The organism is Pedobacter insulae (genome assembly GCF_900113525.1).
Taxonomy (GTDB): domain Bacteria; phylum Bacteroidota; class Bacteroidia; order Sphingobacteriales; family Sphingobacteriaceae; genus Pedobacter; species Pedobacter insulae.
Window position 1 is genome coordinate 1 of sequence record NZ_FOPP01000012.1, and the last position, 57,671, is coordinate 57,671.

Sequence of the window (57,671 nt, forward strand, 5' to 3'; positions counted from 1 at the left end):
CTGCCGTGGTTTGGCCGTTCTACCAGCCATACTTACAGATCTCCCAGGGTAAGGATCATTCGCTTTCCGTTCATCTAACCGCTGCATCTACGTATCCACATTTCGTACAGTATGGGGCTTTTGTTTCTTTTGCAACATCGCCCATGTGGCACCGCCTTGGTATGCAGTTCCTGTCCGTCGGTCCAAACTTTTGCCGCCAGCTTCCTTCAGATTCGCAGTCGCCCACGACACCCTTGCTCTTGGCTAATACTTCCTACTGTAAAGGCGTATTCGGGACTTTCACCCTATAGCGCATACCCATGCCTGGCGCACCAAACGGAGGTCACCATCCGGTAAACCTCCATTTAATTAACTAATTAACCTAAATTTTCATCTTTTTGTACCAGTAGGCGATGGTAAATTCTTAATCTCTTTATTATATAACTCAAGAAAGTTAGAACGAAAGGTTTCGTAATTATTTGCCTGACTTCCTATGTCAAATGAGATTATTTTACCATGTTCATCAAGAAACATTGTTTTCGGATAGCCAAAAATTTCGTAATAACTGATCCAAAATTCCTTATCCTTGTCTCTCAAATTTAGACTGAGGATTGAGCTATTTGAATATTCATCAATTCTTGATTTCCATAATGTCTGGTCCTTGTCTATAGATACGGCAATTAATTGATAACCAAGATCCTTGGTCTCCTGATAAAGTGGAAAGAGGTATTGTTGAAAATAAGTTTTACTGAAGTGGCATGAACTGAAATAAAAGTATAATAAAGTGGGTTTACCTAAGATGTTTTTCTTAGTATAATTCATACCATCAAGTCCTACCATATTGACCTGTTGAATAACTTCACCTACGATGTTAGATCTTTCGAGACTTTGAATTCTATCTTTCCAAGGCGAAGTTTTCGTTGCTGCTAAAAATTTATGTATATAGTTCTCTTTATTAGGCAGCCGCTGTAGATGATTAGATAGATAACTTGCACGTAACCGGTCGGCAACTTCCTCTCTGTATTCACGCTTTACTATTTCAAGAAACGACTTGTTTTCCCAAATAGCAGTAAGAATGCAACTTTCCAAAGCCATATCTAAAAAAGATGCAGACACTAACTGGGTATTAAGTAAAAAATCCTTTTCAGCAATATCGCGAATAATACGCTGAACACGATTCCTATAAAGAACCTGGTCATTGGCATTAAATTGTCCCTCCACAGTTTCATGGTGAAAATTGCGATAGGTAGAAAGTCCTGCACCATAGAAGTCACATAAAATCTTAGCTTTAAGCAGATCGCACTGTTCGGAGCTGAGGTGTTCAGAAAAACTATCAATAATTTCAAGTTGGGAATTTACAACGCGCTCTGGATGTTCAAGATAGCTTAAATGATAATCCAGAATCTCCTTTCCCGGCTCTAATACAGTTAAGCGAAAGCCAAACTTATCTTTGAATTCAGCCATTTTAGCTATACTTTCTGGCCTTGAAAACATTTTGGCACTTTTAGATGTGACCACCATCCGGGGCGATACAAAACGTTGACGTTGTTGCTCTCGGTTGACAGCATATTGAGCCTCATAAAAGGAGGAATTTTTACCTTCAAACAAGACGTCCAATAAGCTCATATTTATACTTATTTTCAGACTGTCGCCTGGCAAGACGAGGTAGTTATCCAATACCGGATGTTCTTTAATTTTTAAGCTAAAATATCCAACGACATCACTTAATGGTATTTCAGTGGAAAACTTTTTGACCTTTGGATTCGTCACTCCATCAAACCACTCTCCCGGTACTGGATCAATAGTCTTTTCAACTCTTAAGAAGGAACTATTTGGGTCTATATAATATGGCGTAATTACTAATTGAATGGGCCCTAGGGAGTCAGGACTATTGATTTCGCCATAAATGATCGCTGTATTTTGTTTTTTTGCTTTTTGATCATTAAACACGCTAGTCTGTTTATTTTTAACCTGCGCTTTAATTTGGCTTCCTGTACCCAAATTTATGGAAACAAAGAAATATATAAATAAGATTAGTTTGGCTTTCATATCATTAAGATTATCTAACATTTTGTTGCATTGGATTCAAATTCATTTCTGTTGGGGGAATCATGAAGGTATATCGGGAACTACCTGGCTCAAGCGTGCCGTCAGCTATATTGAAATTTCTTCTCAGCGTTACAGCAAGTTCGGGATAAAGGTTGTGTCTTTTTAAATCTAGCCAGCGGATACCTCTATACAGTAACTCTTTTCTTCTTTCTAATACTATCTTTTTTAACAAGTTGGATCCAGTGAGACCAACAATCTTTGTAAATCCAGATTCCATTCTATTTTCCAACAAGTAATTAATTGCTTCCAATGCCTCATTTTCTTTTCCAACCCTAAATGCACTTTCTGCCAGATTCAGCACGACTTCATCGGTAGCAATTCCTCCAAAATGGTAGTAATCTCCCGTATAGTTGCCCCGAAAATTAAATTTTCCAATTGTACCGGACGGTATGAAGAAATACTTAATTCTTTGGTCCTTATTGTCGTATAAATTTACAAGCTCCGGGTTTACCACATTCTCTGCATCAGACGTTCCAGTGTAAGTAAACTGCCTTTGATGAAAGATGACTTCAGAATTAAAGGTCTTAAACGAATAAGGGAGATTTGAATTTAGGCTCTTATAATCCATCAAGGTCTTATCAATTTCCAAAGTCCTTTTTGAGTACTCATAGGCATTACTATAATCATGCATGGTCAAATAGACCCTTCCCAGCATAGCCAAAGAGGACCATTTGGACGGCCTTGTTTGGATCTTTGATTTATTTGACAGGAATTGGACACCATACTCCAAATCATCGATGATCTGTTTAAAACTGTCATCCATACTAGATCGCACTATTTTTACATTCACATCAGAAGTTAAACGGACAGGAATTCCCAACTGGCCATTTTTTGAGGGGTCAAAAGGCTCTGCAAAATGCATGAGTATTTCAAAATGTCCCATTGCTCTGTAAAATCTCGCCGAGGCTTCTAGTTCCTTTTTACGAATATCTTCAAATTGATTTTTCGTGGTATAGTTCTTCAGTCCATCCAATACTACATTTGCATAAAACACTTTCCTATATGGAAAATCCCAATTGACATCCTCAATATCAGGCCTATTTACATTTTTTTTCCAAAAATAAGTCGCGCTAGGCTCAAACTCGAGTCCTTGCAATAACCCTTCACCAAATACGTGGTCATCGGAGCTTATGGATCCATTAATAGGATAGGAATTCATTCCCCTATGTTCTGCATCTAGCAGTCCTTGAAAATCGTCGAGTGACGACGGTACAACTAGACTTTTATTGGGTTTGACATCTAAGTAATCGGTGCAAGATTGCATCAGAAATCCTATCAATGTCAATAAGACTAATAAATATTGATTTTTCATATATTATTTTCTAGTATAATTTTTTATAATGAAGCCCTCAAGCCGATTGATGCTGAAAACACAGAGCGGTTTAGCAGATAGTCAGGATCTTTTACCTTATCGCTCGCTTTCCATATAATCCCCAAATTATTGAAATAGCAGTATGTTTCAAATGATTTGAATACTGAACGTTTGGCACCTTTTTGTGTTAACTGATAAGATAACCTCACATCCTGTAAACGGATATGATCTCCTTTTTCAACCGTTGCATTGCTACTCAGGTAAAAACCTGTTCTATAAGCATCTACAACTCCGGGATCAGACGGAATTTGTGTTCGCAATTCATCACCGGGTTTTTGCCATCTACGTTCGTAATCCGCATGGCTAAATGCCCCCCTGTTTACCTCATCAAACATTACGGTAGGTCTTCTGAAATAATACCCCAATCTATACGAAATATTGGCAGAAAGGCTCCACCCTTTAAAACTGACCGTATTCCGAATAGCTCCAAACTTTGTTGGCCGTCCACTGCCATGGAAAATAATATTTTCGGGCGTGGCTTCATTGTAAATAGCCGCATAGTCACTGCTTGCTTTGCCATCCACTACGCCTAGGGGAGCCCCATTGCCCGGGTCTAGCCCTGCAAATGGGAAACTAAAAATTGAAAACAAGGGCTTACCGATAGCTGGCGTGGGTAAATCCGGTGTATAACTGATCAGTTGCGTCGCCGTTGGATTATTTTTAATCGCCCTTACTTTCTCCTCTACGGTGCTTAGAAAGAGAGATGTTTCCCATCTTACCTTACCATTGCTGTTGATGGAATTTAGCACGATGTCCCATCCTTTAGTATGAGTTGAAGCGTAATTCAGAGTAGCACTAGTAAATCCAGAAGAAGGAAACATAGGAGTCTCGCCTAGTAGATCCAATCCCAGCTTTTCATAATATTCTACAGATCCAAATATTCTCGACTTCAATATTGCAAAGTCCAATCCTGCATTTGTTATTTTTATTCGCTCCCATCTGAGTTCAGGATTGGGTGGTGTTAGTATGCCCAGAACGGGAAGCTGGGTGAAAAAATTTTGTTGACTTCTGGCAGTCGTCAGGGCGGTTGCATTGAGATTCGTATTTCCGTTATACCCGTAACTCAGTCTTAGTTTTATAAGGTTCACGAAATCTGACGTCAGAAATGCCTCTTCAGACATAATCCAACCTAAACCCGCTGACCAAAGAGGTACTCCTTTTTGGTTTGGATTTACACCAAACAAATTTGAAGCATCTCTTCTCGCACTTGCATTGAGTAAATAACGTCCTTTATAACCGTATCCGAAATTCCCGAAGTAAGAGACATATCGATTATTTATTCCATTAAACTTATCTAAAAAGGGAATATTTGTTGCCCTTCCCGTTGCTAGATTAATTCTTCTTGTTAAATAGTCAACCGGGGCTGATGTTCCATTTTCATGGTTGTAGCCATAGGACCCCACCTCACTGCTTTCGCTCTTATAATCTTTTATTTCTCCGCCAGTAAACACGTTAAAACTATGAGCTTCCCAATCTCTCTTATAGTTTAGCTGACCCCTTAAATTATGGCTAAGTGCGTTACTAAAATTTTGTTCCAATATCCCACCAATCGGCACATGATGAACTAATGACCCATTTGATAAAATTTCGGTCAAGCTATTGATTCGATTTCTTGCTTCATACGATTCTACTGGATTATGAACAGAACCATTTCCACGATTGGTCCAATATTGATAATTTGTCGAAAAGTCCAGTCCATCAAATAATTTATAATTGATTTCGGTAAACAGTCTTAAATCATTGCTACGGTATTCAGAGGGGCTGAGTCCGATTTCCTCAAGCGGCACATAATTCCAATCCAAGGCTACCTTACCAATCATACCCTCCTTAAATCTCACACTATAGTCTCGGTATACGGGAAGAGGGTTGCCATACTCATCTGCTAGTCTGTCATATGGGCTAAGATTTGAAACATTGGGTGCTGCTTGATAGCTATTAGACCGAACCAGATACGCGCCAATTCCTAATTGTAATCTATCATTAAAGACTTTCCAGTTTTGTTTGGTCGACATCGTAATACGAGAATTATCTGTGGCAAACTGAGACCCTTGATTTTTATCCCAACCAGCACTTACTTGATAAGAGTATTTCTGAGTACCTCCGACTACATTGAGCGCATATTGCTGGTTCATCGAGGAACGTGTCAAATACTTTTCTCTATCCAGTCGTAAATCTGAATTTCGGAAAGTCAAAATCCTTTCGTCTAGTTCCTGCTGAGTGATTCGCCCTTGTTTAAAGGCATAATAAGCCTCAGCCAGAGGGTTTACAAGAGGATTTCTAATATTGGTTAACTGGCTATTAAAATACCCCTTGTTATAAAGGTCAATCTGTTTGTCAATTAAAGAGTTAATTGACATCGTTGGATAATAAAAAAGATCAGGTTTTTGATTTAACGTGATATTAGACGTTAGGTTCACGATAGCACCTTGATTATATTTTCCCTTTTTGGTTGTAATTACGACAACCCCATTTCCTGCTCTCGCACCCCAAATTGAAGCTGCAGCGGCATCTTTTAACACCGTTATGCTTTCAACATCATTGGGGTTAATACTAGAAAGTGTCCCGTCGTAGGCTAGATTATCCACTACGATTAGGGGTTGACTGGATGAGATCAATGTAGCGGTTCCACGAATGGACATACTCTCGCCATTGGGGTTAGCGAAACTAGAAAGATCACGGTTAAAAATTAAACCAGGAGTTACATCTTGAAGTCGGTCTATTATATTTGTTGAAACACGTCGATCTATTAATTCCTGATTGATTCCTACAAACGAACCTGTCGCTCTCTCTTTAGGCAGTTCCTGATATCCCGTATTATAAGTAACCTCAACCTCCGCAAGTTTGCCCGGATTTACCTTCAGAACCACGATTCCTATATCCTCTTTCACTGGTATCTTACGTGTAAGGTAGCCGATATAGGAAACCTCTAGCATGGCATCCTCTGGAATATTCTTTAGCGAAAATTCACCATCACTTCCCGTTTGCGCTTGTCCACCAAGCCGCTTTCCAGCAGCATCTAACACACGTATAGAAGCACCTGCCAAAGGTGTACCCAGAGAATCGGTAACCTTCCCCTTTACATCAATTGCCTGGATTCTGCTCAACAGGTTTTCGAAAAATGATCGCTCTTTCTCCCTTACTGTGACCGTTTTTTTATTAATTACATAGGTTAGCGACCGGCTATTGAAAATCTCGTCCAGTGCCTCAGTGATGCTTACCTCTTTAACATTGATGGTAACAGGGTTTGCATTTTTTAAGATTGCGACATCGTACACAAAATCATATCCGCTTTGTAAACGAATTTCTTTTAAAATTACCTTTAAGGGTACATTTGCTTTATGCAGGCTAATCTTTTGCGCAAAACCCGAAGCGCTTACCTGCATAATAACAGCCATTAATATAACGGTGGTTAGTCGCATAATTAGCCAAATTTTATGGATAAAACTGGTATTAAAATTGTACATTAGTGTTTAGTTTGGTTTTTAACAGGAGCCGCTAGGATCTCAACTCTTTGGCAACTGCTAGTTAATTGTTGATTAATTCAATGACGATATCAAACTTTTCCGGGAGTGTTAGTGCATTCCCGGGTTTTTTCGCCTCTTAGTTTAGTATAGCTATTTAGTCACCACAATCCTCCTTCCTTGTATTTTGAAGTTTACCTTTCCGGTTGATTCCAAAGGCTTAAGAACTTCTGATATATTTTCATATCTGGATACTGATCCAGCGAACTTGCTTTTGGGAATTTCTCCTTGATATTCAACCTCCACATCATACCATCGGGAAACCATTCGCATGATGTAGGTAATATCAACTTCCTCAAAAAAGAATTTATTGTTTTTCCAGGCAATAACGGGCTCGATATCAATTTTACTGACCTTGAGATCATTGGACACTACAGTCCCCTGTTCATTTGGCTTTAATATAACTTGTTGATTATTGACAGTTCTTAGTCTTACGCTTCCTTCTACTAAAGTGGTTTTGATTGAGGGTTCGTTTATGTACGCATTCACGTTAAAATGAGTACCTAATACCTCTACTTCCTGAGCAGTTGTTTTCACAATGAAAGGATGGGCTTTATCCTTAGCTACTTCAAAATATCCTTCACCTGTTAAAGTAACCTGCCTTTGATCAAGCTTGGCAAAACTGGTAGGATATTTTAAAGAGGATTCTGCATTTAAAAACACGAGGGTACCATCAGGCAAACGCACCTGAAACTGTTCCCCCCGTGTAGTTGACAAGGTGTTATATTGGACTGCATCATTGCGAGGCGACAAAGGCGACGAAGCAATCTCATAGATGATTTGTCCGTCGGCTGTTTTGGAAATACTCACACCTGATTCCTCGGCAAGCTTTCCTGCCTTTTCATCAGAAACGTATATTTTTTGACCATTTGCCAACGTTAACGTGGCACCATTTTTTCCTGGAGCAATATCATTGGCGTAAACAGCTACTGATTTTGTATCGCTTGTTTGCGATCGATAGTAAAAATATCCCCCTGAAATTACGGCAATAACCACAGCTGCCGCAGCTGCCCATCTAGGCCACAGTTTTGCAGTCCTACGTTCAATTTTTGGAGGCACGATGCTTTCCCACATCTGCGTGCTGATTTCCTCAAGTTCTTCCGCCATATGCCCGGCATCATCATCCTGGTGGAGCTGATGTAGCCAATATTTAGCCACAGCCTCATCATCGGCATTCCCCTGTCCTGTACTCACACGCTCCAAAATGGATCTAATATCTTGCTTTTTCATCGGTTGTTTGGTGAATTCAACAACAAAGACGTTTGTGAAAAGCAAACTGGGTACAATAAAAAATAGATAGTTAATTATTTTGCAGTAAAATAATGCAAAATACTGATATAGAATTACATAATTTTACCGATTCAATACAAAGAGAATGAAAACAACTATTCCAAGTCTGGTTTTCAAGTGCTTCATTGCCCGCTTGAGCTGGGTTGAAACGGTATGTTCTGAAAGTTCTAATTGTGCTGCGATCTGTTTGGTTGTCAGATACTGCATCCGCTTCAATTCATAAATCTCCCGCATTCGGGCAGGCATGCCAGCAATCTCCCGCTTTATTAACTCTGCAATATCCTTTTCGCGAATCAGATAGTCTGTTTGGTTGGAATCTACCTCAATGTGATAATCGCCGCTATCTACATACTGACGGATTATGTCCCGATGTCGGTAGATATCGAACACCCTATTTAGAACCGATTTGTACAAATAACCAGAAAGTGTGGTTTTCAGGACAAAAGTATCCCGATTGTTCAGTAGCCATGCAAACACATCTTGAACCACATCCATTGCTTCCTCACGGTTGCGCAGTTTTTTATAGGCGTACAGGTACAGCAACTTATCATATCGAAGATAAATCTCCCTAAAGGCCGCATCATCTCCCGACCGCAGTAATACTGCCAGCTCTTGATCCATGATGTTCTGATAGCCTAGCATTGGTTGATCTATTTAAGGGAATATTAATTTTTCTCGCCAATAATAACTAATAAAATAGCAAATAAAGAATTCGAAGATCTAGGACCCAATCAAGCAAAATGACCCGAAATAAAACAATCTTACTAATAGCTAGAGATTTTTCCTTAAATTACATAAGCTTAACTAAAAATATGAAAGAAATAAACTTTGGCGAGAACTTACGGAGAATTCGCAACATGAAAGAAGTGAGCCAAAATTATGTGGCATCAAAAATAGGAATGAACCAATCTACCTACTCGAAGATGGAAAATAGTCCGCTAATTCCCAATGCAGAAATCGTAAAAGCCTCGGCCGCTGCATTACAAACGACCGTAGATGAACTCCTCTCTGACGACCTTCGCTTGCTTGACATAGCAGAAAAGCACAAAGCCAAAGTTGACATTTATTCGATCATCGCAATTTTGTTTGCCATTGGGGCGGGTATTATTTGCGCAAACCCTACGTGGACCGTTTTGACAGCCTTTTGCGAGAAAGTGGGCATTACCGGAATCTTTGGAAGGACGATTAGCGTGATTGGAGGGTTTGTGCCTTTGATTCTCTTTGTCAAAGCGGCTAGGAAAATAACGAAGCGTTATGCGGCGATTATTGGCAGTTAAAAATATTTCTTAATCGTTTCTAAGATCTCTCCTGTGACCTTAGCATTGGTTGCCAATATTTCTCTGGTTTCTAAGAAATTTTCACCCCCAGCGAAATTCAAAACGGTTCCACCCGCTTGTTGCACAAGGTATGCACCCGCTGCAACGTCATAGGAGTTTAAGTTATATTCAAAATAGCCGTCAAACCGGCCGCAGGCAACATAGGCCAAATCCACCGCCGCAGAACCTATTCTTCTCAGACCGTGACACTTCTGCATCATATCCGTAAATAGTTGTATGTACTGTGGCTGCTTGTCGAATTGATAATAAGGAAAGCCTGTCGCTAAAAGACTTTGCGCAAGATTTTCGTTAGTCGAAACCCGGATTTCTTTATTATTAAGATAGGCTGCCCCTCCTTGATAAGTCGAAAACATCTCCCCTCTATTTATCTCATAAACCACCCCAATCACGGGCCTGTCGCCCTCATATAAAGCAATACTGATGGAATAAGTGGGAATACCGTGGATAAAATTAGTGGTACCATCGAGTGGGTCGATAATCCAAGTAAAAGGTTTACCAATCACATTAATCGTTTCTTCCTCGGTAATAAATCCTGCGTCGGGTAGTATCTTCTTTAAATTCCTAACAAGCTGCTTTTCTGCCTGCTTATCTACATAAGAAACCAAGTCATTTAAGCCCTTATATTCAATAGAACTGGTATCAAAAGCCATTGCTTCTTTACGAATGAAGTTACCCGTTAAGCGCGCAATAGCAATTACTTTTGAGCATAATAATTCATAATTTATCATACCTATTAATAATTAGTGAGCTTCTCTTTGTTCTTAATTGAAAAAATAACAAGTATTAGCCCGCAGATAAACAATAAACTAGAAATTAATTCAGCTTGGGTAAAAGAAATGCCTGCAACAGTATATTTTGAGTTAACCCGAATTAATTCCACAAAGAAACGTTCTAATCCATTAAACATTAAATAAATACCAAACATCATTCCAGGCAACTTAATACGGTGGCGAATCTTCCAAAGGACTAAAAATATCAGGAAAGCGGCAATAACTTCATATATCGGCGTAGGATACACTGGTTGCGGTAATACATTGCAAAATTTACCAACACAGTTCGCAATAGGCACGCCCTCATTCGCTACGTTGTTTGGATATGTATATGCCCAAAGCCAGTCTGGCAACCAGCTGAACGGCTTAGGGTTTAAGTTTACAATACCCCAATCTCCATCACCCGATAAATGACAACCGATTCTGCCTACACTGTAAGCCAGCATCATCCCTGGCCCGCCAATATCTAGCATATTCAAGGGCTTTATGCCATTTTTACGGGCGATATAGAGTACCGCAGCACCACCGCAAATTAAGCCTCCATAAAATGTTAAACCACTGAAAGATAGTAAACCACCAATTGGATCCTGTATAAAGGTGTCCCAATGTTCTAAGTTATCGAATATCTTAGCGCCTAAAAAACCCCAAACCGCTGCCCAAACAATGAGGGTGCTCATTAACTCGTGCGGACGAACGGTTACCGCTATTGTTTTTGGTTTAGGTAATTTTGTTTTCTCTTTTTCTTTATATTCCCAATAGGCGAACAGAGCCGCTAAAGCTAATCCGCCTAATAAATTGCCTTTCCCAGAGAGTAAAACCGTTTGAGAATCGCTTACAAAAAGTTTATAATTTAGGAGGGCGTATATTAATTTATAACCTACCAAAAAGCCGAAAAATGCATTTGTTGCTAAACTTAGCATACTTGCAGGTTCTCCGATAACTACCTTCCTCGTAGTCGGTTTGATAATTCCCAAGGCTTCTTTTCTTTTTGCTTCCTGAGAAAAGGCCCAGTATCCCGCCACAAAAGCGAGCGCAACGAAAACACCGAAAGTATTAAAGGGTAAAGGCAGATCGATACCGAAGAGATAGTTTAGAAAGTGCGAAACGGTTGGGAACATAGTATAATTTTATAAGCGAAGATAGGAAAGAGTTTTCAGTTTTAGTGAACGTATACCGCATCTAATTCCATTACCTCTACCTCTCCATCGGGCAAAAGTGCTGTTAATTTAACATTCTTAAGCTCATTTACCATAACAGGATCGTATTTTGCTTTAACTTTTACATAGTTCTTGGTAAAACCATGCATAAAACCATTTTTTTGATCATCTTCAAAAAGTACCTGTGCCTCACTTCCGATCTGAGACTCGTAAAACGCCCTTCTTTTTTTATCAGAAAGAATATGCAGCATCTTATTGCGATCAAATCTGGTACTACCGGTTACCTTGCCCGTCATGGTTGCCGCTTCGGTTTGTTCTCTTTCCGAATAAGTGAAAACATGCAGATAGGAGATATCCAACTCATTTAAAAATTTATAGGTATCTAAAAAGTCATCATGCGTCTCTCCCGGGAAACCGACTATGACATCAACCCCGATACAACAGTTTGGCATCACAGCCTTTATTTTTGCAACGCGTTCGGTGTATAGATTTCGCTGATAACGTCTTTTCATTAAACCCAAAATCTTGTCTGAACCCGATTGGAGTGGAATATGAAAGTGCGGGACAAATCTTTTGGAGCTAGCTACAAACTCAATAATTTCGTTACTTAATAAGTTCGGTTCGATAGAGGAAATACGGATCCGTTCAATTCCTTCAACTTCATCTAAAGCCTTTACAAGATCAAAAAACTTATCTTGCCGCTTGCCATCGCGTATACCGAAATCGCCCAAATTTACACCGGTAAGCACAATCTCTTTTACGCCACTGGCCGCGATTTGCGTTGCACGGTTCACCACATTCTCAATGGTATCACTTCTACTGCCACCTCTGGCCAAGGGAATGGTACAATAGGTACAAGGATAATCACAACCATCCTGTACCTTTAAAAAAGTACGTGTTCTATCGCCGATGGAATAAGCGGCAATAAAATTATGGTTAACCTTTTCGATATGTTGTTGATGAACGACTGCTTTTGGATTCTTGGTTAGATCAGAGATAAATTCTACAATTCTGAATTTTTCAGCCGCACCTAAAACCATGTCAACGCCTTCTATTTCGGCTATCTCAGTGGGTTTTAATTGGGCATAACACCCAACAATAGTTACATAGGCATTGGGTGAGTATTTTAATGCTTCTTTAACGACCTTCCGACATTTTTTATCAGCATGCTCGGTCACCGAACAGGTATTGATCACATACACATCAGCAGCGTCGGTAAATTCTACAACGGCATAACCGGCATCTGTAAAAAGACGACCAATAGTGGAAGTTTCAGAAAAATTCAGCTTACAGCCAAGCGTATAAAATGCAACTTTCTTCATGAAGTCGCAAAGATAAGAAAATTGAACTAACTAATCTTCATTCCACCGGTAACTTTCATCTTCTAACCCTGCCAGATCAATTATTCGACTTACCACCGTCTGCGCTACCGCTTCAATGGTTTTTGGAATGCTGTAAAAAGATGGGCTCGCCGGACAAATGATTCCCCCAGCTTCGGTAACGGTTTTCATATTATTGATATGGATGAGGTTAAATGGCGTATCTCTTACCACGGCAATTAATTTTCTTCGTTCTTTCAAAATTACATCGGCTGCGCGGGAAATAAGATCGTTTGAAATACCATTTGCAATCCGTCCGAGTGTTCCCATAGAGCAGGGAACGATGATCATAGTATCAAATTTAGCAGAGCCAGAAGCAAAAGGGGCATTGAAGTCCATTTTAGCATAAAAAGTAAAAGGATAACGATCATAATCGTCATTACCAAGCTCGCACCGCCACACTTCCTTGGCATTGTCGGACATTACCACACCAACTTTATCAATTTGCGCGGAGAGTTTTAACAGGTTATCTAACACAAGCTTGGCATAAATAGCCCCACTTGCGCCAGTAATAGCGACGATAATTTTTTTCTTTTTCTGCATGATGTTTACAAATATACGCATCGACTTACGAAGTCGGGTATAAAACGCCGACTTCGTAAGTCGACTTGCGGGTTTCGAGCACAAAGTTGCGGGAATCGACTTACGAAGTCGAAAGAAATCGGAAGATGCTGTCAAAAAAAAGGGCCAGAAACAATGTTTCTGACCCTACATCTACCTATGAAAAACATACCCCCGAAAGGGTAAGCTCAAATATACCCTTTTTTATAAAAAAAAGAAAGTTTAAACATACTTTTTTTTAATCGTTGATATAATATTGTTTCATTTGGCTTAATGCGTATTAAAATAGGTACTTAGTACTTAAAAAATTTGAACTATGGCTATCAATTATTTCATTCAAAAGATGCTTATTGCTATCATTTAGCTTAGTGGCAACTAAAGAGCGTATGGAAAAGGAGCGCAATGCATCTACTACAGACAATGTTCCTTCAGCGCTATCTTTCCTTCCGGTAAATGGGAACACATCCGGGCCGCGCTGGCACTGACAATTGATATTTACACGACTAACCTGATTAACCAAGGGATCTATTAAGGATGCGATCTCGTCTTCGTCATTGCTAAAGATGCTTACTTGTTGTCCGTGAGTGGATTCGATTAAATAGGTTATCGTTTCCTCCAAATCATCAAAAGGCACCACAGGCACTACCGGACCGAATTGCTCTTCTGTATAAAGCTTCATTTGTGCATTAACCGGATAGACAATTGCCGGAAAAACAAATGATTCGTTTGTAGCACCACCGTTTTCATTCACAATTTTTGCTCCCTTGGCAATAGCATCCTCCAAACATTCTTTTAAATAAGCAGGCTTATGGGGTTCAGGTAAGGGTGTTAAAGCAACTCCATTTACCCAAGGCATTCCAAATTTTAGCTTGCTAACAGCTTCAGACAACTGCGCCAAAAACTCATCGGCCAAACTACGGTGAACAAAAATAATTTTTAGCGCGGTACAACGCTGACCATTAAAGGATAACGAGCCTAACACTGTTTCCTGTACAGCTAATTTTAAATCGGCTTTAGCGGTAATAATAGCGGCATTTTTGGCGTCTAAACCCAAAATAGCACGTAAGCGATTTACCTTAGGGTGCATTTTCTTTAACTCATTAGCCACTTTGCTTGACCCAATTAAAGTTAGCACGTTAATTTTTCCAGACTCCATTAACCCAGGGATAATTTTATTCCCCCTCCCATAAATGGTATTGACCACGCCTTTTGGAAAGCAGTTCTTAAAAGCTGCTAATAATGGATAAAACAACAAGGTACCATGCTTAGGTGGTTTAAACAAAATGGTATTGCCCATAATCAATGCAGGAATTAAAGTAGTAAAAGTCTCATTTAACGGATAATTAAACGGTCCCATACACAAGACCACACCCAACGGAGAGCGACGAATCTGCGCGATAATTCCCTGTTCGATGGTGAAACCAGCGGATTGACGATCCAGATCTTTTAAGGCGTCTATGGTTGCTTGGATATATTCTATGGTACGATCAAATTCTTTGGTCGAGTCGGCAAAGGTTTTACCAATTTCCCACATGATCAGTTTGACAACTTCTTGCTTTTTCTCGATAATTTCATGGGTAAACTTTTCTACTCGCTCAATGCGTTGCGCAACGCTCATTGTGGGCCATTCTCCTCTTCCATTATCGTAGGCATTAACTGCTGCATCAAGTGCTGCATTTGCCTCTTCTTTATCACACAGTGGGTAGGTGCCGATCACCTTGCGCTGTAAACCATTAGCTGTTTTTATACAAATTGGAGAGAGTACCGTATGCACGTCACCATTCCAAGGGAGCATTTCACCGTTTGATAAATAGGCTCTTTGGTTTACTTCTTCTACTAATTTAAAGTCAGTAGGAATCTGCTCTTCCGTTAAAAAGAGTTCATTTAATTCGTCTTGAAAACTCATAGTTTATAAATCTGTAATCTTTTTATATTTTGGAACTAGTGACTTCATTACTCCCCAAGCAATTAAATACGCCACTGCGCAAAAGGCGAACATAATGGTATACGCAACGGTCATGTTCGACTGTACCAATGGTTTTTGAATTTCTAAGAGTTGTGAGAAAAGTGTCGCATCTACTGCCTTCAGTTTATCGGCCACCTCAACAGGCACCTTGCTTAAGGCCATGATATCTAAATTCACTTTGTCGCCATATTTACTGGCCAAATCCATCGAGGTAATTTGGTTCACAAAAGCGCTGTTGCCCATTTCATTGAACTTTGCAAAAGATTCTGAAATTCCCTTATTTGCATAGCTATCAAATATCCAACCGCCTACCTTAGTAACCAGTACTCCACCAATTCCACCTGCCATACCACCTATTCCTACTACAGAACCAATTGCTCTTTTCGGGAACATATCAGAAACGGTTGTAAAAATATTGGCCGACCATGCCTGGTGAGCGGAGGTACCGATACCAATTAAAATAACAGGTACCCAAAAAGAATAGTGACCAAAAGGCTGGGCTAATAAAACTACCAATGGGAACAATGCAATGGCAAACATAGCCCTCATCCTACCCTCATATACGGTATAGCCCTTGTTGATAAAGTACTTAGGGAACCAGCCACCGCCAATACTTCCAATCATGGTCATACTATAAAGTAACGCCAATGGAAGCACAATATCCGACCCGGTCATATTATACTGGTCTTTTAGATAACCTGGTAACCAAAAGAGGAAAAACCACCATACCCCGTCCGTCATGAACTTACCAAAAGTGAAAGCCCAAGTTTGTCGATAGGTTAATAATTTAAACCATGATACTTTATCTACATTGGCTTTATCAGCAACTTCGTCCTCATCGCTGTTGATGTATGCAAGCTCACCTGCCGATAATCGTTTTTGTTTCTCTGGCGAATCGTAAAAATACAACCAAAAGAACAACCATAAAAATCCAATTGCTCCAACTAATTCAAACGCTCTTTCCCAGCCCCAATGTTCAGCAATCCATGGCACGCAGAGTGGTGCTAAAACTGCTCCAACGTTTGCTCCAGAATTGAAAATACCCGTGGCTAATGAGCGTTCCTTCTTGGGATGGTATTCTGCAGTTGCCTTAATAGCCGCAGGAAAATTCCCTGCCTCTCCAATGGCCAACACTGCCCTTGAAAACATAAAGCCCAAGATAGAAACAGGTAAGGCTGCAAGTCCGAAAGTGGTTAAAACAGCTGCAATACCGGTACCAATTGAAATGGAATAGGCATGAATAATTGCACCGATAGACCATATTACAATGGCAATTCCATATCCCCATTTTGTTCCCAGCTTATCTACAAAGCGGCCAGCAAACAGCATCGCAATCGCGTAGGTGAATTGAAAAACGGCTGCAATATCAGCGTAATCGCTATTCGACCATCCGAATTGTTCTTCTAATAAAGGTTTCAATAGACTTAAAACTTGTCTATCTAAATAGTTTACGGTTGTGGCAAAAAACAGGAGGGCGCAAATGGTCCATCTATAATTTCCAATTTTGGCTTGGTTCATATTTTTAGTTTTTGGTTATTTGGTTGTTGTTAACTGGTTAAAGGTTTAACTTTTTTAATAATTGTCAATGCTTCCGTGGTTCGTGCAAGCAATTCGGGGTAATCTTTATTGGCTAATATTTCTTTGCTCACTAATTTACTTCCTAGTCCGACTGCACAAACACCTGCTTTAAACCAGGTTTCTATGTTAGCCGCCTCAATTTCCACTCCTCCTGTAGGCACAAATAGCTGACCTTGGAAAAGCTCTTTTATGGACGATAAGTAAGCTGGTCCCAACATATTAGCGGGGAACAGCTTGATAATCCCGGCTCCATATTGATGGGCTAAATTAATTTCCGTCGGTGTCATACACCCTGGGATCCATAACAATCCCGCTTCGTGGGTTAATTTCCCCACTTCCAGGTCTACTACCGGGCAAACAATAAAATCTGCACCCGCTGCCAAAAAATCGTTAAGTTCTTCGGTATTTTTAATGGTTCCAATTCCCAAAAACAAATCTTGCATCTCTGTTTTTAATGCTTCTTTTAGGAATTTAAAATTAGCTAATGCTGCTTTACCCCTATTAGTATATTCGAAAACGCGAACACCGCCTTTGTATAAGGTGCGAACAATCTCTAAACTTAATTCGGGATCTTCATGATAAAACAAAGGCAATAAACCTTGTTCCTGAATGGCTGTGATGGCTGTCTCTTTATTTTTAATCATGTGCTGCTAAAGTTTTTTGTACATCTGCTATAGTGGCCGTTGTACAGTCGCTCGGAATAAATAGTTTGTTAAATGCTGCTGCTGTTGCAAAGTTCAAGGTTGTTAACGGGTTAAGCTGTTGATAAAAACCATAAATTAAGCCTGCCATAAAGCAGTCTCCGCTACCCACTTTATCTAAAATATGCTCCGAGCAATATTCTTTCGAAACGAGGAGTTCATTATCCGTGTAAAGTGTCGTATAATATTTTATGCCCTGCTGGTAATCAAAACGGAAGGTATTTGCAACCCATTTACATTTAGGATATTGCTCACAAATTTCCGCTGAAGTAATTTTAGCTTGTTCGAGATAAATATTTTTATCTTCTGTTTCATTCGCAAATGCTGCTAAGCTAATGCCGAGCATCTTTTCTGCAGCCCAGATATTACCCATGATCAAATCGCAATATTTGGCTAATTGAGGAATAACCTCTACTGGTTGCTTGCCATATTGCCATAGTTTTGCACGGTAATTTAAGTCGACAGACACGGTAATTCCTCTTTCACTTGCCGCTTTAACAGCTTCCAAGCAAACATCTGCTGCATCTTGGCTCAAGGCCGGGCATATGGCACTAAAGTGAAACCATTCCACATCTTCCAACACCTTATCCCAATCGATCGTATTTGTTTTAAGGGCTGAAAAAGCAGAGTTTGCACGATCATAAATCACTCCAGCATTTTTCAAGTCTTTTCCTTTGGGTAAATAATATAAACCAATCCGATCGCCCCCGTGATAAATGGAAGCCGTATCGATCTTACAATTATTTAGGTAACCAATCAGTTGATCGGCCATAAAATTTACTGGTAAGGCGGTGAAATAGGCAGATGGAATATTCCACAGAGCTAGCGCTGTTGCCACATTTAACTCGGCACCACCCACGTAAAAAGGTAATTTATTGGTCGCAAGCCATTCGCCATCTCCATCCGGACAAATACGCAATAAAAGTTCACCGAAACTTAAGACTTTACCCATACTAGAAATTAAAATAGGTTTTAGCGTTGTGATAACAAATGTCCTGGATTATTTTACCCAACCATTCTTTATCATTGGGAAGTTCTCCATTTTCTACGTCTGTACCAAATAAATCGCATAATATTCTTCTAAAATATTCGTGGCGCGGAAAGGAAAGGAAGCTTCTAGAATCGGTCAACATCCCAACGAACTGGCTTAACAAGCCCATATTTGATAAGGTGTTGAGCTGTTTGATCATCCCATCTTTTTGATCTAAAAACCACCATCCTGATCCCCATTGCACTTTACCTGCAACTGTTCCATCCTGGTAATTACCGATCATGGTGGCCATTAATTCATTGTCGGCCGGGTTTAAGTTATATAAAATGGTTTTTGTTAATTTATTTTCCAGATCAAGCTTATTTAAAAACTTGGCTAATTGTTTGCCTTGCGGGAAATCACCGATTGAATCAAATCCCGTATCTGGTCCTAGCGACGACAATAGGCGGGTGTTATTATTACGCAATGCGCCTAAATGAAACTGTTGTACCCAACCTTTTTCATGGTTCCATAAAGCAAATTCAAAAAGCATGGCCGATTTGAACTTCAAATTTTCTGTTAAAGAAACTGTTTGGTTCTTTCTAATCTTTAAGAAGATTGCTTTTACTTCTTCTACTGTATAATCTTCTGCGTAAATCTGTTCTAAACCGTGATCGGAAACGGTAGCACCATGATCGGCAAAATAAGTATGGCGGGATTTCAAAGCAGTTAAATAAGTATCATAATCTGCGATTGCTGAACCTGTTATATCGGCTAATTTATCGATATAGCCATTTAAGCTTTCCACATCATCTGCATTCATTGCCTTATCTGGCCTGAACGCTGGCAAAACCCGCAATGGGATTCCACTATTTTTTATTTGTTCGTGGTGCGTTAGATTATCCAAAGGATCATCGGTGGTACATAACGTTTTAACGTTCATTTTACGCAGCAGTCCCTGTACACTGTACACTGGTGTTTGCAACTTAGCATTACATTCATCATAGATCTTTTTCGCATTGGCGGAAGATAATACTTCGTGTATATCGAAATAGCGTTGTAATTCTAAATGTGTCCAATGATAAAGCGGATTTCTTAAAGTATAGGGAACGGTCTCTGCCCATTTCTCAAATTTCTCCCAATCAGACGCTGCGCCGGTGATATAATACTCATCCACACCATTGGCACGCATCGCTCTCCATTTATAATGATCGCCATACAGCCATACCTGGGTAATATTTTCAAAGTTTTTATCAGCAGCAATTTGGTCGGGCAATAAGTGATTATGATAATCAATTATCGGCATTTGCTTTGCAAATTCATGATACAGCGTTTTTGCCGTTTCCGTTTGCAATAAAAAGTTCTCGTCTAGAAATTGTTTCACTTGTTAATATTTTTAATTAGCTAATTGGCTAATTGGTGAATTAGCTAGTTATTTAAACTCCACTAAAAATAGAGAAGCCTCCGTCTACGCAAATCATGGCCCCTGTTACAAATTGGGAAGCATCGCTCAACAGCCAAACTAAGGCTCCCTTTAATTCATCGGGATCTCCAAAACGCTTGAATGGTGTTTGTTTGATAACCGATTGCCCTCTTGGGGTAAATCCACCATCAGGTGTTGTTAAAAGGTTACGATTTTGTTCTGTTAAGAAAAATCCTGGTGCCAGGGCATTCATCCTGATTTTATCTCCGTAGCGATTAGCCAATTCAACGGCAAACCATTGCGTATAGCAATCTACTGCAGCTTTACCCATATTATATCCCAATACTTTGGTTACCGCCTTTTTCGAATTCATGGAGGAGATGTTCACGATACTCCCTCTGCCTGTCTGCGCTATGGCTTCGCCGAATATCTGGGTAGGAATGAGTGTTCCCCACAAATTAAGGTCGAGCACTTTTTTCATACCATCCATTTTCATTGCAAAAATGCTTTCTTCTGGTTGTAGCACCCCATCTGGCATATTTCCGCCAGCAGCATTTACCAAACCATCTATTTTACCGAAAGCGTCGATGATTTTTGCTCTGGCAGCGATGAGTTGCGCCTCGTCCATTGCATCGGCAACTAAAGCAATAGCTCTACCTCCATTTTTGTTTATAGTATCTGCTCGTTGGTTGGCGATTTCTGCATTTCTACCTAGGATACCAACGGCGCCTCCGGCTTCTACAATGGCATTTACAAATGAATTGCCCAAGATTCCCGTTCCACCGGTTACTACGATTACTTTACCTTCTAAAGAAAATGATTGTTCCATTATTTAAGTTCTTTTACGCCAAATGTATCCATATCGGCATAGTCTAAATTTTCACCTGCCATACCCCAGATGAAACTATAATTTTTGGTTCCACTGCCGGCATGGATACTCCATGTTGGCGATAAAACCGCTTCATGGTTGGCTACAAGGATATGTCTGGTTTCTTGTGGTTCTCCCATATAATGGAAAACGCGGTGTTCTTCATCTACATCGAAGTAGAAATAAACTTCCATTCTACGGTCGTGCGTGTGCGGCGGAATCGTATTCCAAACGCTACCAGGTGAAAGAATTGTTAAGCCCATCACCAACTGGCAACTTTGAATTCCGTCTTTATGGATATAACGGGCAATTTTACGTTCATTCGCTGTTTCAACACTTCCTAATTGCGCTGAAAATGCATCGCTATTTTTTAAAAATGTAGTGGGATATGTTTGATGAGCGGGGGCCGACAAAGCATAGAAAACAGCTGGATGCTGCGCATCTTTGCTACTGAACTTTACGTCTTTTACCCCTTTTCCCAAATATAAACAATCGAGTTTGGCTAAATCGTAGCTTGCTCCATCGGCAATAATAGTACCTTCACCACCCACGTTAATCACCCCCATTTCTCTCCTTTCCAAAAAGAAATCGGCACGTAAAATATCGTAAGTATCTAAAGTGACTTCGGTGTTTGTAGGTGTAATTAGTCCAGTTACCATCCGATCATAGTGTGCATATACAAAATTCGCTTTGTTAGGCTCTTTAAGACCGTCCAATAAGAAACGATCTCTGATTTTATCAGTCTGATAGGATTTAAAGTCTTCTGAATGTACGTGTTGTATTATTTTCATTGTTCATATATTATAGTGACACTCCTCGTTTCCAAGGAATAAAATCATCTTGATTTAATAAAACTGATTTCGGAATTACTTCACCGCTAGCGGCTTTAATGCAATAGTCTAAAATATCTTCGCCCATTTCTTCAATGGTTTTTTCTCCTTCTATCACGGGTCCGGTGTTGATATCAATGATATCTCCCATTCGCTTCGTGAGGGCGTTGTTTGTGGCAACTTTAATAACCGGACAAACAGGATTCCCTGTTGGTGTACCCAAACCTGTGGTAAATAAAATTAAAGTGGCGCCACTGGCTGCCTTACCTGTAGTGGCTTCTACATCATTGCCTGGGGTACAAACCAGATTTAAGCCGCTTTTCGTAGCTGGTTCTGTATAATCGAGCACATCTGTAATTGGTGAAGTACCTCCTTTTTTGGCAGCACCATTGCTTTTAATGGCATCGGTAATTAAGCCATCTTTAATATTTCCTGGAGAGGGATTCATATGGAATCCTGAACCCGCATTTTCGGCTGCCTGGCTATAGGCACCCATTAAGGAAATGAATTTCTTAGCGGCAGCTTCGTCGATGGTCCTGTCAATTAAATTTTGTTCGGCTCCGCACAGTTCGGGAAATTCTGCCAATAAAACCGTTGCGCCTAAAGCCACTAATAAATCCGAGCAATAACCCACGGCCGGATTAGCGGAAATGCCACTAAAGCCATCGCTACCCCCGCATTTAACGCCTACATTTAATTTGCTTAGCGGAGCAGGTTTACGTTCTATTTTATTAGCTTCAATTAAGCCTTCAAAAGTTTTCTTAATTGCTTCGGCAATTAAATTTTCCTCATTTTGTGACTGCTGTTGTTCAAAAATAAATAAAGGCTTATTGAAATCTGGATTTCTTTCTTTAATATCTCTCGTAAAATCTGCCACCTGTAAATTTTGGCAACCTAAACTTAATACTGTAACGCCGGCAACATTGGGATGATCGGCATAAGCAGCAAGAAGTTTGCTTAAAACCGCAGCGTCTTGTCTAATTCCACCACAGCCTCCTTGATGATTTAAAAATTTAATCCCGTCAATATTTTTGAAGGTCCGTTTATTGCGAACCCCTTCAAACGTCATGGGTGCGACTAATGATCCAATATCTACTCCATTTTCAAATGCTTCGACAAGGTGATGGGTATAGGCTTTATACTTTGCGGTTACTGCATAACCTAATTCATTGTGTAAAGCTTCACGAATAACATCAAGATTGCGATTCTCACAAAAAACCGTCGGTACAAAAAGCCAATAATTAGCAGTACCTACTTTGCCGTCGCCCCGGTGGTATCCATTAAAAGTGCGGTCTTTGAACTTCGTCACATCCGGGGCTTCCCACTGGTATTGATAAGGACGGAAAGCATAGGGTGCAGCAGCATGCTTCAAGTTATCCGTGGTCATTAAGGAACCTGATTTAAGTGGGTATTGTACTTTTCCAACTAAAGTTCCATACATCAAAACATCCTCGCCGCTGGCCATATCGTTTGCATAAAACTTATGCTTTGCGTTTATATCATGCACTAAGGTATACGTTTTACCCTGATAGCTTACTGTTTCGCCAGCTTTTAAATCGCTCAACGCAACTAGCACATTATCACTCGGATGAACCTTTAAAACTAACTGTTTCATTGCTACGCTGAATATATTTTTGTGGTTGAAAGGTTACTTAAAGCAGTTTCCATTCCGTTATTTAAAATTTCGTTATACTTTTCGTTAACAGTTTCCATAAATCCAGGCAATGCTGCTAAGTCAAGTTTCCAGAAACCCGAATCGCTCAATACGTTTGTAACATAATTTTCTTTCTGCTGTTGATGGAAATAGGCTGCACTATCGTCGTTAATTAAATAGGTTTTTCCATTTAAGGAACCGTAATATTTCCCATCTTCTTTGTGATTTGCCTTCATGAAAACCAGATAAGCTGCGAATCCCAGTGCAATATGAGCGGGAACTTTATTATAAATATCGTAGTAATTCGCTATTAAAGGCAAAATACGAATTTTCATTTTCATGGTATATTGAAAAGTAATGCTATGCCACAGATGCTCAATAAAAGGATTTGCAAAGCGATCAATGACCGATTTCGAGAAGTCCGTAGTTTGTTTGGCATTAACCTCGTAAGGTATTGCCAAGCTAATCTCATTGCTCATTAATGTGCTGATATATTGCTTAACCTGTTCGTCTTTCATGGCATTTTTTACCGTATCAATTCCAAGTAGAAAGGCAATTCCGGCGCTTAAGGTATGGGTTCCGTTTAACAAGCGTACTTTCAGCTCCCGGTAAATCTCTATATCTTCAGCGATGATAACACCTGCGTCAACTGCTGCAAATTCGAGTACCTCTTTCACCTGCTCAGCACCCTCAATAGCCCAAAGCCTGTACGGCTCGGCCATCGCCAATAGCTCATCCTTGTAACCTAAAGCTTGTTGAAGCTCCGCTACGGTATTTTCATCAGGTTTACCCGGCACAATCCGGTCTACCAACGAGTTGCAGAATTTATTTGCCGTAGTTAACCACGCTACAAAGCTGGATTCCAAGTTATTGAATTGAGCCAATTGCAGCACGATCGTTGCGAGTTTAGTACCGTTATCGGGAATTAATTCGGTGGCAATAATAACTAACCCACTGTCTTTCGATCCACCAAATGCTTTAAACCGCTGATAAAGTACGGCTAAAACTTTAGCGGGGAACGAGCTTGGCGGATTTTGATCGATTTTTTCGTTGACCAATGTTATACCTACTTCTGTGGTATTGGAAACAATAATTTTCAGGTCTTTGGAGCTGGCTACCGACAGAACCGATGCCCAGTCATTCTCTGCGGCAATAACCCTGCTGATTGCAGAAGAAATGATATTTTCTTCCACAAGCTGCCCACTCTCTACGCCTCTTATACATAAAGTATAAAGGCTATCCTGGCTATCAAACTCGGTCGTATCTCCCCTTGTCGACTTTACAACGGCTATTCTTCCATTAAATACGCCTTGCTGATTGGCTTTATGGATAAAATAATCAGGAAGCCCGCGTAGTAAAACACCCGTTCCAAATTGAAGAACCTTTTCGGGAAGGTCAAAGGAGCTAGCCAAAGGTGTAACTATATGCTCCCTATTAATAAATTGCAGATTTTCTTGAGATAAGATCATTTTTATATTCAACAGCTTTCCATTTACAGTTGCTAATGATAGGGTAGTATTATGCTATCAATGGCATTGGCTAAAACAATTCTACACATTTTTTACTAGGAAAAACCCTATTTAAACGCAAAAATTTGCGCAATCGTTCCCAGTTCAGGGATTGTTTTTTTGCCATTTAGGATATTCAGTGGCTAAAAGTTTGGCAGCAAAATTCCCGTACCACGCATAGCCATTTCTACGTTCGTAACTAATTTCAGCCACGTTACTTTTGATGGAGTTATCACGATCACCAAAAATAGGCTGATTAGTTTCGAAATCGTAAAACCTTGCCCAAATGACAGATGTATCATCTTTAATTAATCCCTTGTCTTTAATGTCTGGCAATTTATCAAATCGATACCCAACAATCTTGGTCGAATTGAACCATGCGATGGCGCTGTTAATCGCATTTTTAATCTGTGGACTTGGGTTCTTGATTCTCATGAGAAACCTTACAATAGCCACGGATTCGGCCGTACTTAACGAAGCCGGCTCAAAACTCCTTGCTTTCGCTGGTTTAAGGGTATTTTGGTCATATTGTGCAGCCCAAATACTCAGCCTGCCACTTTGTACAATCTGCGTTTTTAAAATGCAATCCAGGCCTCTTTGATAAGCATTTTCAGCTCTTGCATGGTATGACTGATCTACCACCTCAAAATCTTTTGTTTGATTGGCGATATTGAACATGATATTGAGTACGTTTACCATCGCATTATCATTGTACGTAATTTCTGCGCGATAGCTACTTTTGTCGGGATAATATTGAGGCCAGCCCCCATTTTCATATTGAGCCTTTAGCAGGTAATCGATCCCTTTCTGAGCGGCTAATAAATAGTTCTTATTATTGGTGGTTTTATACGCTTGTACCAGGGCGGTAATTTCTCTGGAGGTTGCGGCATTATCAATTGTGGCATGCATGTAGGTTGTGCTCTTTATCTTTGCCATTAATGCCTCATCAATTGGCGTTTCATATTTCACTACATAGCCACCTGTTAGCTGCTTTGGCCATGCGCCGTTACTTAATTGATAAATTAACATTTTTTCGGCAATTGAATCGGTTTTCACTATGCCATGGTTTGCAGTTTGCGCCGTTGCACAAGAACAAAAACTAATAGAAATTATGGTGTAGAGTAAGGTGATATTATTTTTCATTTTTATCGTTTTGTGTTATAAACTCTGCCGGCGTCATTGCGAGGAGCGTAGCGACGAAGCAATCTTAAGCCGTGAATTAGATTGCTTCGCTGCGCTCGCAATGACGGGGTTTCCTGCAATGACGGGGTTTTCTACAATGACTAAGGTTCCTCGCATTGACTAAGGTTCCTGCAATGACGCCTAATAGAAAACTTTTGTTATGAATTATTTTCCTTGTTTGGAAAGCCAGTTAACCAAGTCGCCCGCTGCTTTAAAATTTTCATACATTGCCGGCAATTTTCTGCCATCTACATATTCGTTGTACAACCAAGGGTCGCCAATGACATACACTGTTCCCTTGCCCATTTTGGCAACTGCCATTACATGATCGCCCGCTGCATCTTTGAGCACCGACTTTGCATTTCCTGATAATTTTAAACTACTATATTCCTTAATAAACAAGTTGTAAGTGTTTTTAAAAATCTCATTACCAGCGGGAACAACAACTTTGGCCGTTTCGAAATTGCCGGGCACGGGAACTGTTCCTTTACTATCGCCGTTAAAGAATACTCCGAACTTCGTGGCTAATTCGTTGAAATGTTTGAGTTCTGCATTGGGCGCATCGTTGGCCATTAATACCAACACGCCGCCTGCTTTTACCCAAGCTGTGATTGCTTTGATGTCAGGCTGAGACACAAAATTTGGCTTAGGGTTTTCTTTTTCAAAATCGGGGTCGACAATCACATAAATTGAAGAACCTTTCAAATTTGCCAAAGTTGGCGCTTGGTACAGTGTTTCGGTTTTGAAGCCTGCCCTGTTAAATATCCCTCCTAAAAAAGAAAATCCACCATTTGCCTGCTCATCCCATTTGTAATGCCATTTAAGTGAATTTCCACTTTGATCAGTTCGTGTTTCATTATTAAAGTATGAATCCAGTAATACCGTTTTACCTAAGCCTGGCTTCGGCATTGCTGCCAACTCCATTTCATTAGCGGCCAATAAAAATGCACCAACTCCTTTAGGATCGTTAACGACCACTTTTTCGCTCAAATAATAAGCATAACTACCATCACGATAAGGTTTTCCACCCAAGCCCGAAACACTTACCGTTCCTTTTAAATTAACTCTATCAGCGTCAACTCGTTCTATAAACGAAGTTTTAATCCCCTTGTAGCCTTTATCAGCAACGGCAAAATAAGTTTTTGGTAAATAACCCATGCGCACTGCCTTTGCAAAGGTATATACAAACATACTCGAAGCAGATGCCTCATGATAGTTGCCTTTTCCGTTGGGCATATCTAAAATATCGTACCACAAACCAGATTTCGGATCTTGCACCTTTTGTATAGCAGTGGCAAAGCGGTTTAAAATTGACAATAGATTTTTTCTTTTAGGGTGATCTACGGGGAAATTATCCAATACATCTACTAATGCCATTCCGTACCAGCCCATTGCCCTGCCCCAAAAATGTGGAGATCTGCCAGTAGTTTTGTCTGCCCATTGCTCGACTTTCGACTCATCCCATCCATGATACATCAAACCAGTTTTACCATCCACTGAATTTTTTTCCATCCAAATAAATTGATTCGCGATATCATCAAATGCTTTATCTTCTTTGATTAGCGCAGCATATTCAGCATAAAATGGTTCACCCATGTATAAGCCGTCCAACCACATCTGATTAGGATATATTTTTTTGTGCCAAAAACCCCCTTCTTTAGTTCGAGGCTGCTCTTGCAATTGGTTCCACAGCGAAGTAGCAGCTTTAAAATATTTTTGTTGTCCGGTTACTTTGTATAACATTAATAAGGTGCGGCCATTTTTTACATTGTCGATGTTAAAATCCGTGTGCTTATAATTATAGATAACACCATCATTGGCGATATAGGAGTCCATACTTTTTTGCATGGTTTTAAAATAGCTTGCGTCCCCTGTTCGTTTCCAAATCCCTTCAAATCCTTCATAAACTACACCTAGATCGTACGACCATTTTTTTGGCTTAAAGCCAGAGGGTTCTGTATTAAGCGTATCTTTCCAAATGCCCATAACGGTTGCTGCCATTTGCGCTGAAAGGGGTTTGCTTTGTTGTGCTGCTACTTGAAAACTGGCAGTAAACAAGCTAATTATCAATAGATACTTTAAAAGTGAAAATTTCATCCTTATATATTTATTTGTTGATCTGTAGTGATTTCTCTTCTGCTCCAGCTAGAAATTCAGTTTTTACGTTAGCTTTCGTCGCATCTAAACCTGAGGTCCTAATTGCACTATTTCTGTCTCCGCTAATTCGGAAAAGCAGTTGGGCAGTGTTATATTTTAAATTGTTGAAGTTGATTTGATTTCCATTTTGGATATTGATTAGCGGATTTGCTTCATCTACTGTTAAACTCACGTTATGAAGTGTGATATTTTTAGCTTCCTGGATATCTATTCCCTCTTTAGCTTTAATACTTAGGTTAGCTAAGTTAATATTGCTGATGCTCAGCTCTGGAAGGCCCCTCATAAATACTGCCTTGGCAGCGCCATCACAGGTAACGTTGCTAATGTAAAAATCTTTAAATGTTGGAGTTTCCTCTGTTACGGGAAGGATTACCACCTTTGGAGCCTCTCTTTTTTCTCCCTTTAAAGGTACTGGATCAACCGCAGCATAATACATATCAAATAGAATAGCTTCTCCAATAATACCTATCATATTAATGTTTTTGACAAATATTTTCTCTACCACCCCGCCACGGCCACGGGTAGTCTTAAAGCGAAGGCCAATATCTGTTCCAATAAATGAGCAATCGTACACAAATATATTTTTTGCTCCACCACTCATTTCGCTCCCAATCACAAATCCTCCATGCGCCTGGTAAACTGTACTATTGCGAATGATCACATTTTCAGTCGGCATGCCTCGTTTTCTGCCTGCGGCATCTCTACCCGATTTAATACAAATCCCATCATCACCCACATCGAATGTACTTCCTTCAATTAAAACATTTTTACACGATTCGATATCTATCCCGTCGCCATTTTGCGCATACCATGGGTTTTTAGCATATACATTTCTTACTGTTAGATCTTCACACATCAAGGGATGGATGTTCCAGGCAGCAGAATTCTGAAAAGTAACCCCCTCTAGTAAAATGCGTTTACATGAAGTAAACACGAGAAGATTGGGACGTAAGAAATCTTTAATGGATTGGTAAAATTCTGGTGTTTTATCTGGCGTAATTTCCCCAGGGTTCTTCATTTTAGCTGCATTAAAGAACTTCTCAGTAGGATACCAGGTTTTCTTGTCTTCACTTAACACACCACCTGAAGCCAGGAGTTTCGACCATTGGTTTGCAGTTAATTTCTCCTTTTTTACCATCCTCCAAGCTTCACCTGCCCCATCGATAATGCCATGACCAGTAATCGCAATATTTTGCTGGTTGGTAGCCCATAATGGCGATTGGTTCCGCATTTGCGGCAACCCTTCCCAGTTACTTGCCACTAGCGGATATTGGTTAAAATCTTTGGTAAACTGTAGAATGGAGTTTTTTTGCAGGTGCAAGTTCACATTACTCTTCAATTCAATCGGGCCAGTGAGCCACAATCCTTGGGGAATTAGCACCACTCCGCCGCCTCTTTTGTTACAGGCGATAACTGCATCATTTATGCTTTTTGTGTTCAAGGTTAAGCCATCGCCTACAGCGCCATATTTTATAATATTTAAAGTATCTGCTTTAAAAGAAGTTTTTGCAACTTTTGGCAGGTTATCAAACGAATAAGCCTTACCCACACCAGTTTGTGCATTTAAAGAAATCGATGTCGAAAATAGAGCGACAGTAAATAGAATAGATGCTATTTTGTTCATGTGTTAGTTACAGATTATATCGGTTTGCAATAAACAAGTCTACACAGTTTTGAACGGGAATGAAACTAAATGACCGAAAATAACTGTGCAATCGTTCTCAAAGAACCCTAAACCAGTCGAAATCGGCATAACCCGCATCATTGGTCTGTTGTTCTCTAACGCAGAATAAACCAACTTTAGCACCTATCCATTTTCCTGGTTCGGCCTGAAAGGTTTCCTTTACCTGGTTGTATAGCTTATCATCTGTACTATAGCTAAATTGACATTTAGCACCCGAGCTTACCGAAACCCGTAAATAGATTTCCTTTTGGGTTAATTTAACTAAGGTTTGCTCACTTTCTATACTTCCTTTTTCTGCATTATTGCAAACTGAATAAACTAAATATAGTCCGTCTTGTTTGCTTTTTACAGCAAGATTGGCATAACTCAATCCTGCGATTATTAAGCCCGACTGCTCGTTTACAAGCTTCATGTTAGGTGAGAACGTCATCTTAGTGGTTACCGTAAATTCCTCAGCAGGAAATTTTTGCAAGAGCAAGTTCGGTACATCCCAAAGATTTTTAGCACTATCGGGTTTTTTGACCGAATAAAGTCTTAACACACCTTTTGAAGGATTTAAGAATGACCAGGTAGCAACTGGATTGGCTTGCCATTGCCATTGTAAACCCATATTAGGGGCATTAAACTCGTCGCTCTCCATTGGAGTAACCATCTTAGCCGCTTTTGTTATAGAGGGCTTTTTATGAATTAGCACGGGTTCTCCTGCTCCGTCCCCATCGCTATCAACCCCAATAACCGGCCAATTATTTATCCATTTCAGGGGTTGTAGATGCACTACCCGTCCGTAAGCTCCTTTATCCTGAAAATGTAAAAACCAGTCTTCCCCGGCAGGGGTACTTACCCAGGCGCCTTGATGTGGACCATTGATTGGCGATTTACCCTGATCCATTACCACCTTTCGCTCATAAGGTCCGTATATATTTTTAGCGCGCAACACCGTTTGCCAACCAGTTGACACGCCACCTCCGGGAGCAAAAATGTAGTAATATCCATTTCGTTTATAAAACTTTGGCCCTTCAATGGTTGGGTCCAGCTCATGTCCGTCATAAACCAATTTGCCTTCATCGATAACTTTGTCGCCACTGGAATTTAATCTTTTAACCACAATGATACTTTTTATCCCAGCCCTGCTGCCTGCATAAGCATGAACTAAATATACCTTTCCATCTTCATCCCAGAGCGGACATGGATCTATCAACCCCTTTCCCTCCTCAACCAAGGTAGGTTCAGACCAAGGTCCGGCTGCATTTTTAGCTTTGGTTAGGTAAATACCGAAATCAGGATCTGGATAATAGAGGTAGAATTCTCTGTTATGAAAACGGATAGCGGGAGCCCATACACCGTTACCATGTTGTGGTTGAGCAAAGTGCTTGAATGGGGGCTGTCTTTTTAAGGCATGGCCTATGATTTTCCAATTTACCAAATCTGTGGAATGCAAAATCGGCAAGCCTGGAACTGCATTGAAGCTGGATGAAACCATATAAAAATCATTTCCCACTCGAATTGCATCTGGGTCTGAATAATCACTATGGATGATCGGGTTTTTATATTTTCCGTTTCCCATATCGGGCACCCATGTTTTGGAAACTTGGGCATTGAGTGCCATTGTTGAACAGCTTATTAAAATGGTATATAGTACTTTCATTGTTTATGATGTTATTTTATCTATTACGTCATTATAGGAAAAGTTAGTCGTTGTAGGGGCATCCGTCGTTGCGAGCGCAGTTTCGTCATTGCGAGCGTAGTTTCGTCATTGCGAGCGCAGCGAAGCAATCTTAAGCGATCAATTAGATTGCTTCGCTGCGCTCGCAATGACGGAGTTTCCCATTTTGCTGCGCTCGCAATGACGCCCCTAATTAGGGAATCCAGGCAGTTGTTCCCTTAAAAATATTCGTTAAGGTATATTGTTTACCTTCTTTTTTGGTGAGTTGTTTAGACCAGGGCACCCTCTTTTCTTTTACAAATCCTGGTCCATATGAGCCATATTCTGCATAATAGGTTTTCAAATGATTTTCATTGTTGTTCCATACATGCCAGCCCTCCGGAGCGATGTGTTTACCCATGTTAGTGTTTATAAAAACAGTTTTGGCGAATGGGCGCCATGGTCGGCCTAAATATACTTTTTGGGCAGCTGAGTCGGCCGTTAGTTTACAATTTAGAAACACGAAGCCAAAAGCTTTTGCAGGGGTAGTTGAGGCGGCCGTAATGTAGGAGTTCTTTTTGCTATGGATATGGCAGTTTTCGAAAACCACCGTTGCCGCACCGAAAATAAAATCTGTTGTACCTTCGATGTAGCAATTCAAAAAGTATTGTCTGCTGGTTTCGTTAGAAGGGAATAATGTATCTTGATTACCTAAAATATTGCAGTTTTTAACGATTACCCGATCTGCGGTAATGTGTAGGGCAACAGCTTGTCCTACTGGCCCGGCACTATTCTCAAAGGTTATATTTTCTGCAGTAAAATCATTCCCTTCCACTAGCACCGTATGTGAAGTATAGGTATTGTGGCCATTTCTTCCTGAATAGTCATTAAATGTAATAATGGTATTCGTTTTATCTTCCCCAATTAAAGAAATTCTTGGCTTCTGCGGTGGAATAACCAACTTTTCTTGATAGGTACCTTTTTTAATGTAGATCGGCACCTGAACCTCAGACCAATCCCTTACTCCGTTCACTGCTTCTTGGATAGTTTTAAAATCCCCTGTTCCATCTTGAGCAACGGTAAATGATTTGGGGAATGTTTGATTTTGAGCTTGAGAGGAGAGTGTTAAAAAAGTTAATAAAAAAAGGAATATTGGTTTCATTTGCGCTGTGCTTTAATTTTTATTATTTGTACTTACTCCTTCGGATTCCAGCCATTAAAAATCTCTTCCATTGTATATGCTTTAACCGTTATTTCATCCAGTTGATGCGACCATTTAACCCGTGCCTTGGCGTTTGCACCTGGCCCTTGGCTGTTGTATTCGGCATAGTATGCTGTTTTTTCATTCGTTTCTTTGCCCCAGTTGTTCCATCCCTCGGGCTTTATCATTTTGCCTAAGTAGCAATTAATAAATACCGATTTTGCATAGGGGCGCCAGGGCCGACCTAAATAAAAAGAATTATCGGTAGCATCGCCAGTAATTTTGCTGTTGATAAACACATAGCCATATTTCGAAGAATCTGGTGAAGAGGAAGCTGTGATGTAACCTGCCTTTTTGCAGAAAATTTCACATTTATCGAATACCGCAGTTGATGATCCGAAGATAAAATCTACCGTTCCTTCAATATAGCATTGGTAGTAATATTGGCGGCTAGCATAGCCGTAAGTATATAAAGTATCCTGAAAACCAAGCATCCTACAATTGATAAATCTAGCTTTATCTCCTGCTACAAATAAAGCTACTGCCTGCCCTACCGGTCCTGCTGTATTTTGAAAGGTTATATTTTCTGCAGTAAAAGAATTTCCATATATGTAAACACTCGATGATCCCGAAGTACCTTTTTCTTCTCCAAAGGAGTTCTTTTTCTGCGCCCAATCATCATAAGTTAAAATCGTATGCGCTACATTTTCTCCGATCATTTTAATAAATTGTTTGGAGGTAGCGATATTTAATTTCTCCTTATACACCCCATTTTTAATAAAAATGGTCGTCGTTACTTTTCTGTAATCGGGCACCGCATTAATGGCCTCTTGAACAGTTTTATAATTTCCTGATCCATCGGCAGCTACAATAATATCGTAAACTGTGGGGCTTGAGGCGAAAACAAAAGAAACCATTAAACAATTTAACACCAACAGTAATTTAATTTTCTTCATGATTATAACTTTTTCATCGCATTAAATACCAATTGGGCAACTGCTATTGCGCCCTCTTTTTGAAAATGAGTATTGTCTTTTTGTCCGGTGGGGTATGCTGAGTAAACTCCTTTTTCGAAATTCATAAAATAGTTAGACGTTACTGCAGCTTTTCCTTTAGCTGTAAAGGCATCGATTGAAAGTTGGGTTAAATCGATTAGTTTCACGTTAAGTTCTGTGGCAACTTCCTTAACTGCGTTTGGATATTCGCCATGAACATTGTTTAATTTTCCGTCTTTCCACGGATAGTTTCTGTTTACGGGTGTTATTAAAATTGGCGTTGCTCCCTTTTCGCGGGTTTGATTTACATATAATCTCAAAAATGCTTTATAACCAACAATATTTACATATCGTTCAGGTTTGTCAATTGCTGCATCATTATGGCCGAACTGTATCATTACGATGTCGTTTTTCTTCAATACCTGATAAATTGCCTCCCACCGCCCTTCTTCAAAAAAGGTACGGGTACTTCTCCCACCCCGTGCTTTGTCAATGATAATAACACTATCTGAAGTGATTAAATTTTTAATTTTTACCAGACTGTCTTTCTTAAAAAAAGGTTGAAACACTTGTCCCCAGCCATGAAGTGGAAACCTCTTTTCCATATAACCTGAGTCCAGGCTATAATCGGCCATCGTAGAATCACCTATTAAAAAAATATGTACAGGCTTTTTTGGCACTGAAAGTGTGAAAAGGCCCAGCAAGAAAGCAACGGTAACTATCTTCATCTTTTAATCAAATGTTTTACCAATGGTAATTTTGTTTCACTAATTCCTTCTATCACTAATTTGGCAACAGCCTTCGCACCATCGGGACTTAAATGGGTATCATCTTTTTTTCCTTTCGGATAATTGACATGGCCACTATCTACGTGATTAAACAATTTAACGGACGATAGTTCGCCCAAACCAACAATTAACTGTTCTGTTTTTCGATGCATATCGATCAGGGGGATGTGCAAGGAGTCAGCTACTTTCCTCACTACCTCAGGATATCCGCCGTGGGTATCCCTGAAAATACCATTTTGATAGCTCCTTCGCATAATTGGCGTCAAAAGTACGGGGTGTGCTAGCTTTGCCTGTGTTTCTTTCACATACCTGATCAAATTGGTTTGATAGTCTGCGAGTGATGTTCCGACATCCGGTCGATCTACCTTTTCGTCATTATGACCAAATTGGATAAATACATAGTCGCCCTTTTTTAAACTGGCCAGTACCTCAGCCCATCTTTTTTCAACGATAAATGATTTTGTACTTCTTCCGTTTAGGGCACGGTTGTCTACCGACACTTCCTGGTCAAAAAACGAAGCTAACTCCATTCCCCAACCTGTTTCTGGGTATGCCTTTTCCTGCTTATTTGCAGCAGTAGAATCTCCAATAATATAAATGGTCGTCTGCTGCTGCAAATTAGTCAGGCATAATAAAAAAAAGGCTAAGCTAACCCATTTTATCGCCATCTAGCGTCTCCTATTCCATTGGCTTTTAAAGTAAATTCAGTTAGGGTAAAATTCCCTGCTGCTGGATTTGCGAAACCAGGATTTAAGGTAGTAAAGCTACCCGTATCATATTTTGCGCCAGAAGTTGCACTTCCGCCCATAAATGTTGGCGCGTTGAAATAGTTATTTGCAATAAAATTACCGGCAACAATTTGGGTTGATGCCTGGTTGGTTAAAATACCGTTTGAATTGGCTACGATGTTCTTAGTAAAATAGATTTCTTGTTTAGGCAGGCGAATATATAAAAGTCGATTGCTCGCTCCGTTCAATATACCATAGAAAGTATTATTTGAAATGGTGATAACAGAGGTTACCGTTGGGAAATTATTACCGCCACCAGCGTCCATCCTAAAGAAATCCCGTGCTAAAGCAGCATTATATACGGTATTATTTAAGAAATTGTAAGTCTTAGCAATTCCATTTCTGAAATCCAGTAGATCGCCTCCTACACATTCCACATCACTAATGATATTTCCTTTAAAATTAACTGATTCAATCAATGCTTTTACGTTCGCATACAAAACGCCTTTCACATAGTTCTTAATTGCACAATTTTCGATTGCTAAATTACCATACGCAATATCTGAAGCTTCATCATAAATTATAGCCTGATTATCGTTTTGTGCGCCGGTTCCATCTAGCACTAGATCTTTTAAATCTAATCCTGCATTTCCTCTTATTCTAACAACCATTCCTTTAATAATTGGTTTATCAGACGGTCTGGCACCTTTTAGCGCAATAGATTTGTTTATAGTAATATCGGCATTGATATTGTACGTTCCTGGCATCAAGGCTAATACCTCACCCGCGGAAGCGCCTGCAATCATGGCTGCTAAATCATCACTTGGCAAAACTAATGTTGCCCCTCCTAAATCGAGTGGGGTGGTAAAAGTGATAGTTCCACGAGTTTTTGTTCCGTTAAATAATTTGGCGGTATACAAAGTTTCGCCTGTTAAACCCGTTACAATTGCTTCTCCGGCGGCGACTTCAGGTGCTGTAACAGCTCTTGTAATATTACCTGGATTTATGGTGATCGTCGTTGCTGGTTGTCCCGCAGGCCAATTTATTGCCACAGATGTGGCCGTTAATTTAGCCGGATTTACCGTCTGCAAAATCTGTTCTGAATCGGTTTTCAAGCTCGCAGTTATCCATTTAGAATCTTCTACTCCCTCACCAGCAGCTTTTACCCTAATTGCATATTGTGTATCACCTGCCAGTCCTGTAACCGTGTACGGAACCTGCAAAAAAGGAATATCTTTAATTGATTTAACTGGTGTTCCCGAAAAATCTGCATTCTCAAAAACCTCTACAGTATACGTTTTAGCATTATTTACAGCTTTCCACGTAAGTCTGATATCTGTTCTATTAATTACGTTCGCGGTTAAACCTGTTGGTGAAAAAGCACGATCTACTTCCAGCTTGGTCACTTCGTCCATCATATCGTCTTTACAACCTGAAAACGCTACTAAGGTCATCAGGAAGAAAACGCTTGTATATATATAATTCCTATTCATAACCTCTTAATTATAAATTTAAGTTCTTGTTGTTTAACATTCCATTAGAAGAATCTAAAAAGATCTGCCAGATTGGCCAATATTGCTGCTTGTTTGGATCTTTTACATATAATGCATTCCAATACGCAGTTGCGTCATTGGCTGCAGACATTGTCCAGTTTTTATTTGAAGGGTAGCCTAGTGCAACACCTTGTGCGTCGGTATCACCAAAGTTTAGCCCATAGATTTCAACGCTTTCGCCATTCGCAGCTGTTTTATAGTATATTTTGGCAGGGAGCGCAGCATATTTTCCTTCTCTTGCTTCTAATTGCTGCAACTTAACTTTCGCTTCAGCTAATTTTGCACCTAATAAATTCCAGCGGATCAGATCAGACTTCCTTAACATTTCGCCCGTAAACTCCAATGCTCTTTCATCTACAATGGCATTAAAGAATGTTTGCTTAGAGGTGGAAGCAGTTGCCATAAAAGTATTCACTTTCGCAGCATTATTTGGAAATGCGCGTTCGCGGATCATTCTTAAATAGGGTGCCGCTGCTCCTGGTCCATCCAATTCGTTGATGGCTTCTGCAGCCATTAGTATGACGTCGGCATAACGCATATATAACCAGTTTAAACCATCATCATTGGTAGATGTTACTCTACGTTTCATCCATTCATAACGATATTTTCCGAAATACAGGCGTCCGAGGCTAGATGGAACCTGAATCGCCCCTTTTGTTCCATCACCACCATCCCACTCATAAGGAACTACTGTTACCGCCCGGCGAACATCATCTTTATCATATTCATACAACATGATTGGATTTACGCCATTTGTACCCCCTTTATTCTGCCCGGTGTATTGGTCTGTTTTTAAATGTCTAACACCCAAATCAAATATCACCCTACCGCGGCCTTCGCTAAATGGAATTTCCCACATCGACTCTAATCCTGCCGCACCGCCTTCTTCATTTAATTTCCTGAATACCTCCTCAAAACCCAGCAATCGCAATTTCTTACTATCGATGATCTCTAAGCATTCTTTTTTAGCAATTGCATACATTTTGTCGCGAGAAAGTTCTGCATCTGTACTTAAGCGTATTGTTCCATCTAAACGTTGTCCGTAGCCTCCAGCTGCTAAAGCGATTCTTGCTCGCATCCCTTTTGCAAAAGCTTTGCTTACACGTTCAACTTTACTAGTATTGGCCGTTTCATTTGGCCAGGGCAAATAACCTGCAGCTTCATCTAAATCCTTTAAAAGTTGTTTATAAACAACATCTCTGTCATCTCTCGGTAAATAGGTTGTTGCGGTGGTAATGGGTTCAAATCTAGCAGGCACATCGCCCCAACCTTTTAATAAATCATTATACAAAACGGCTCTTAGGGTTAATATTTCACCTAGCAGTTGCGCCATTTGCGGACTACTTTCTATCTTCCCATAGGTCCTTATCCCTTTAATAGCTAGATTAGCTCTTTCAATACCTTCATAAAGTTTAGCCCACACATTATTATCTGTGTTCATCTGACCATTGTTTACATTGGTATCATAGTTAGAAAGTCTGGATTTGTCGTCCGTTGTATTTTTTAGGCCATTACTCACTTCTGTGTCAGTGTTTACCCCATAAAAAACTAAGAAACGGCCTCTATAAGAGTTGGTTTCTCCAAATGATTGAATGATACCTGCTATGGCGCCTTCTGCCAGACCAGGTGTAGAAAAAATAACAGATTCGTCAAGGGATGATTTAGTTGGCGCATCCAATGCGTTTTTACAGCTACTTATCACAGCTACACCGATCAGGATGAATACGATATAAATAATCTTTTTCATATTTCTATAATTAAATAGTGTTCTTAAAAATTAACATTTAGACCAAAAACAAATGATTTGCTTTTCGGATAAGCCGAGTAGTCTACTCCCGGAGTTAGGTTGGTTCTACGACGTGTTGAAACTTCTGGGTCGAATCCGGTATAATCGGTTAGCAACCATAAATTATAACCAGATGCGTAAACTCTCATTTTTTTCATTTTTATCTTGTCTGAGATGCTTTTTGGCAAAGTATAACCTAATGTGATTGTAGATAATCTCAAGAAAGAACCGTCTTCTACTGCCCAATCGCTTAATACAAACGTTTTCATGTAAGGCGACCAAAGTGTGGTATTTGCGTTCATGGCCGACAATTCAGCTGGGTCGTTGCTAATGGTGCCATCTGCACGAAGGTTTGTCCAGCGATTTCCGCTTGCCATTTGGGAAATCATATTTCTAGAGCTGTATTTACTAGTGGAGGTGTACTCAACTTTATTAGCGTTGTAGATATCATTTCCATAACTCCAATTGAAATAGGCACCAATATCGAAATTATATACTCTTGAGTTTATTGTAAACCCTCCGGTATTTAATGGATTAGCGTTTCCAATCACTGTTCGATCAGATAAATCTATCTTTCCATCACCCGAAAGGTCTTGTAATTTCATTGAACCCGGACGAATAGTTCCTGTGAAAGATGTTCCATCAACCACACCTGATTTTAATGTCCAATTACCTGTGGCTGCATTATATCCTGTAAAATCAGAGACCTCGTACCTGCCAGCATTTTTGTACCCATAGATTCTGCCAATCGAAGCCCCTTCTTCTACTAGGTAGTCGACGCCAATTTCGGTTGAAGCCCAGCCAGATTGACCGTTGATGTTTTTAACAGTTCCGAGCGACAGTACTTTGTTTCTGTTGAAGTTGATATTTCCTCCTATAGATAATTCGAAATTGTTTTTTTTCACTGCGTTCCAGTTTAGAGAAAGTTCTAAACCTTTATTTTGAGTTTTCCCGAGGTTACGATACTGGAAATCGTATCCTGTTCCAGCAACTGGAAACTGAATTAATAGATCTTTTGTTTGGTTTAAATAGGCATCAACTGTACCCGTAAGTTTTGAACCTAGCAATGCAAAATCTACCCCTATGTTTCGGGTAACTGCAGTTTCCCATTTCAGATCTGGATTAGCCATTGTTTTTGAAGCTGCCCAAAAATTATTGAAACCATTTACCCATGTAGTTACTGAGTTTTGGAAGGTCTGCGCCATTTGTCCGGCTGGAATATTGTTATTCCCAGCAGTACCATAACTAGCCCTGATCTTTAAATCAACTAACCAAGATTTGGTATTGGCCATAAATCCTTCTTGTGAAACTCTCCAAGCACCAGATACCGATGGGAAATATCCCCAACGATTTCCTTCTGAGAACTTGGACGATCCATCTGCCCTAAATGTGGCGCTCAGCAAGTACTTACCCTCATAATCATAGTTAACCCTTCCAAAAAATGACATTAACTTATCATCAGGAAAAAGGCTGTTATCAATGGAATTGGCTTTTCCTTGCGTAGAAAGTACGCTAGCTTGTTCAAAGCCAAAAGATTTAGGAAAACCATGTACAACTGTCGTTAATACGCCTTGTTCTGTTTTAATAAATTCTTGACCAATTAAGGCATTTAAATTGTGCTTATTGCTTATAATTTTACTAAAATTATAGTTTATAGTGTTTGTATTTCTGAAGCTATTTCTATTTGTGTTTGCGAATATAACAGCAGGAAGATTTTGATTTTCTGCCGCTGGAACATTTCTTACATAGTAGGTGGTATTTCCATAAAAACGATCTTGATCATTTCTAAACCCATCATAGCCCATTTCCGCGCGTAGCTTTAAATTATCGATAATATCATAAGAAATTGCTCCATTGATATTGTATGTTTTGCGGCGAATATACTGGTCGTTATCAGAAATGGCGATTAATGGGCTATATAGGTTAAACTCATCATCAGTTTCTGTAGTAGTTGTTAAGCCAGGTACTGGAAATGACGGGAACAACATCGCATACTTCAAACGTGAATCGGCAGATGAAATTTCATTTTGCTCATTAGCGCCACCGCCTTTCGTTTTAGTATCCGCATAGCGCAAGCCAAAATCTAGCGTCAGACCTTTATAAAGTTTATGATTTAATTTGAAGTTAACGTTCTGTCTTTCAAAATTAGATAATTGCATAATTGCTTTGTCTTTAACGAAACTATGACTGAGGCTATACTTTGTTTTTTCGCCTCCACCACTAATACTTATATTCTGATTAAAAGTAGTTCCGGTTCGGCCAAATACGATCTCTTGCCAATCATTGAACGGTACATTGGCGTAAAGGTCTATATCCTGAAAGTTGCCAAAATACTGGGTATAATCAAGAGGAGATTTATCTAAAAGTGATCTTTCATATTGCCAGGTAACATAATCAAGTGGCGTTAAAACGTCCAATTTATTTGCCAATTGACGGGTTCCTGTAAAAGCGTTATAGCTCACCGATGTTCTGCCATCTTTGGAGTTTTTAGTGGTAATTAAAACTACGCCATTGGCTCCTCTCGCGCCATAAATTGCTGACGAAGAGCCATCTTTTAAGATATCGATTGATTCGATATCCTGCGGAGCGATGTCCGCAATTGTGTTTACAGGAAACCCATCTACAATATATAAAGGCGTATTATCTCCTGTAATAGAACCACCTCCCCGCACTCTCACTGTCATTTCAGCATTAGGAGAACCCTCGGTTGTGGCGATACTGATACCTGCAACCCGACCTTGAATGGCCTCTAGTGCAGAAGATACGGGCGCAGCGGCGATTACATCAGCACCAACAGAAGATACGGCTCCTGTTAGATCTTTTTTGCGGACCGTGCCATAACCGATATTGATCACAACTTCGTCTAATGAAGCTACGTCATCTTCCAAGGCAAAATTGATTGTTGAAGAAGTGCCAACAGTAACTTCCTGCATTTTATAGCCAAGGTACTTTGCTTGTAAAACGGGCGTTCCTGAAAGCGGGACGTTAATTTTATACGCTCCATTTTCGTCGGTACTTACAATGATAGTTGTTCCTTTTACAGTTACAGATGCGCCAGGAATAGCTTGCTTGGTTGCTTTATCTGTAATTTTCCCTGAGACCTGTTTTGTTTGTTGTGCGTTCGCCAGTCCGAAAAAGAGGGCGAGCATACTACATAATAGTAAAACTTTTTTCATACTTAAGGTTATAATTTGGTTATACTGGTTAGCTTTTAAGGCCTTCCCTTAACAAGTCTACATTGTTTTTTTTATAAAGCATGATAGTACAGGACACTAAATTTGTGCAATCGTTCCCGACAACGTTGCCAAAATTCAACTTAAAAAGTTATCTTTAAATTTGTGAAAAAAAACTATCGTTAAATCATGTTTGAGCCCGTAACCATAAAAGATATCGCCAAGGCCTTAGGGCTATCAACTTCCACCGTTTCAAGAGCATTGAGAGATACGCACGAAATTAGTGCAGCGACTAAAAAAATTGTTTTAGCTTATGCTAAAGAGATTAATTACCAGCCCAACCCTATTGCCTTAAGTTTAAAAGAGCGTAGAAGTAAATCTATTGGCGTGGTGGTAAGCGAAGTGGCTAATAGTTACTTTTCACAGGCAATTAACGGGATTGAATCGATTGCATACGATAGAGGCTATCATGTTATCATTTCCCAAACGCATGAATCTTACGATCGTGAAGTAATTAACGTTCAGCATTTGGCTTCAAGGTCTGTAGATGGGCTTTTAGTTTCGTTGTCTTCAGAAACAACTGACATATCACATCTTTCCTCATTGCACGAACGCGGTTTACCAATTGTATTTTTTGATCGTGTAGCCGACGAAATCGACACCCATAAGGTAATTGCGAACAATGAAAAAGGGGCTTATCAGGCAACTGAGTATTTAATTAAACAAGGATATCAAAGAATTGCCCATCTAACGAGTTCAAAGCATTTATCAATCAGTATAGAAAGACTGTCTGGTTATGAGGCTGCTTTGAGGGACCATAATATGGAGGTGAGTTCCTCCTACATTAAGCATTGTCTTCATGGAGGGATGCTGCCTGAAGAAACCGAAACCGCTATCAAAGAATTAATGTCGCTTAAAGAAAAGCCAGATGCAATTTTTGTTGCTGGAGACCGCCTGAGTACCGGGTGTTTAAGTGTTTTTAAAAAATTGAGCATAGCTGTTCCGGAAGAAATAGCAATTGCCGGATTTAGCAACTCGGATGTACTGGATCTTTTTAACCCATCATTAACTTCTGTTAGGCAGCCCGCTTATGATATTGGCCAATTGGCAACTGAAATGTTGTTACAACTTATCGAAGCTAAATATCCAGTAGAAGAATTCGAAAAAAAGATATTGGCAACCGATTTGTATGTGAGATAGCATAGCATAAACCAATTAAGGTAATTTATAGGCTTGTCGCCCAAATAATTTCCAGTCTTTACCTTCCTTATGCCAAACTAATAATATCCCTAGATGAACTTCTCCTGGTTTGCCGCCGTCATTTGTTTTAGCATCTAGCTGGTGGCGAACCAATGCGGTCTTCCCAGCGATTTTTACGGTCTGCTTATTAAAATCTGCTGTTACAAAATCGGATTTTCCACTTGCAAATGTTTCCACAAATGCTGTATAATCCTCGATTTTTCCAGAAGAATGTCCGTAGCTTAAATCTTTACTAGTGATACTTTCCAGATCAGCTCTATTTCCACTGATCATTCCAAGCCTTAATTTTTCCACGGCAGCTAGCAATTTGTTTTCCGAAGCAGTCTGTGCTTTTAAATTCATGGCCAGACTTATTAATAATAGAAATAATGTAATCTTTTTCATCGAAATATGTGTGTTTATTATGGAAAGTTTGTTAATGAAAACGGTTGCAATATACAATTTATTTTTACCGAGCGGTATTTGAAAAAGGCCGTCGAAGAAAAACCCTTAACACTTTGACAAACTTTGAAGGTTGTCAACACGTTAAGGGTTGGAGATTATGAGAGCGTAATTTGTAAACAATTATAAAACTAATGAATGCCTCTGTAATGGCTTGGCAATCAATTTAAGTACAAAGGGATTTAATTTTATTCTTTCTAAATCTTCCCTTCTTTCAGAGGCAGTAACTACCACGATGCTACATCCATCTTTAATTTCGTCAACACATTCTTTAAAGTGTTGCAAGAAATCAAATCCATTCATTACAGGCATATCCAAATCAAGAAATATCCTGTACGGCAATGCCTCCGGGGCGTTAACATTTAACAGCAGGTAGGCCAATGCTTCATTTGCACTGTTCATCACAATAATATCGCGACTTTTATCATTTAATCTCAGCACATGTTCCGTGATCAACTGATCAATTGGATTGTCATCAATTATCATTATTTTACTTTTACCCACGGGAGTCATTTATGTAACTACTTTATATAATTCAAATTAAAAGCCAAGTTTTAACTTGAACGAGATATGTACTTAATCGTCAGTCCACAAACCCAATTTCTCAATGGAGAATGGATATTTAATTAGTAACAAGATACTATTAAATTTTGGCAATTGATGTTATAACAAATAATATTGAGCATCAAATTCCCCAAAATCGGCAATAAATACCCTTCTTGGGGAAAACATACCCGATTTTCCGTCTTTAAAACGCATAATTCCATTTGCCTTTAACTTTCGTATATCTTAAGAAATTTGATAACTTTGAATGTAAGTGGAGTAGCGTATATATTCGTTATCCGTATACCAACAGATGGAGTTTATGGACCTTAAAGAAATACAAAGCAGCTTACCTTATCTTCCTCCTTTTCTTTTTGTCGATGAACTTCAACATGTAGACGAGGTTAGCGCTATTGGAACTTTTACCTTTAAATCAACGTTAGATTTCTATAAAGGGCATTTCAAAGACATACCTGTTACACCAGGCGTAATACTTACTGAAACTATGGCGCAAATCGGTGTAGTTTGCCTTGGAATTTACTTACTAAGAAATGAACCACCGAACAGGGGTCAATTTGTAATGACATCCGCTGCAGTAGATTTTTTAAAACCGGTGCTTCCGGGAGAAAAGGTTACGGTTAGCTCTGAAAAAGTATATTTTAGATTCAATAAATTAAAATGCGCTGTTAAAATGCAAAATAGCAAACAAGAAATTGTTTGCGCTGGTACAATCTCGGGAAAAATCATAAAAAGCTAAAATCGATGCAAAACAGGGTGGTCATCACAGGCATGGGGGTGGTTGCACCAAACGGTGTTGGACTTAAAGCTTTCGAGAATGCCATTCGAAATGGAGTTTCCGGAATTAAATTCGACCAGCAATTAGCCGATCTGGCGTTTTCTTGTCAGCTTTCGGGAAAGCCCTTCCTTACTGAAGAACTTATAGGAAATTACTTTACGCCTTTACAATTAAAAAATTTCAATAGCAGCGGGATTTTATATGGAATAATTGCTGGAGTAGATGCTTGGCAGGATGCAGGCCTATCGATTAATAAAGCCGAAGATCCTCTTTGGGATTATGGAACTGTATTCGGCACTGGATCTTCTGGTGTAGAACGTTTTAGAGAAGCTATTTATAAAATTGATGAGCTCCAGGTTAAAAGATTAGGAAGTACTGCAGTTGTACAAACGATGAACAGCGGTGTAAGCGCTTATTTATCTGGTAAACTGGGATTGGGTAATCAGGTTACTACCAACTCATCAGCATGCTGCACTGGCACAGAGAGCCTCCTACTTGCCTATGAGCGTGTTAAAGCGGGTGAGGCGGAGATTATGCTCGCCGGCTCTACAACAGATAGCGGCCCATATATTTGGGGTGGTTTTGATGCCATGAAGGTCTGCACTTATAAACATAATGATAGTCCGGAACAGGGATCAAGGCCCATGAGTGCAACGGCGAGTGGTTTTGTTCCTGGAAGTGGCGCAGGCGCGTTTGTAGTAGAATCTTTAACGCATGCCCTTGCGCGAGGTGCGAAGATATATGCTGAAATCTTAGGGGGGAATTTAAATTCTGGTGGCCAAAGAGGGAGCGGTACCATGACTGCTCCGAATGCTGTAGCTGTACAAAAATGTATTACCAAAGCTTTAGCGAATGCGAAGGTTCATGCCGCGGAGATAGACACGATTAATGGACATTTAACCGCTACGATGATGGATGCAACTGAAATTAAAAACTGGACCGAAGCGCTGCAGCGAAGCGGTAAAGATTTTCCCTATATCAATTCTCTAAAAAGCATGGTGGGACACTGTCTAAGCGCCGCCGGAAGCATAGAATGTGTGGCTGCAGTATTACAAATAAAAAATAGTTTCCTATTTCCCAACCTTAATATAGACGACCTTCATCCTGAAATTACAAACCTTATAGATGAAGAGAAAATACCTAAAAAAGCAATCTCAAAAGAAATAGATATATTAGTAAAAGCAAGCTTCGGTTTTGGTGATGTAAATGCTTGCATCCTCTTAAAAAAATATAAATAATGGATAGAAAAGAAATCATAGACCGATTAAAGCCTATTATTAAAACATATGCACCTGCCCAGGTTAAGGAAAAACTAGAGGAGCTAACAGAGGATGCAGACTTTATCCAAGATTTATATATCAATTCGGCAAATTTGGTTGATATTATTTTGGATGTGGAAGAAGAATTTAACATCACAATCGATAATGAATCGATGGAGAAAATGCTAACTGTTAAGGCATCTATTGATATAATTATTACAAAGTTGTCTGAAAAATGACCGGCAATGATCTGGTAGATCTTAACCAGGCAGCGAGCGATAGTAATTGGCAACGAAAGGGTTACTTGGATAAGATTTACACCTTGGCAGAACAAAAAATCCTCATCGCTTCGAAAGATCAAAATGAAACGGTGTGGTTGTTATGGAGTATGAAAGAGGCTGCCTACAAAATTTATTCGCGCCAAACTGGTATAAGGAACTATGCTCCATGCTCTTTACAATGCTTCGACCTTCAGCCAGATGCTCATAAGGTTAACGGCAAAGTGAAAGTGGCCGACCATTTATTTTATACGGAAAGCTTTATATCAGCCAATTACATCCATACAATTGCAGCGCTTTCTATGGCGAGCCTCACTGAAATCAAGGTAAAAATATATACCTATCCAGACACACTTTTCGATTATAGAAGTACGGAGCCGCAATGCGTAAGTCACCATGGAAAGTATTTAGCGCTGGTTTATTAGCGCAAAAAAAAAACATCCGCCCACTGGACGAATGCTTTTCAATTTATGAAGGATAATTTCTTAGTCTATCTTAACATTAACTGCGTTTAGGCCTTTTTTGCCTTGCTCGATATCATAGCTTACTTGATCGTTCTCACGAATTTGATCGATCAGGCCTGATACGTGTACAAAAATTTCAGCATCACCATTAGCTGGTACGATAAATCCAAAACCTTTTGTCTCATTGAAAAATTTTACTGTTCCTTGTTGCATTATACTATATTTTAAATATTAAAGCACAAAGGTAACATAAATTAATGGATTTCAAGCATTTATTTATCAGAGTCCAAATAAGCCCTAATTTTATCTTCTCCTATGGTATCCAGGAATTCTGTAATTCCATAATATTCTATTGCGGTCAGAATATCAATGTGACTTAATAGATTCTCTGGCTTTACGCCATTGATATTTATATTTATACGGTTTGGCTTGTCAGCTGCTTCAATACAGGACCCCAAAACATTGCTAATTTTAACGTTCATTAAGGGCTTTATATTCGTATCTACGATAGGTTCTAAACTATCTGTAAGGGTCTCGACCATGTCGGTTAGATTATGTGTAATGATACTAACGGAATAATAAAGCGAATTGTTTTATACACCCGCAAAAAAAAGAATCATATGACAATAAAATCGACAATTTAGTTTGTCATCTTAAAGAACAACAAAAAGTGAAAAGCGAAGCTTATATTTGAGCACTATAAAAGAATGATTGACCGGCGAAAAACATATCTTATTTTAATTGCGCTCTTATCAGTTTTTCATTTTGCTTATGCGCAATCTGATAAGCAAAGGATAGATAGCCTAAAAACTCACTTAACTAAAACGGAGATTCCTGAAGAAAAAATACGCACTATGCTCTCGCTTTCGAGGTTAACCGGGAAATCTGATGCTAAATCGGCCTTGACCTATGTCGAAAAAGCTAAACATTTGGCAAATGAAATTCAGATAGATAGCCTCATTATTAAATCGACGATTAATCTTGCTATCGCTTATCTAAAACTTGGGAATTATCCTCGGTCGTTAGACCTTTATCAGGAAGTTATTAGAAATAAGGCATCAAATCCCAATGATCTCTTAACTGCCTATAATGGAATTGGTATTATCAATTATTACCAGAGAGATTATAAAAATGCAGTCAAATATTACAACAAAGCACTTACCTTTTCATCGACAACCAAACAGGAAATTATACGCGAAAAAGCCCTTAAACAAAGTCTTTTAAATAATCTCGGTATCATTCACGAGGAGATGAAGGAGTTTGACAAAGCAAATATCTTCTATGTTGAAGCAATGAAGATGGCTAAAGAGGTAACAAGCGAGTCTATTCTGCCACATATATTAACCAACCAAGGTCGTTTATTTCACAGACAAAATAAAAACAAAGAGGCGCTTAAATACTATTTAGAGGCGCTGTCCATCCGAAAAAATAACAATGACGAAGCAGGAATGGCGATATCATACGACGCTTTAGGTGGGTTCTATTTTGACTTGAAAGATTACAAGACTGCGGAAAGGTATTTAAATGAAGCCGTGAAACTTGGTCAACGCACTGGCGATCTGCTAACTGTGCGCAGAGCGTCAGACCACCTATTTAAATTATATCAACAGTTAGGCAATTACAAGATGGCCTTTGAAACCCTTGTTTTAAACAAACAAGTGAGCGACACCTTGTTCAACGCAGAACGCTCTAATAAGATAACGCAATTAGAGATGCAATTCGAGTTTGATCGAAGACGTAATGAAGAACAAGCAAAACAAAGAGAAAAGGAGCTCAGATATCTGTTGCTGGGGATCGGTCTTACACTCTCGTTGATTATTGTGAGTTTATTGTTTTATTTACAAAGAAACAAAATAAGAAACTCGTTACTGGAACAGGCACATTTGAAATTAGAGAAAGATAATTTAGAAAAAGGGATTGAATTAAAAAACAAGGAGCTTACGGTAAACATTTTACACCTTATTCAGAAAAATGAGTTGATTGATCATATTTCAGATAAGCTCTTGAAGATCAAACAAAATGTTGACGGAGATGCAAAACCCGCGATGCAAAGAGTGGTTACAGATCTTCAGTCTAACTTGAGGCCGGATCTTTTAAAAGAATTTGAATTTCGGTTCCAACAGATCCATGAAGATTTTTATGATATCCTGAACCAAAGGTTTCCCAACCTTAGTCCTAGCGAACGGAAACTATGCGCTTTCTTGAAGCTGAACATGACCACTAAAGAAATTTCTGCCATCACCCATCAGAACGTTAAATCAATCGAAATTGCCAGAACGCGCTTACGTAAAAAGTTAAACTTGACCGGTTTAGATTATAACTTGGTAACCTTTCTTTCCCAATTAAATTAGACTGATGACCTACAGCCTATTCTCAATTTTCTGAATTGCAATAATTTTTTCAACGTTATTAGGGTAATGTAGTGGTGCATAGTGCTCAAATAACGCATTTTGTAATGGTTTTGTAGTGGTCTTTTTTTCTCGTTCCTTTTTTTCTATCCTGATATTTGGATTATCAATTGACACCAAATCAGACCAAATAGATATGAACTTATTTTTAAACAAAGACAAGAGTTTAAACAATCAGATTAGTATTCCTGAGGAGATACAAAACAAGGTTAAGAACTTACCTTTTAAGAATCTTATTTATCTTACCCATGTTAGCCAATCGCTGGCGAAAAAAGCTAACCATACTACTGATTATGTATTGATTTATTGCCTATCGGGAACTGGAGAATGTACCACTCAAAAGGACAATTTTCAATTAAAAGCAAACCAATTTATATTACTATCGCCAAATAACACCTACCAATACCAGAGTGATTTAGACCATACCTGGAAAGTATTCAGTGTTCATTTTAACGGCAATATGATCACTGAACTAAATAAAACTTTTGATTTAAAGAAGTTCAGCTCTCCTACCGACATCAATTTCGATGGTCAGCTGGTTGATTGTTGGCAAGAAATTTTCTCAAGCTTGTTAAAAGGACTTACAGACGAAAACATTGCCTATGCTAATCTTTGCCTATACCGTTTTATCTCGTTCTTCTTGTTTCCTAATCCAGCTCAAAATACAACTCAAGGCGGACCAGGAAAAGAAGATCAACTAGACCAATCGATTACCTTTATGAAAGCAAATGTTCATAAGCGCTTATGTGTTGACGAAATTGCTGAAACCTTTAGATATTCACCGTCGCACTATTCAGTGCTTTTTAAACAAAAAACTGGCTTATCGCCGATTGAATATTTTATCAGGATAAAAATTCAGCGTGCAAGCGAATTACTTACGAATAGCAACCTTATTGTGAAGGAAATTGCCGGAGAAGTTGGCTATGATGATCCTTTCTATTTCACCAGAATTTTTAAGAAGGTTACTGGTAAAACTCCTAAAGAATACAAGGGATCATATGGTAGTTGCCAAATGGGATCAACTGTACATCGAATGAGCGACTTTAACCATAGTTTAGTTGCCTCTTAAATTTCATATTCTTTAATACACATATGACCAAAACAAGCTCCCTAATTTAGGTTTTAGGGAGCTCTGTAATTTTAGGGTTTATTTACCCATTCATTTAGCATATCTTTTAGCTTTGGATCACTTGGACGAGGTGAATCTACATCGATAATGTTTCCATTCTTGTCGAATAACATAAATCTCGGGATACCGCTAATTTTGTAGTCTTTTGCAATTTTAGACCAGCCGCTAGCCATCAATTGGATGCCTCCTAATTGCTCGTTAGCCACAAATTTTTCCCATTTGCCCTTATCAGCATCTAAGTCAACCGAAACACTCATAAAAACAATATCCTTACCATGAAATTCCTTTTCCAAAGCTTTCAAAGAAGGGATTTCTTTGATGCAAGGACCGCACCATGTTGCCCAAACATCTACAAATACCACTTTACCTTTAAAATCTGTCAAGGAAACCTCCTTACCTGTGATATCTGGGTAGGTAAAATTGATGGCTGGAGCACCTGGTTTATAAATATTCATTTTTGCTGCTATTACGTCGGCTCGCATTTTCTGGTCGTCCGTTAGAAAATATTTACCATAATTATCTACGGTTTCTTTGTATTTGGTATACGATTTAGCAATCCCGGCATAATTTAAAGCAAATTCGCCCTTTAATTTATCGTTTGGGATGGATAAGATATTTTGGTCAAAACTATAATTTAAACCTTTATTCTTAAACGCAACTAAATTCTGGATCATGTTAGCTCCATAGGGGAACTTATACAAGTCTTCGTTTTTAAGAAACTGATCAGCATTAAAATTCTTAACATAATCTGTATAGTTTTCTTCATTTGGCTTAGAAGCCGTAGGATACAAGAGTAGTGTTAGGGCAAAATAGGCTGGATCGTAATTAACCGTATTTCGCATTAGTTCATCAAAATCAGCATTACCTGTTTCTTTTCCTAAGCACCAATTTTGAGCTTTATCAGTTACATTAGCTAACATCGGAAAAAAATCATCGAAACCTCTTCGTCCCCTATTAAAATAGACTGTTTTTCGCTCTAACTTATAAGTAAAATTATACCATTGAGCTAATACTTGATTTTCTTTGTTATTAACTCCGTTCAGTACATAGCTAGAATCCGTTAACACAAGGTTGATTTTATCATTTCCCTTTACATATAACTTAAATTTGTCTTGAGAGCCAGTATTGGCATCCCCAAAACCAACTAGATAATATCCTTTGTAATCAGGCTTAAATTTGAAGTTAAATGCACCGTTAGTAGTAGGCGTAGCGTTTGCGATCTCTTCAATACGCCCATAAGCCACTTTAAAAAGTCTTACATTAGTTGGCTTACTCTTCTTAGACACTCCATTAATTTCTGTTAATTGTGCTTGTGCGGTAAATAATGTGCCTAGTAATATCATAAGGCATGTATAGTAGCTCTTCATTTATTTAGGATTATTAAGTAATTCGTTAAGGTAAATTTGAAGTAATGGATTAGAAGGACGTTTACAACAATTATTATCAAGCACTTTGCCTTCCTTGTCTAATATTACAAAACGTGGTATGCCCGATTTGCCAATTTTATCAAAGAAAGTATCTTTATTCCCATTGATGATTAAATGATGCTCATTGGTAATATTTCTTTTTTGAAGAAAACTCTTCCACAGCTCAATTTTATTGTCACAAGAAACAGAGAGAAATACTACCTCTTTTCCAGTCATTTCCTGCTCTAATTTATTGAGGTAAGGCATTTCGGCAATACAGGGCATACAAGCCGTATTCCAGATGTCCAGGTAAATGAGCTTACCTTTATAATCGGCAATGGATACTTGCTTGCCATTTACGTCGCTAAAAGTATAGGCGCTCATATCGGTTCCTGCTGGAGCATACCTAAATATTCCCATATTCCGCTTAATCTTCGCCTTTAACAGATTTACCTGAGCTATACTTTTAGGATCTTTAAGCAAGGGAATTACTGCTTTCATTTCGTGCTCAATTGATCGAAAATCGCCCATAATGGCCGAATTATCAAGCAGCTCCAACATAAACGCTTCTTTAAGCTTTGGGTTCTCTATGGCGTTTCCAAAATCTGCCACCCAGGTATACATGTTGCGCACTTTCAACTGACCAGCCTTCATTTTGGCATACATCAGCTCTGTGACTGTTTGCCACCAATTTGGATAAACGATAAGCTCGGGTACTAAAGAAACGTTTAAATCGCTTATATCGGCCTTTATAATTGCATTGCCATGCGCCTTTGATTCGATAAGCGGACCAAATACCTTATCAAGATATTCGCCTTGCTCATTGCCCAGCAGTAAAGCTTTATAACGAATTACCCCTGTATTGGTTGATGCTTTTAACGCTGTTACGCGATTGCTGTAGGCTAAGGCTAAATCGGCTTCATAAGGATACTTTTGATGAAGATCGAACAGGAAAGTATTCAAACTACTTCCATTACCACCTAATACCAACTGGTTGTTCACTATTTTAACCGTTAGCTGATCGCCTGGACTAAGGTAAAAATGCCAGGAAACCTGGTTCTCTACATCACTCGTAATGAAATAAAAACCTGGTTTAGCAATTCCAACAGCTAATTGAAACAAGCCATCTGCTTTTATTACTGCTGAGCTTCTTACAGTGTGACTTGCGTCACGATTGTATAGATATAGGCTCTTCACGCCCAAACCTTTAACAGAGCCCTTTATGATCGTTTTTATGCCATCGGCGGCAAAAGCCTGAAAAGTTAATAGTAGTCCGCAAACAAATAAGACGAATGGTTTAATTATATAATTCATTGCTTTGTGTTTAATTAGCTTTTTCAATTTCTTCCATTATTCTCTTTGTAGTCGAGAACTTTTCAGTAATCAACAACATATAACGAATGTCAACACAAATAACTTTGTGCAAGTCCTTTTCGAAGTTAAACTCCCTTGTCATCGATTCCCAGTTACAATCGAATACCAGGCCAGTTATCTTTCCGTAAGCATCCAACATCGGACTTCCAGAGTTACCACCGGTTACATCACCATTGGTAACAAAGCAAACAGGCATATCGCCATTCATCCCGTATTTACCAAAGTCTTTAGTTTGCCACATCTCTTCCAGCTTTCTATGTAAGAAATAATCCTTATTAGTGGAGTTTTTGGCAGTGGCAATTAAGCCGCCAAAGGTGGTTTGATAAGGAATTGTTTTTCCATCTAAATGAAGATCTGAGATTGTCCCGTAAGAGAGCCTTAAGGTTCTATCCGCATCAGGATAATAGGCATTCGCCTTATAATCAGCCAAACTGTTTGTATAAGCAGCGCTATATCGATAGGCTTTATTTGAATTTGACGAACAGGTACTAAATACTTCTCTACGTTTAGCTTCAATAGCTTCTCCAAGCTGCATCAAAGGATCATTGTTTATGGCAATAACTGGATTATTTAACCATGCCTGCAATTTGTTCGAATCTCCAAAAACAGACTGATGATAGATCTCATCTATATATTGATCAATGGAAGCTGCTGAATGAAGATTTTTTACTGTAAAATAGGCTGGTTGTAAATTTGTCGGCAAGCTATCTATTAAAAGTTTAAGGATCGCTTTAGTAATTCGCTTATCTACATCTATATGAAAGTTCATATAATGGCTTTTAGCTGTGCTAGTTAAATCTTTTTGTAGCGAGTGACGAATTTTTATGTTAGCTGTATAGTCTTGAAATGACTTTCCAAAACCAACTATAAAATTTAAGACACCCGGTGTTGCAAACCCTTCAGTATAATACGTTAAAGCTCTTTGATAAGGCGAATTCTCCTCAATTAATTTCCGTAAATCTTGTAATGCATTACCATACATCGCTTGCTTGCTTTGATCTTTGGAGATCCAATCTTGCCATTGGTGTTCCTCTTTTTCTTTATTAGAAACAATTTTTAGCTTATCAATCCACAAATTCATCCCTATCGCGTTCTTGTAATAGTTAGCTGAGGTTGCATATTGTTCAGCATAGAGTTGTTTAAGCAATGGACTTTTATCCATCTCTTCCAACCAAATAGCTTGACGAAGCTTACGAACGGCAATTAGAGGAGGATTAAGCGCCTGCGTCTTTTCTGAAATCTTATAAGAAGTAGCATTACGATCTGACATTCCTGGATAGCCCATCGACATTGCAAAATCATTTTTCTGATAGCCTGCCGTCGAGATATGCAAATAGTTTTTAGTAACCAATGGTATATTTGTTTTTGCATAAGCAGCTGGTGCACCATTTTTATCAGTATAGATCCTAAAGTAAGCAAAATCGGCACTATACCTCGGCCACATAAAATTATCAGTTTCACCACCAAACTTTGTTACGTTTTTTGGAGCTACCCCTACTAGGCGCACATCCTTATATTGCAATTGCAGGAACATCACGAACATCGTGTTATTCTTATACGATTTAAGAAGCACCTTATTGGATGGGTATTTTTGCTGGTATTTTCGCGTAACTGCATCAATTGCTTGGCGCGCATTTTTAGCTTGCATTTCCGCCCTTACCTCATCAGATATATCTAATATCTTCTTATTAACCGTTATGATCAAATCATGAACAGGAAGCTCCTGGGTCATGGTAGCGGCCCAAAAGCCATTTTGAAAGATATCATTTGTAGGAGTAACATACTGCTGAATTGCACTATAGGCACAGTGGTAATTGGTAAGCACTAAGCCTGTGCCAGAAATAATAGAGGCAGTAGCCGACATACCAAAGCCAACTACCGATTCGCTCAAAGCTCCATCCTCGCTTACTATTTTTTCTATAGGTATTTTTAATCCCAAAGCCTTCATCTGCTCGGCATTGTTCTTTTTTAATAAAGACAATAACCACATCCCTTCATCGGCACGAACATTACCCATTAAAGCAAAGAACATAAGGCTAAGCAAAAACCACCCTAACTTTGAAGGCGATTTTGCTATCCGTAATCCTTGCTCCTTGCTCGTTAATTCTTGCTCTTTACTTTTGATCATCTCGGCCTACTTAGTTTTTGTTTTAACAAATATTGATTCCAATAAGTCGGCTAGCTTTTCCCCTCTTATGCCTTCGGCAATAACCTTTCCAACAGGATCGATAATCCAGATTGCAGGGATGCCATTGATACCATATTTTTTGGCTACAGGAGAGTTTACACCACCAACAAGATCAGACGCATTATTCCAAATTAAACCATCCTTTTTGATAGCTTCATTCCACGCTGCCTGATCAGAGTCTAAAGAGAAAGAGATAACTTGTAAACCTAGCGGACTATATTTTTCATATAATTCTTTAGTATGCACGTTTTCTGCGCGACAAGGAATACACCATGATGCCCAAAAATCAAGCATTACATATTTACCGCGAAAAGCCGAAAGCGTAATTTTAGCTTTACCATCAGGTTGCATTACCATAAAGTCAGGAGCTATAGCGCCTGGAGCGATCCTACGCAAGATATCTGCGCGGGTTTTCATCTCAATATAGTAACGATGTTTGGCAAAATATGGCTTAAACATCGCTAACAATGAATCAATCTCCGTGTGTTTCAACATCGGTAATGGTTCTTTAGCTAAGTAGAGAGAAAGCACAGAATTCGGATAGTTCTTGATTAAAGAATCAATATAATTTTTGCGCTCTTTATCTAGATTTTTAAAAAAAGCAACTTTCTCTTCTTGGGTAAGTTTTGCTGACGCCCCACTCATCCTTAAATCATTGCCTTTCATAGTGATGGCTAATGATGCCTTTTGATAATTGTACCACTGCACATTTGTAGGAGTTCCTCCCAGCACCGCATAATACATCTTGTTCTTATCAGCCGCAATCTCTACCTTGCCTTTTTCGGCAATAAAACTAAGTGCGCCTCTGACCCCGTCAATTCGCAAATCATATAATTCATCGCATAGGTTTGCTGGAATTACAAATGAGAAATCCCCAGTTGCTTTAATTGATGATTGGGCGATGGTATCTAAATGATGTTCTCCTACCCTGCGCAAAACGACAATTTTCGATTCTTTATCGATTCCCTTAATTTTTCCGCTTACTGTACAATCCTTTCCACCTGCTGCCAAACTTGTTAATTGTAAGAGGGCTAGGCCTATGGTTAAAAAGGCTGCTTTAATGTTTTTCATATTCATTCTATTGAAGTTTTAGTATAACTACTGGCGGGTTCAGCACCCGCCAATAATTTAGTATTACATAGCTTTATAGGCCATTGAAGAAATTTTACCGAATCCTGTGTAAGGTTTGATCGTACCAAAAGCGCCACTTATCTCATTTACATCAATTTGCAAAAGAGTTCCTGCCTGTGTAGCGGGATTGTATAGCGCTACATACAAAAGCTTACCATCCCCAACTGGAGCAGGTGCAACACCCGGCGCTGTTTTTAACAACTTCATGCAGGTAATTACATTTCCAGGATAAGAAGATGCAATATCTAGCAGCTTGGTTGATAATTTACCTCCCGCATAATCGTTCTGATAAATCTGTGTATCATTCGCATAATACATTACGTTGGCTTTGTTCCCGAATGCAAAATATTTTGCATTATTTAATTCGGTGGCAGCGCTGATATTTACACGCGCAACACCGATATTTCCATTGTCTGTTTTATCGAACTTACATTGGAACAATTCTCTAGTTGTCGGATCGTTAGGCGATTGCATGACGCAGAACCAACGGGAATCAAATCCATGTTCTGCATAGACCATTTCTTTACCAGTGTTTTTAAGGTCGAATGCCGCCGTAGCTCCTGCCGGTAAAAATTCTTTAATCTCTCTATTGAAATTGATATACAAGAATCTTCTATTAGCGGTGTCATAGATCACGCCATAATAGGCAAAGTTAAAAATGGTTGCCATATAGGGAGATGCCACATAATTGATTCCATTTCCAAAACATTTAAGGCCAATTTTATTCCAGATGTTCGCTGATGGATTAGGATTAAAATACAGATCACCATTATTGATCAATAACTCGTTATAACTCCAACGATCATATCCTTGAAATTTAGTCTCAGCTACTGGCATTGGATCTAAAAACATGGTGTTATAATTATCCATGATGCGAAGATCATTTCCATTTAAACGATAGCCTCCTAAATTGGTCTTAGCGAAAATCCCTACCGATCCGTTCGGTTGATAAGAAACCCCAGCACCTTCAGCAGCCATTTTGGCACCATTGGTTTCTGAAAACACATTGGCCTGAACATAATCGGCACCATTGGTAATTATGCTACTTATTTTACCATTTACAACAATGCTGATATCACTGCTCGTTGTATTTCCATGTAACACCATCCATCCTGGTGAAGCATAAGATTTA

At 39.2% G+C, this 57,671-nt stretch carries 46 protein-coding genes (1 of these 46 running past the window's edge); 8 read left to right on the forward strand and 38 right to left on the reverse strand.

Translation table 11 applies throughout. The annotated features are described in order from the left end of the window. Nucleotides 1-369: 369 nt before the first annotated feature. The 5 genes from BM207_RS16775 to BM207_RS16795 all read right to left on the reverse strand — a co-directional run bounded on the left by BM207_RS16775 (nt 370) and on the right by BM207_RS16795 (nt 8,913). Entirely contained in the window at nt 370-2,028 is a 1,659-nt protein-coding gene (locus BM207_RS16775; RefSeq protein WP_177217153.1) for a TlpA family protein disulfide reductase, read from the reverse strand. A gap of 10 nt (nt 2,029-2,038) precedes the next feature. Next, entirely contained in the window at nt 2,039-3,400 is a 1,362-nt protein-coding gene (locus BM207_RS16780) for a RagB/SusD family nutrient uptake outer membrane protein (protein WP_090997101.1), read from the reverse strand. A 23-nt stretch (nt 3,401-3,423) separates the two neighbouring features. After that, nucleotides 3,424-6,924: a SusC/RagA family TonB-linked outer membrane protein gene (locus BM207_RS16785; protein WP_090997104.1), complete on the reverse strand. Its 3,501-nt coding sequence runs from the start codon at nt 6,922-6,924 to the stop codon at nt 3,424-3,426. 150 nt (nt 6,925-7,074) lie between these two features. After that, nucleotides 7,075-8,211: a FecR family protein gene (locus tag BM207_RS16790; protein WP_090997106.1), complete on the reverse strand. Its 1,137-nt coding sequence runs from the start codon at nt 8,209-8,211 to the stop codon at nt 7,075-7,077. 123 nt (nt 8,212-8,334) lie between these two features. Further along, nucleotides 8,335-8,913: an RNA polymerase sigma factor gene (locus BM207_RS16795; protein ID WP_090997109.1), complete on the reverse strand. Its 579-nt coding sequence runs from the start codon at nt 8,911-8,913 to the stop codon at nt 8,335-8,337. Nucleotides 8,914-9,083: 170 nt separating this feature from the next. Between BM207_RS16795 and BM207_RS16800 the strand changes: the two genes are divergently transcribed. Further along, the gene (locus tag BM207_RS16800; RefSeq protein WP_177217154.1) at nt 9,084-9,548 is read left to right on the forward strand and encodes a helix-turn-helix domain-containing protein; all 465 of its coding nucleotides are present in this window, start codon (nt 9,084-9,086) and stop codon (nt 9,546-9,548) included. Here BM207_RS16800 and BM207_RS16805 read toward each other — a convergent pair. The 24 genes from BM207_RS16805 to BM207_RS16920 form a co-directional block, all read right to left on the reverse strand. Further along, nucleotides 9,545-10,333: an inositol monophosphatase family protein gene (locus tag BM207_RS16805; RefSeq protein ID WP_090997396.1), complete on the reverse strand. Its 789-nt coding sequence runs from the start codon at nt 10,331-10,333 to the stop codon at nt 9,545-9,547. The two genes, BM207_RS16800 and BM207_RS16805, sit on opposite strands and share 4 nt — an antisense overlap. Nucleotides 10,334-10,341: 8 nt before the next feature. Continuing rightward, the gene (locus BM207_RS16810; protein ID WP_090997115.1) at nt 10,342-11,496 is read right to left on the reverse strand and encodes a prolipoprotein diacylglyceryl transferase; all 1,155 of its coding nucleotides are present in this window, start codon (nt 11,494-11,496) and stop codon (nt 10,342-10,344) included. Nucleotides 11,497-11,537: 41 nt separating this feature from the next. Further along, the gene (gene mtaB, locus BM207_RS16815; protein ID WP_090997118.1) at nt 11,538-12,857 is read right to left on the reverse strand and encodes a tRNA (N(6)-L-threonylcarbamoyladenosine(37)-C(2))-methylthiotransferase MtaB; all 1,320 of its coding nucleotides are present in this window, start codon (nt 12,855-12,857) and stop codon (nt 11,538-11,540) included. A 30-nt stretch (nt 12,858-12,887) separates the two neighbouring features. Further along, nucleotides 12,888-13,457 (reverse strand): UbiX family flavin prenyltransferase, encoded by a 570-nt coding sequence (locus BM207_RS16820; RefSeq protein WP_090997399.1) that lies wholly within the window; start codon nt 13,455-13,457, stop codon nt 12,888-12,890. Between the two features lie 298 nt (nt 13,458-13,755). After that, nucleotides 13,756-15,381: an NADP-dependent glyceraldehyde-3-phosphate dehydrogenase gene (locus BM207_RS16825; protein ID WP_090997122.1), complete on the reverse strand. Its 1,626-nt coding sequence runs from the start codon at nt 15,379-15,381 to the stop codon at nt 13,756-13,758. A gap of 3 nt (nt 15,382-15,384) precedes the next feature. Beyond that, nucleotides 15,385-16,959 (reverse strand): MFS transporter, encoded by a 1,575-nt coding sequence (locus tag BM207_RS16830; RefSeq protein WP_090997125.1) that lies wholly within the window; start codon nt 16,957-16,959, stop codon nt 15,385-15,387. Between the two features lie 29 nt (nt 16,960-16,988). Next, a complete protein-coding gene (locus tag BM207_RS16835; RefSeq protein ID WP_177217156.1) occupies nt 16,989-17,663 on the reverse strand; it encodes a bifunctional 4-hydroxy-2-oxoglutarate aldolase/2-dehydro-3-deoxy-phosphogluconate aldolase in 675 nt (224 codons plus the stop codon). Beyond that, nucleotides 17,656-18,672 (reverse strand): sugar kinase, encoded by a 1,017-nt coding sequence (locus BM207_RS16840; protein WP_090997127.1) that lies wholly within the window; start codon nt 18,670-18,672, stop codon nt 17,656-17,658. The genes BM207_RS16835 and BM207_RS16840 overlap by 8 nt, the downstream gene beginning before the upstream one ends. A gap of 1 nt (nt 18,673) precedes the next feature. Beyond that, nucleotides 18,674-20,074 carry a glucuronate isomerase gene (uxaC, locus tag BM207_RS16845; protein WP_090997129.1) on the reverse strand — a complete coding sequence of 467 codons (1,401 nt, stop codon included), beginning with the start codon at nt 20,072-20,074 and terminating at the stop codon, nt 18,674-18,676. 52 nt (nt 20,075-20,126) lie between these two features. Then, nucleotides 20,127-20,942 (reverse strand): SDR family oxidoreductase, encoded by an 816-nt coding sequence (locus BM207_RS16850; RefSeq protein WP_090997132.1) that lies wholly within the window; start codon nt 20,940-20,942, stop codon nt 20,127-20,129. Continuing rightward, complete coding sequence (kduI, locus tag BM207_RS16855) at nt 20,942-21,772, reverse strand: 5-dehydro-4-deoxy-D-glucuronate isomerase (RefSeq protein ID WP_090997135.1); 831 nt, start codon at nt 21,770-21,772, stop codon at nt 20,942-20,944. Before kduI ends, BM207_RS16850 begins: the two co-directional genes overlap by 1 nt. A gap of 10 nt (nt 21,773-21,782) precedes the next feature. Then, complete coding sequence (locus tag BM207_RS16860; protein WP_090997138.1) at nt 21,783-23,426, reverse strand: UxaA family hydrolase; 1,644 nt, start codon at nt 23,424-23,426, stop codon at nt 21,783-21,785. A gap of 2 nt (nt 23,427-23,428) precedes the next feature. Beyond that, nucleotides 23,429-24,934: a tagaturonate reductase gene (locus BM207_RS16865; protein WP_090997141.1), complete on the reverse strand. Its 1,506-nt coding sequence runs from the start codon at nt 24,932-24,934 to the stop codon at nt 23,429-23,431. A 144-nt stretch (nt 24,935-25,078) separates the two neighbouring features. Then, the gene (gene pelA, locus BM207_RS16870) at nt 25,079-26,116 is read right to left on the reverse strand and encodes a pectate lyase (RefSeq protein ID WP_090997143.1); all 1,038 of its coding nucleotides are present in this window, start codon (nt 26,114-26,116) and stop codon (nt 25,079-25,081) included. Between the two features lie 204 nt (nt 26,117-26,320). Then, a complete protein-coding gene (locus tag BM207_RS16875) occupies nt 26,321-28,252 on the reverse strand; it encodes a glycoside hydrolase family 88 protein (RefSeq protein WP_090997146.1) in 1,932 nt (643 codons plus the stop codon). A gap of 10 nt (nt 28,253-28,262) precedes the next feature. Beyond that, nucleotides 28,263-29,936 (reverse strand): glycoside hydrolase family 28 protein, encoded by a 1,674-nt coding sequence (locus tag BM207_RS16880; protein ID WP_090997149.1) that lies wholly within the window; start codon nt 29,934-29,936, stop codon nt 28,263-28,265. Nucleotides 29,937-30,033: 97 nt separating this feature from the next. Further along, nucleotides 30,034-31,641, reverse strand: a complete 1,608-nt coding sequence (locus BM207_RS16885; protein WP_090997152.1) for a glycoside hydrolase family 43 protein — start codon at nt 31,639-31,641, stop codon at nt 30,034-30,036. 211 nt (nt 31,642-31,852) lie between these two features. Further along, nucleotides 31,853-32,800, reverse strand: coding sequence for a pectinesterase family protein (locus BM207_RS16890; RefSeq protein WP_090997155.1), 948 nt, complete (start codon nt 32,798-32,800; stop codon nt 31,853-31,855). A 32-nt stretch (nt 32,801-32,832) separates the two neighbouring features. Next, a complete protein-coding gene (locus BM207_RS16895; protein WP_090997158.1) occupies nt 32,833-33,795 on the reverse strand; it encodes a pectinesterase family protein in 963 nt (320 codons plus the stop codon). A gap of 2 nt (nt 33,796-33,797) precedes the next feature. Next, complete coding sequence (locus tag BM207_RS16900; RefSeq protein ID WP_090997161.1) at nt 33,798-34,562, reverse strand: rhamnogalacturonan acetylesterase; 765 nt, start codon at nt 34,560-34,562, stop codon at nt 33,798-33,800. Then, the gene (locus tag BM207_RS16905) at nt 34,559-35,239 is read right to left on the reverse strand and encodes a rhamnogalacturonan acetylesterase (protein WP_245768149.1); all 681 of its coding nucleotides are present in this window, start codon (nt 35,237-35,239) and stop codon (nt 34,559-34,561) included. Before BM207_RS16905 ends, BM207_RS16900 begins: the two co-directional genes overlap by 4 nt. Before the next feature lie 41 nt (nt 35,240-35,280). Beyond that, complete coding sequence (locus BM207_RS16910) at nt 35,281-36,843, reverse strand: DUF4957 domain-containing protein (RefSeq protein WP_090997167.1); 1,563 nt, start codon at nt 36,841-36,843, stop codon at nt 35,281-35,283. 10 nt (nt 36,844-36,853) lie between these two features. After that, nucleotides 36,854-38,650, reverse strand: a complete 1,797-nt coding sequence (locus tag BM207_RS16915; RefSeq protein WP_090997169.1) for a RagB/SusD family nutrient uptake outer membrane protein — start codon at nt 38,648-38,650, stop codon at nt 36,854-36,856. Nucleotides 38,651-38,673: 23 nt separating this feature from the next. Beyond that, complete coding sequence (locus BM207_RS16920) at nt 38,674-41,865, reverse strand: SusC/RagA family TonB-linked outer membrane protein (protein ID WP_090997172.1); 3,192 nt, start codon at nt 41,863-41,865, stop codon at nt 38,674-38,676. 186 nt (nt 41,866-42,051) lie between these two features. Here BM207_RS16920 and BM207_RS16925 point away from each other — a divergent pair, with 186 nt between their 5' ends. Next, on the forward strand, nt 42,052-43,062 hold the full coding sequence (locus BM207_RS16925; protein WP_090997175.1) for a LacI family DNA-binding transcriptional regulator: 1,011 nt from the start codon (nt 42,052-42,054) through the stop codon (nt 43,060-43,062). A gap of 15 nt (nt 43,063-43,077) precedes the next feature. Here the strand turns inward: BM207_RS16925 and BM207_RS16930 are convergent, their stop codons facing one another. Further along, nucleotides 43,078-43,506: a nuclear transport factor 2 family protein gene (locus tag BM207_RS16930; protein WP_090997178.1), complete on the reverse strand. Its 429-nt coding sequence runs from the start codon at nt 43,504-43,506 to the stop codon at nt 43,078-43,080. A 180-nt stretch (nt 43,507-43,686) separates the two neighbouring features. After that, a complete protein-coding gene (locus BM207_RS16935; protein ID WP_177217157.1) occupies nt 43,687-44,049 on the reverse strand; it encodes a response regulator in 363 nt (120 codons plus the stop codon). Between the two features lie 379 nt (nt 44,050-44,428). Between BM207_RS16935 and BM207_RS16940 the strand changes: the two genes are divergently transcribed. The 4 genes from BM207_RS16940 to BM207_RS16955 are packed head-to-tail and all read left to right on the forward strand — an operon-like array spanning nt 44,429 to nt 46,864. After that, entirely contained in the window at nt 44,429-44,863 is a 435-nt protein-coding gene (locus tag BM207_RS16940; RefSeq protein WP_090997405.1) for a 3-hydroxyacyl-ACP dehydratase FabZ family protein, read from the forward strand. Nucleotides 44,864-44,868: 5 nt separating this feature from the next. Next, a complete protein-coding gene (locus tag BM207_RS16945) occupies nt 44,869-46,140 on the forward strand; it encodes a beta-ketoacyl-[acyl-carrier-protein] synthase family protein (RefSeq protein WP_090997184.1) in 1,272 nt (423 codons plus the stop codon). After that, on the forward strand, nt 46,140-46,400 hold the full coding sequence (locus BM207_RS16950) for a phosphopantetheine-binding protein (protein ID WP_090997189.1): 261 nt from the start codon (nt 46,140-46,142) through the stop codon (nt 46,398-46,400). Before BM207_RS16945 ends, BM207_RS16950 begins: the two co-directional genes overlap by 1 nt. Further along, nucleotides 46,397-46,864, forward strand: a complete 468-nt coding sequence (locus BM207_RS16955; RefSeq protein ID WP_090997192.1) for a 4'-phosphopantetheinyl transferase family protein — start codon at nt 46,397-46,399, stop codon at nt 46,862-46,864. The genes BM207_RS16950 and BM207_RS16955 overlap by 4 nt, the downstream gene beginning before the upstream one ends. Nucleotides 46,865-46,924: 60 nt before the next feature. On the opposite strand, the gene BM207_RS16960 is transcribed toward BM207_RS16955, so the two are convergent. Then, nucleotides 46,925-47,116, reverse strand: a complete 192-nt coding sequence (locus BM207_RS16960; protein WP_090997195.1) for a cold-shock protein — start codon at nt 47,114-47,116, stop codon at nt 46,925-46,927. A 59-nt stretch (nt 47,117-47,175) separates the two neighbouring features. Further along, on the reverse strand, nt 47,176-47,445 hold the full coding sequence (locus BM207_RS16965) for a hypothetical protein (RefSeq protein ID WP_090997198.1): 270 nt from the start codon (nt 47,443-47,445) through the stop codon (nt 47,176-47,178). A 165-nt stretch (nt 47,446-47,610) separates the two neighbouring features. On the opposite strand from BM207_RS16965, the gene BM207_RS16970 reads away from it, so the two are divergent. Together BM207_RS16970 and BM207_RS16980 are read left to right on the forward strand one after the other, a co-directional pair. Next, a complete protein-coding gene (locus BM207_RS16970; protein ID WP_090997201.1) occupies nt 47,611-49,254 on the forward strand; it encodes a tetratricopeptide repeat protein in 1,644 nt (547 codons plus the stop codon). A gap of 193 nt (nt 49,255-49,447) precedes the next feature. Beyond that, nucleotides 49,448-50,380, forward strand: coding sequence for an AraC family transcriptional regulator (locus tag BM207_RS16980; protein WP_090997207.1), 933 nt, complete (start codon nt 49,448-49,450; stop codon nt 50,378-50,380). A 71-nt stretch (nt 50,381-50,451) separates the two neighbouring features. On the opposite strand, the gene BM207_RS16985 is transcribed toward BM207_RS16980, so the two are convergent. The 5 genes in view from BM207_RS16985 to BM207_RS17005 are tightly spaced (at most 57 nt apart) and all read right to left on the reverse strand, a layout consistent with a single transcriptional unit that may run on beyond the window. Further along, on the reverse strand, nt 50,452-51,783 hold the full coding sequence (locus tag BM207_RS16985) for a TlpA family protein disulfide reductase (protein WP_177217158.1): 1,332 nt from the start codon (nt 51,781-51,783) through the stop codon (nt 50,452-50,454). 24 nt (nt 51,784-51,807) lie between these two features. Next, nucleotides 51,808-53,160, reverse strand: coding sequence for a TlpA disulfide reductase family protein (locus tag BM207_RS16990; RefSeq protein WP_090997213.1), 1,353 nt, complete (start codon nt 53,158-53,160; stop codon nt 51,808-51,810). A 10-nt stretch (nt 53,161-53,170) separates the two neighbouring features. Next, nucleotides 53,171-55,348: a S46 family peptidase gene (locus tag BM207_RS16995; RefSeq protein ID WP_090997216.1), complete on the reverse strand. Its 2,178-nt coding sequence runs from the start codon at nt 55,346-55,348 to the stop codon at nt 53,171-53,173. Nucleotides 55,349-55,354: 6 nt separating this feature from the next. Next, nucleotides 55,355-56,485, reverse strand: coding sequence for a TlpA disulfide reductase family protein (locus BM207_RS17000; RefSeq protein WP_090997218.1), 1,131 nt, complete (start codon nt 56,483-56,485; stop codon nt 55,355-55,357). Nucleotides 56,486-56,542: 57 nt separating this feature from the next. Continuing rightward, nucleotides 56,543-57,671, reverse strand: partial view of a PKD-like family lipoprotein gene (locus tag BM207_RS17005; protein ID WP_090997221.1) — the 3' portion only. It continues 407 nt past the right edge of the window; only the last 1,129 of its 1,536 coding nucleotides appear in the window; its start codon lies beyond the right edge, outside the window — the gene reads right to left on this strand; its stop codon occupies nt 56,543-56,545.

Coding starts and splice junctions, on each gene's coding strand:
- BM207_RS16775 (WP_177217153.1), bottom strand. CDS start 2,028: ATGAAAGCCAAACTAATCTTATTTATATATTTCTTTGTTTCCATAAAT.
- BM207_RS16780 (WP_090997101.1), bottom strand. CDS start 3,400: ATGAAAAATCAATATTTATTAGTCTTATTGACATTGATAGGATTTCTG.
- BM207_RS16785 (WP_090997104.1), bottom strand. CDS start 6,924: ATGTACAATTTTAATACCAGTTTTATCCATAAAATTTGGCTAATTATG.
- BM207_RS16790 (WP_090997106.1), bottom strand. CDS start 8,211: ATGAAAAAGCAAGATATTAGATCCATTTTGGAGCGTGTGAGTACAGGA.
- BM207_RS16795 (WP_090997109.1), bottom strand. CDS start 8,913: ATGCTAGGCTATCAGAACATCATGGATCAAGAGCTGGCAGTATTACTG.
- BM207_RS16800 (WP_177217154.1), top strand. CDS start 9,084: ATGAAAGAAATAAACTTTGGCGAGAACTTACGGAGAATTCGCAACATG.
- BM207_RS16810 (WP_090997115.1), bottom strand. CDS start 11,496: ATGTTCCCAACCGTTTCGCACTTTCTAAACTATCTCTTCGGTATCGAT.
- mtaB (WP_090997118.1), bottom strand. CDS start 12,857: ATGAAGAAAGTTGCATTTTATACGCTTGGCTGTAAGCTGAATTTTTCT.
- BM207_RS16820 (WP_090997399.1), bottom strand. CDS start 13,457: ATGCAGAAAAAGAAAAAAATTATCGTCGCTATTACTGGCGCAAGTGGG.
- BM207_RS16825 (WP_090997122.1), bottom strand. CDS start 15,381: ATGAGTTTTCAAGACGAATTAAATGAACTCTTTTTAACGGAAGAGCAG.
- BM207_RS16830 (WP_090997125.1), bottom strand. CDS start 16,959: ATGAACCAAGCCAAAATTGGAAATTATAGATGGACCATTTGCGCCCTC.
- BM207_RS16835 (WP_177217156.1), bottom strand. CDS start 17,663: ATGATTAAAAATAAAGAGACAGCCATCACAGCCATTCAGGAACAAGGT.
- BM207_RS16840 (WP_090997127.1), bottom strand. CDS start 18,672: ATGGGTAAAGTCTTAAGTTTCGGTGAACTTTTATTGCGTATTTGTCCG.
- BM207_RS16850 (WP_090997132.1), bottom strand. CDS start 20,942: ATGGAACAATCATTTTCTTTAGAAGGTAAAGTAATCGTAGTAACCGGT.
- kduI (WP_090997135.1), bottom strand. CDS start 21,772: ATGAAAATAATACAACACGTACATTCAGAAGACTTTAAATCCTATCAG.
- BM207_RS16860 (WP_090997138.1), bottom strand. CDS start 23,426: ATGAAACAGTTAGTTTTAAAGGTTCATCCGAGTGATAATGTGCTAGTT.
- BM207_RS16865 (WP_090997141.1), bottom strand. CDS start 24,934: ATGATCTTATCTCAAGAAAATCTGCAATTTATTAATAGGGAGCATATA.
- pelA (WP_090997143.1), bottom strand. CDS start 26,116: ATGAAAAATAATATCACCTTACTCTACACCATAATTTCTATTAGTTTT.
- BM207_RS16875 (WP_090997146.1), bottom strand. CDS start 28,252: ATGAAATTTTCACTTTTAAAGTATCTATTGATAATTAGCTTGTTTACT.
- BM207_RS16880 (WP_090997149.1), bottom strand. CDS start 29,936: ATGAACAAAATAGCATCTATTCTATTTACTGTCGCTCTATTTTCGACA.
- BM207_RS16885 (WP_090997152.1), bottom strand. CDS start 31,641: ATGAAAGTACTATATACCATTTTAATAAGCTGTTCAACAATGGCACTC.
- BM207_RS16890 (WP_090997155.1), bottom strand. CDS start 32,800: ATGAAACCAATATTCCTTTTTTTATTAACTTTTTTAACACTCTCCTCT.
- BM207_RS16895 (WP_090997158.1), bottom strand. CDS start 33,795: ATGAAGAAAATTAAATTACTGTTGGTGTTAAATTGTTTAATGGTTTCT.
- BM207_RS16900 (WP_090997161.1), bottom strand. CDS start 34,562: ATGAAGATAGTTACCGTTGCTTTCTTGCTGGGCCTTTTCACACTTTCA.
- BM207_RS16910 (WP_090997167.1), bottom strand. CDS start 36,843: ATGAATAGGAATTATATATATACAAGCGTTTTCTTCCTGATGACCTTA.
- BM207_RS16915 (WP_090997169.1), bottom strand. CDS start 38,650: ATGAAAAAGATTATTTATATCGTATTCATCCTGATCGGTGTAGCTGTG.
- BM207_RS16920 (WP_090997172.1), bottom strand. CDS start 41,865: ATGAAAAAAGTTTTACTATTATGTAGTATGCTCGCCCTCTTTTTCGGA.
- BM207_RS16925 (WP_090997175.1), top strand. CDS start 42,052: ATGTTTGAGCCCGTAACCATAAAAGATATCGCCAAGGCCTTAGGGCTA.
- BM207_RS16930 (WP_090997178.1), bottom strand. CDS start 43,506: ATGAAAAAGATTACATTATTTCTATTATTAATAAGTCTGGCCATGAAT.
- BM207_RS16935 (WP_177217157.1), bottom strand. CDS start 44,049: ATGATAATTGATGACAATCCAATTGATCAGTTGATCACGGAACATGTG.
- BM207_RS16940 (WP_090997405.1), top strand. CDS start 44,429: ATGGACCTTAAAGAAATACAAAGCAGCTTACCTTATCTTCCTCCTTTT.
- BM207_RS16945 (WP_090997184.1), top strand. CDS start 44,869: ATGCAAAACAGGGTGGTCATCACAGGCATGGGGGTGGTTGCACCAAAC.
- BM207_RS16950 (WP_090997189.1), top strand. CDS start 46,140: ATGGATAGAAAAGAAATCATAGACCGATTAAAGCCTATTATTAAAACA.
- BM207_RS16955 (WP_090997192.1), top strand. CDS start 46,397: ATGACCGGCAATGATCTGGTAGATCTTAACCAGGCAGCGAGCGATAGT.
- BM207_RS16960 (WP_090997195.1), bottom strand. CDS start 47,116: ATGCAACAAGGAACAGTAAAATTTTTCAATGAGACAAAAGGTTTTGGA.
- BM207_RS16965 (WP_090997198.1), bottom strand. CDS start 47,445: ATGGTCGAGACCCTTACAGATAGTTTAGAACCTATCGTAGATACGAAT.
- BM207_RS16970 (WP_090997201.1), top strand. CDS start 47,611: ATGATTGACCGGCGAAAAACATATCTTATTTTAATTGCGCTCTTATCA.
- BM207_RS16980 (WP_090997207.1), top strand. CDS start 49,448: ATGAACTTATTTTTAAACAAAGACAAGAGTTTAAACAATCAGATTAGT.
- BM207_RS16985 (WP_177217158.1), bottom strand. CDS start 51,783: ATGATATTACTAGGCACATTATTTACCGCACAAGCACAATTAACAGAA.
- BM207_RS16990 (WP_090997213.1), bottom strand. CDS start 53,160: ATGAATTATATAATTAAACCATTCGTCTTATTTGTTTGCGGACTACTA.
- BM207_RS16995 (WP_090997216.1), bottom strand. CDS start 55,348: ATGATCAAAAGTAAAGAGCAAGAATTAACGAGCAAGGAGCAAGGATTA.
- BM207_RS17000 (WP_090997218.1), bottom strand. CDS start 56,485: ATGAATATGAAAAACATTAAAGCAGCCTTTTTAACCATAGGCCTAGCC.